The organism is Sphingobacterium sp. JUb56, from assembly GCF_014191365.1.
Classification (GTDB): Bacteria; Bacteroidota; Bacteroidia; order Sphingobacteriales; family Sphingobacteriaceae; genus Sphingobacterium; species Sphingobacterium anhuiense.
In genome coordinates this window covers 3287274-3344944 of the sequence record NZ_JACHWL010000001.1, presented here as the reverse complement: position 1 = coordinate 3344944, position 57671 = coordinate 3287274, and the positions used below count along the sequence as shown (strand labels likewise).

41 protein-coding genes and 1 tRNA gene (2 of these 42 cut by a window edge) are annotated in these 57671 nt (G+C 36.6%); 30 read left to right on the top strand and 12 right to left on the bottom strand.

Going from position 1 to position 57671, the window contains the following annotated elements:
* Window positions 1-512 carry the 3' portion of a sodium/sugar symporter gene (locus FHR29_RS14275; protein WP_132771878.1) on the top strand. The gene continues 1180 nt to the left of window position 1, outside the view, so the window shows 512 of its 1692 coding nt (coding positions 1181-1692); the start codon falls outside the window, past its left edge; it ends in the stop codon at window positions 510-512.
* 573 nt (window positions 513-1085) lie between these two features.
* Complete coding sequence (locus tag FHR29_RS14270; RefSeq protein ID WP_021190910.1) at window positions 1086-1664, top strand: hypothetical protein; 579 nt, start codon at window positions 1086-1088, stop codon at window positions 1662-1664.
* Window positions 1665-1762: 98 nt separating this feature from the next.
* Here FHR29_RS14270 and FHR29_RS14265 read toward each other — a convergent pair whose 3' ends face one another.
* Together FHR29_RS14265 and FHR29_RS14260 are read right to left on the bottom strand one after the other, a co-directional pair.
* Complete coding sequence (locus tag FHR29_RS14265) at window positions 1763-2341, bottom strand: hypothetical protein (protein WP_021190911.1); 579 nt, start codon at window positions 2339-2341, stop codon at window positions 1763-1765.
* 184 nt (window positions 2342-2525) lie between these two features.
* Entirely contained in the window at window positions 2526-3278 is a 753-nt protein-coding gene (locus FHR29_RS14260; RefSeq protein WP_183915461.1) for a DUF1080 domain-containing protein, read from the bottom strand.
* A 433-nt stretch (window positions 3279-3711) separates the two neighbouring features.
* Here FHR29_RS14260 and prpB point away from each other — a divergent pair, with 433 nt between their 5' ends.
* The 3 genes from prpB (at window position 3712) to FHR29_RS14245 (ending at window position 7262) form a co-directional block, all read left to right on the top strand.
* Window positions 3712-4608 carry a methylisocitrate lyase gene (gene prpB / locus FHR29_RS14255; RefSeq protein ID WP_021190914.1) on the top strand — a complete coding sequence of 299 codons (897 nt, stop codon included), beginning with the start codon at window positions 3712-3714 and terminating at the stop codon, window positions 4606-4608.
* On the top strand, window positions 4589-5743 hold the full coding sequence (prpC, locus tag FHR29_RS14250) for a 2-methylcitrate synthase (RefSeq protein ID WP_183915458.1): 1155 nt from the start codon (window positions 4589-4591) through the stop codon (window positions 5741-5743). The genes prpB and prpC overlap by 20 nt, the downstream gene beginning before the upstream one ends.
* Window positions 5744-5810: 67 nt before the next feature.
* On the top strand, window positions 5811-7262 hold the full coding sequence (locus FHR29_RS14245; protein WP_183915457.1) for a bifunctional 2-methylcitrate dehydratase/aconitate hydratase: 1452 nt from the start codon (window positions 5811-5813) through the stop codon (window positions 7260-7262).
* Between the two features lie 324 nt (window positions 7263-7586).
* Here the strand turns inward: FHR29_RS14245 and FHR29_RS14240 are convergent, their stop codons facing one another.
* Together FHR29_RS14240 and FHR29_RS14235 are read right to left on the bottom strand one after the other, a co-directional pair.
* Window positions 7587-9716, bottom strand: a complete 2130-nt coding sequence (locus tag FHR29_RS14240) for a 3-hydroxyacyl-CoA dehydrogenase NAD-binding domain-containing protein (RefSeq protein ID WP_183915455.1) — start codon at window positions 9714-9716, stop codon at window positions 7587-7589.
* A 49-nt stretch (window positions 9717-9765) separates the two neighbouring features.
* Complete coding sequence (locus tag FHR29_RS14235; protein WP_183915453.1) at window positions 9766-10953, bottom strand: acyl-CoA dehydrogenase family protein; 1188 nt, start codon at window positions 10951-10953, stop codon at window positions 9766-9768.
* Window positions 10954-11320: 367 nt separating this feature from the next.
* Between FHR29_RS14235 and FHR29_RS14230 the strand changes: the two genes are divergently transcribed.
* The 5 genes from FHR29_RS14230 (at window position 11321) to FHR29_RS14210 (ending at window position 15761) form a co-directional block, all read left to right on the top strand.
* Window positions 11321-12505 (top strand): thiolase family protein, encoded by a 1185-nt coding sequence (locus tag FHR29_RS14230; protein ID WP_183915451.1) that lies wholly within the window; start codon window positions 11321-11323, stop codon window positions 12503-12505.
* Between the two features lie 390 nt (window positions 12506-12895).
* Entirely contained in the window at window positions 12896-13747 is an 852-nt protein-coding gene (locus FHR29_RS14225; protein ID WP_183915449.1) for an ATP-binding cassette domain-containing protein, read from the top strand.
* The gene (locus tag FHR29_RS14220; RefSeq protein ID WP_183915447.1) at window positions 13731-14546 is read left to right on the top strand and encodes a hypothetical protein; all 816 of its coding nucleotides are present in this window, start codon (window positions 13731-13733) and stop codon (window positions 14544-14546) included. Before FHR29_RS14225 ends, FHR29_RS14220 begins: the two co-directional genes overlap by 17 nt.
* Window position 14547: 1 nt before the next feature.
* Window positions 14548-14931 (top strand): GntR family transcriptional regulator, encoded by a 384-nt coding sequence (locus FHR29_RS14215; protein WP_183915445.1) that lies wholly within the window; start codon window positions 14548-14550, stop codon window positions 14929-14931.
* A complete protein-coding gene (locus FHR29_RS14210) occupies window positions 14928-15761 on the top strand; it encodes a hypothetical protein (protein WP_183915444.1) in 834 nt (277 codons plus the stop codon). Before FHR29_RS14215 ends, FHR29_RS14210 begins: the two co-directional genes overlap by 4 nt.
* A gap of 83 nt (window positions 15762-15844) precedes the next feature.
* Here FHR29_RS14210 and FHR29_RS14205 read toward each other — a convergent pair whose 3' ends face one another.
* Both FHR29_RS14205 and FHR29_RS14200 read right to left on the bottom strand, forming a co-directional pair.
* Window positions 15845-16351, bottom strand: coding sequence for an ecotin family protein (locus tag FHR29_RS14205; RefSeq protein ID WP_132843077.1), 507 nt, complete (start codon window positions 16349-16351; stop codon window positions 15845-15847).
* A gap of 211 nt (window positions 16352-16562) precedes the next feature.
* Window positions 16563-17297 carry an SIMPL domain-containing protein gene (locus FHR29_RS14200; protein ID WP_132843079.1) on the bottom strand — a complete coding sequence of 245 codons (735 nt, stop codon included), beginning with the start codon at window positions 17295-17297 and terminating at the stop codon, window positions 16563-16565.
* Between the two features lie 140 nt (window positions 17298-17437).
* Between FHR29_RS14200 and FHR29_RS14195 the strand changes: the two genes are divergently transcribed.
* From FHR29_RS14195 to FHR29_RS14185, 3 genes are all read left to right on the top strand, one after another.
* Window positions 17438-20236 (top strand): prolyl oligopeptidase family serine peptidase, encoded by a 2799-nt coding sequence (locus FHR29_RS14195; protein WP_183915442.1) that lies wholly within the window; start codon window positions 17438-17440, stop codon window positions 20234-20236.
* Window positions 20237-20422: 186 nt separating this feature from the next.
* Window positions 20423-22609: a glutamine synthetase III gene (locus tag FHR29_RS14190; RefSeq protein WP_168128114.1), complete on the top strand. Its 2187-nt coding sequence runs from the start codon at window positions 20423-20425 to the stop codon at window positions 22607-22609.
* A 206-nt stretch (window positions 22610-22815) separates the two neighbouring features.
* Window positions 22816-23244: a c-type cytochrome gene (locus FHR29_RS14185; RefSeq protein ID WP_183915440.1), complete on the top strand. Its 429-nt coding sequence runs from the start codon at window positions 22816-22818 to the stop codon at window positions 23242-23244.
* A gap of 121 nt (window positions 23245-23365) precedes the next feature.
* On the opposite strand, the gene FHR29_RS14180 is transcribed toward FHR29_RS14185, so the two are convergent.
* The 5 genes from FHR29_RS14180 to FHR29_RS14160 form a co-directional block, all read right to left on the bottom strand.
* Window positions 23366-23445: transfer RNA gene (locus FHR29_RS14180), tRNA-Leu, on the bottom strand.
* 182 nt (window positions 23446-23627) lie between these two features.
* On the bottom strand, window positions 23628-25604 hold the full coding sequence (gene hepC / locus FHR29_RS14175) for a heparin-sulfate lyase HepC (RefSeq protein WP_183915438.1): 1977 nt from the start codon (window positions 25602-25604) through the stop codon (window positions 23628-23630).
* 26 nt (window positions 25605-25630) lie between these two features.
* Window positions 25631-27589, bottom strand: a complete 1959-nt coding sequence (gene hepC / locus FHR29_RS14170) for a heparin-sulfate lyase HepC (RefSeq protein WP_183915435.1) — start codon at window positions 27587-27589, stop codon at window positions 25631-25633.
* A gap of 3 nt (window positions 27590-27592) precedes the next feature.
* Complete coding sequence (hepC, locus tag FHR29_RS14165) at window positions 27593-29545, bottom strand: heparin-sulfate lyase HepC (RefSeq protein WP_183915433.1); 1953 nt, start codon at window positions 29543-29545, stop codon at window positions 27593-27595.
* Window positions 29546-29593: 48 nt separating this feature from the next.
* The gene (locus FHR29_RS14160) at window positions 29594-30799 is read right to left on the bottom strand and encodes a glycoside hydrolase family 88 protein (RefSeq protein WP_132843091.1); all 1206 of its coding nucleotides are present in this window, start codon (window positions 30797-30799) and stop codon (window positions 29594-29596) included.
* Between the two features lie 630 nt (window positions 30800-31429).
* Here FHR29_RS14160 and FHR29_RS14155 point away from each other — a divergent pair.
* The 15 genes from FHR29_RS14155 (at window position 31430) to FHR29_RS14085 (ending at window position 55505) form a co-directional block, all read left to right on the top strand.
* The gene (locus FHR29_RS14155; protein ID WP_183915431.1) at window positions 31430-34573 is read left to right on the top strand and encodes a TonB-dependent receptor; all 3144 of its coding nucleotides are present in this window, start codon (window positions 31430-31432) and stop codon (window positions 34571-34573) included.
* Window positions 34574-34591: 18 nt separating this feature from the next.
* Entirely contained in the window at window positions 34592-36652 is a 2061-nt protein-coding gene (locus FHR29_RS14150) for a RagB/SusD family nutrient uptake outer membrane protein (protein WP_183915429.1), read from the top strand.
* A gap of 27 nt (window positions 36653-36679) precedes the next feature.
* Window positions 36680-38065: a sulfatase gene (locus FHR29_RS14145; RefSeq protein ID WP_183915427.1), complete on the top strand. Its 1386-nt coding sequence runs from the start codon at window positions 36680-36682 to the stop codon at window positions 38063-38065.
* 164 nt (window positions 38066-38229) lie between these two features.
* On the top strand, window positions 38230-42276 hold the full coding sequence (locus FHR29_RS14140) for a hybrid sensor histidine kinase/response regulator transcription factor (RefSeq protein WP_260292122.1): 4047 nt from the start codon (window positions 38230-38232) through the stop codon (window positions 42274-42276).
* A gap of 89 nt (window positions 42277-42365) precedes the next feature.
* Window positions 42366-43772 carry a sialate O-acetylesterase gene (locus FHR29_RS14135; RefSeq protein WP_183915425.1) on the top strand — a complete coding sequence of 469 codons (1407 nt, stop codon included), beginning with the start codon at window positions 42366-42368 and terminating at the stop codon, window positions 43770-43772.
* Window positions 43773-43917: 145 nt separating this feature from the next.
* Entirely contained in the window at window positions 43918-44598 is a 681-nt protein-coding gene (locus FHR29_RS14130) for a response regulator transcription factor (RefSeq protein WP_183915423.1), read from the top strand.
* Window positions 44595-45929: a HAMP domain-containing sensor histidine kinase gene (locus FHR29_RS14125; protein WP_183915421.1), complete on the top strand. Its 1335-nt coding sequence runs from the start codon at window positions 44595-44597 to the stop codon at window positions 45927-45929. Before FHR29_RS14130 ends, FHR29_RS14125 begins: the two co-directional genes overlap by 4 nt.
* A gap of 68 nt (window positions 45930-45997) precedes the next feature.
* Window positions 45998-47251 carry a TolC family protein gene (locus FHR29_RS14120; RefSeq protein ID WP_132771862.1) on the top strand — a complete coding sequence of 418 codons (1254 nt, stop codon included), beginning with the start codon at window positions 45998-46000 and terminating at the stop codon, window positions 47249-47251.
* A 10-nt stretch (window positions 47252-47261) separates the two neighbouring features.
* Window positions 47262-48365 carry an efflux RND transporter periplasmic adaptor subunit gene (locus tag FHR29_RS14115; RefSeq protein ID WP_165902437.1) on the top strand — a complete coding sequence of 368 codons (1104 nt, stop codon included), beginning with the start codon at window positions 47262-47264 and terminating at the stop codon, window positions 48363-48365.
* A 3-nt stretch (window positions 48366-48368) separates the two neighbouring features.
* Window positions 48369-51461, top strand: coding sequence for an efflux RND transporter permease subunit (locus FHR29_RS14110; RefSeq protein ID WP_183915419.1), 3093 nt, complete (start codon window positions 48369-48371; stop codon window positions 51459-51461).
* Between the two features lie 316 nt (window positions 51462-51777).
* Window positions 51778-51921 carry a hypothetical protein gene (locus FHR29_RS26660; protein WP_243656043.1) on the top strand — a complete coding sequence of 48 codons (144 nt, stop codon included), beginning with the start codon at window positions 51778-51780 and terminating at the stop codon, window positions 51919-51921.
* Window positions 51922-52736: 815 nt separating this feature from the next.
* Window positions 52737-52985, top strand: a complete 249-nt coding sequence (locus tag FHR29_RS14100) for a hypothetical protein (protein WP_183915417.1) — start codon at window positions 52737-52739, stop codon at window positions 52983-52985.
* On the top strand, window positions 52964-53395 hold the full coding sequence (locus FHR29_RS14095; RefSeq protein ID WP_183915415.1) for a hypothetical protein: 432 nt from the start codon (window positions 52964-52966) through the stop codon (window positions 53393-53395). The genes FHR29_RS14100 and FHR29_RS14095 overlap by 22 nt, the downstream gene beginning before the upstream one ends.
* Window positions 53396-53407: 12 nt before the next feature.
* Window positions 53408-53668 carry a carboxypeptidase-like regulatory domain-containing protein gene (locus FHR29_RS14090; protein ID WP_132843110.1) on the top strand — a complete coding sequence of 87 codons (261 nt, stop codon included), beginning with the start codon at window positions 53408-53410 and terminating at the stop codon, window positions 53666-53668.
* A 922-nt stretch (window positions 53669-54590) separates the two neighbouring features.
* Complete coding sequence (locus FHR29_RS14085) at window positions 54591-55505, top strand: carbohydrate kinase (protein ID WP_132843111.1); 915 nt, start codon at window positions 54591-54593, stop codon at window positions 55503-55505.
* A gap of 69 nt (window positions 55506-55574) precedes the next feature.
* Here FHR29_RS14085 and FHR29_RS14080 read toward each other — a convergent pair whose 3' ends face one another.
* On the bottom strand, window positions 55575-55934 hold the full coding sequence (locus FHR29_RS14080) for a VOC family protein (protein WP_183915413.1): 360 nt from the start codon (window positions 55932-55934) through the stop codon (window positions 55575-55577).
* 400 nt (window positions 55935-56334) lie between these two features.
* On the opposite strand from FHR29_RS14080, the gene FHR29_RS14075 reads away from it, so the two are divergent.
* Both FHR29_RS14075 and FHR29_RS14070 read left to right on the top strand, forming a co-directional pair.
* Complete coding sequence (locus FHR29_RS14075) at window positions 56335-57126, top strand: hypothetical protein (protein ID WP_132843113.1); 792 nt, start codon at window positions 56335-56337, stop codon at window positions 57124-57126.
* Between the two features lie 268 nt (window positions 57127-57394).
* Window positions 57395-57671, top strand: the 5' end (the start) of a protein-coding gene (locus tag FHR29_RS14070) for a hypothetical protein (protein ID WP_132843114.1). It continues 923 nt past the right edge of the window; 277 of the gene's 1200 nt are visible here — the first part of the coding sequence; it begins with the start codon at window positions 57395-57397; its stop codon lies beyond the right edge, outside the window.

Below are 57671 nucleotides of genomic sequence, written 5' to 3'. Positions count from 1 at the left end.
TAGCTGTTATTGTTTCCATGATTTTAGGAACAGGATTGGCACTTATTTTAGGTGAATCGCTAATGGGAGAAGGAAAACAGGGATTCCAATACATTCAAGAGTATACAGGATTTGTTTCTCCGGGTATTTTTGCGATGTTTATTCTCGGGTTCTTTTGGAAAAAAACAACATCAAATGCAGCGATGTTCGCAACGATTGGAGGCTTTATTTTATCTGTACTATTCAAAAAGTTGCCAGATATGATGGACCTTTCTTTCTTATCAAGCACCGGATTCTCTGTGCTGAATCCAACAACAGGTATTTATGAAATTCCATTTATAGACAGGATGAGTTTTGTATTTATCATCTGTGTGATCTTCATGGTAATCATTAGTTTGATTGATAACAAACGTGGTATTGTCCCTAAAGGATTAGAAATTGATGCAAAAATGTTTAAATCTCACAATGGTTTTGTTATTGGATCATTATTAGTACTCATGATTGTGGTTGCCCTATATTCAATTTATTGGTAAGAACTACGTGTGCACTATAATACAAGAAAAGGCACCCAATAGGGTGCCTTTTCTTGTATGCATTATTTTTTATTAATTTATAGCAATCGAGAAATCTTAATAGTAGTGGGATTGAAGCCATGTAGACATTTGATTTGATCGCATTTTTTTACATGCACTATTTATATAAAATGCATGCTATATTAAAATTTGTTAGATAATGACATTTTAAAAAAAAAATATAAGTCTAGTCGTCAACTTTCACAACATGTTGTCAACTTCATGTTGTCTGTTTTTCATATTTGTAACGGCTTATGTAAAGATGGTGAACGGCTAGTATCTTATGATTTTTCCGACCTACTTGTCTGGCAAGTAGCACTGATAGAGAAATCTTCATGACTAATTTATTCTTGATACAATAAATTTAAGTGAGTTTTTTTGCTCTATGATAGATGCATGTTCTTGTTTATTTGTGAATGTAGTAGGTCGGTTTTTTATTTTCAATTTTTTATAGGGAAGTCAAGTGATTTGGGAACATACTTAGTATAGCTAAAGCTTTTAATTACTCGAAAAACTTATAAACATATAATACGAATGAAAACATTAAGGCAAGATCGTTTTAAAACTCGTGTCATGAAGGAGTTTCAAACTCATAATCGGGAACAACCTTTAAAAAGCATTTTAAAAGTAAAACCTCCGGAACAATACTATGCACAGTTTACATCTCCTTTAAAAGGACTTGATTCTTACAGTGCTGTTGTGCGCGATGAAAAAGCCGATATACTTCGAATCTCATTAGTCAATATGGCGATTTATGAATTTTACTTGTTTGCGTTTGGTTTATCGGCAAATTTTCCTGTCTCACGTATTTTTATCTATGATGATAATCGGTGTCAGTATTTACATACTCAGGATTGTGGAGACTCCGCATTATGGAGGGAGAAGTATTTGTATTGCTATGAAATTACTTTACCTGCGGCAACTGAAAGAGAGGAGTATCAGCAGCGTATTTTAAATGATTTGGACAGTATGTTTCAGCTGGAGGTGAAAATCGAAAAAGAGCATGTTGTATCTGATATTTATTATAATGAAAAACTGGGTTGTCCAGTAGCAACAAGCTGGCATGAACAGACTGTGATGACAATAAAACCTAAGAACGTATTATGTTCATGATTCTTTAATGAAGTCTGTTTTATGATGAAAAAATGACGTGAATAAAAAAAGCACATAGATGAATATGTGCTTTTTTTATACGGTGTAAAAATCTGTTTTTATCTCTGACCAGGTAAATAGATTTGGAATCCAAGTCCTACTCCTAAACCAGAAGACTTCTCACCTAAGTTAACGTTCGATTTGGTATAGTTATAACCGACAGTAGCCTCAAGTGCAACTGTTCTTGTAATAAAGTGTGCATAACCAAGATTTGCTCCTAAAGCTAAGGAAGCACCTTTTCCAACTGAACTACCTGCGATACCAATATCACCTTGTCCGAAGAAACGTCCTGACGAAGATGAACCTTCTGGGAAATAATATCTGACAAAAGGTGCAATACCATAATTCCATTCGTTATCATGATCTTTTACAGCAATAAATCCTAAGTTAGCTTGAGCTCCGATCGCGATACCATCAGAAACAAAATAACCAGCTCGAGGTTGTACGTTGATATTAAATGCTTTTCCTTCAAAACTATAACCAAGATTTGCTAAGGAACCACCAACCATCCAGTTACCTTTTTTTATTGGGGCAGTTCCAACATCTGCTGAACTTTGTGGAACAGTTTCGATTTTTTGTGCATTTGCGCCGAAAGCTATTCCCCCCATAATTGTAAGTAGTAATGCTAATTTCTTCATGATTCGTAAGTTTTCTATATAATTAACGATTGTTGTTTATTATATAACAGTAAACGAAATCAAAAGTTTTCTTTTTTTTGCTTGTAACTTACAATTAAGATCAGAAATTAATTATTTTTAATTTTTAGCTGTTAAATTTTCTGTTTTAAATTGCTCTTAAAAGAGCAGCAACGAATTTAAGTGGTTATTGTATTATTGTTTTTACGATTTGAGAAATGTGGGTAACACTTGGAGGAAGTTCAATTAATTGAAAATTTCTAAAATGTATTTCCGAACCTTCAGATTCAAGACATAGGTACCCTTTCTTGATAGTCGAATTGCGAATACCATTGACAAATTTTCCGTTCACAGCTAGTTTAATTGTACCGTCCACGCAGATGATCGTATATTTATTCCATTCCCCTTTCCCTTTAGCCCGATTCTCTATCGCTTTACTTCTTGTACCGCGTGGATTATCTGGTATTGTTTCCACACCGCCCACACCAAATAATTCGCCATGAACGTAAGCGATTGGCGGAACAACACCGTCTTTGGTATTCTGTTTTACCCAATCCAATTCCAGCATCTGCACTTCAACTCCTCCTGGAAGTCTTCCTATGGAATCGGGCTCTGCATCCGACCATACAAAGATACCCGAGTTACCTCCTGCATAGATATGCTTCCATTCGACATGGATAATAAAGTTTTCATATAGTTTTTCAGACCGCATGACACCAATAGGAAGCCCTGTACATATTAGTGATTTTCTATTTAAACGCCAAGTATCTTTGGCTGTGTTTACATTTAGCCAGTTGATTGAATTTTTCGTGGGCTTTTTTGATAAAAGTAGATCCTCAAGTTGTACTTCTTCGCCAAAAGATAAGGTTATTTTTTGAGCGTAGTTATGCTGACATAAAGTGAGCAAAAGAAAAAATAAACCGATAGTTTTAAGGTTCATATTGATGTAGTGAAACGGTTTGAAAAAGGTTAAATAAGGGTTATGATTAAAATACTGCGTACAAGCAAACTTAAATAAATTTGTAGTAATAAGCAATATAATTATAGCCGATTCTATTGCTCATCATCTGACCCAGTGGATATGCAGGTTGTCTCAGTATTTAGCCTTTTTAATTATTTTATCGATGTTTTTTTTTATTATAAAACTTTTGATAATCAATATTTTGGAGGGTGTTGTTGAGAGTGTGTATTTTGAACATTTACATGAAAAATGATCATTAAAGATGGTGATCACGACCATTATTTTTCTTATCTTTAGCAATAAGGGAACTTTTTTCAGTACGATAATATAGGAGAAAATTTCTTGGACATTAAACAATAAAAAGTTTAATGCATCTGCTCGGCTATCGGGCTCATTTATAATATCCAATTATATGATAAAAACTCCAGGGCTTCTTTTCAGAGAAGCGATGCAACAGGAAAAACCATTACAGGTGGTTGGAACTATCAACGCGAACCATGCTCTGCTAGCTCAGCAAGCAGGTTTTCAGGCCATTTATTTATCGGGAGGAGGAGTTGCCGCGGGTTCTTTGGGAATTCCTGATCTTGGTATTACCACGCTTGAAGATGTACTGGTTGATGTGCAGCGTATTACGAACGTTTGTCCAGTCCCTTTATTGGTCGATATCGATACCGGATTCGGACCCTCGGCATTTAATATAGCACGTACGATTCAGTCTTTGATCAAGGCTGGTGCCGCAGCTGTTCACATGGAGGACCAGGTGGGAGCAAAACGTTGTGGACATCGACCAGGAAAAGAATTGGTATCTAAGACAGAGATGGTGGACCGTATTAAAGCTGCTGTGGATGCACGTACGGATAATACATTTGTAATCGGTGCCCGTACAGATGCTTTAGCATCCGAGGGTTTAGAGGCGGCTTTAGATAGAGCTATCGCATATAAAGAGGCTGGAGCTGATTTTATTTTTGCAGAGGCTGTTCATGAACTGGATCAATACAGACGATTTCATGAAGCAACCCAATTGCCTGTTTTAGCAAATATTACAGAGTTTGGTCAAACGCCAATGTTTACTCGAGATGAATTACATCAAGTAGGAGTTTCAATAATTTTATATCCGCTCTCTGCTTTTCGAGCAGCTAATAAAGCGGCTGAAAATGTATATCAGCATATTCGAAAAGATGGTACGCAAGCTGGCGTTCTGGTAGGTATGCAAACCCGTGAAGAACTTTATCGTAGCATTAATTATTATGCATATGAAAATAAACTAGATCAATTGTTCAATACTAAGCATGATGACAGAAACAAATGAAATGGGTTTTAAACCCAAGAAAAGCGTCGCATTATCTGGTGTTGCCGCAGGCAATACAGCATTAAGCACCGTCGGAAAAAGTGGTAATGACTTACATTATCGAGGTTATGATATTTTGGAACTTGCAGATCAGGCTAGTTTTGAAGAAGTAGCCTATTTATTGATCTATGGAAATTTACCGACTAAATCGCAATTGACCACTTATCAGGCACAATTAATAAGTCAACGTGGATTACCGATTGCGATACAGAAAGTTTTAAAACAATTGCCTACAACTGCCCATGCGATGGATGTTCTTCGAACCTATGTTTCAGTATTTGGGAGCATTCAGCCTGAAAAGGAGAGTCATCCAAGTGCTGGTGCGCGCGATATTGCCAACCGTTTAATGGCCTCTATGGCTTCTGCTTTGTTGTATTGGTATCATTTTAGCCAACATGGCCGAGAAATTGATGTCGAAACTACCGATGGAACTTTGGGTGCGCATTTTTTACACTTGTTGCATGGCACGCCGCCATCTGCATCTTGGATAAGAGCCATGCAGGTGTCTCTTAATCTGTATGCTGAACATGAGTTTAACGCATCTACTTTTGCCGCCCGTGTTATTGCAGGTACTGGATCGGATCTTTATTCTTGTATTGCAGGAGCTATTGGTGCCCTGCGGGGACCAAAACATGGTGGTGCTAATGAAGTAGCCTTTGAAATACAGAGTCGTTATGCCAATGCTGATGAAGCGGAGGCTGATATTCGTAAGCGGTTAGCGAATAAAGAGGTTATTATTGGATTTGGTCATCCTGTTTATACCATTTCAGATCCGCGTAACCAGGTTATTAAGCGTATTGCTAGGGAGCTATCGGAGGAAGCGGGCGATATGACACTATATTCCATTGCCGAGCGTTTGGAATCTGTGATGTGGGAAGAAAAGAAAATGTTTCCCAATTTAGACTGGTATTCGGCCGTTTCATATCATGTAATGGGTATCCCGACAGAAATGTTTACCCCTTTATTTGTACTGTCACGGATAACAGGATGGTCGGCACATGTATTTGAACAGCGTCAGGACGGAAAGATTATTCGACCTAGTGCTCACTATATCGGACCAGAAAATAGACCTTATATTCCTATTTCTGAAAGGTAATGTGAGAAAGTATACAAATGAACGCAACAATTGAAATTTAATATTTACGAATAGTTTTTTAGAAAAAATGGCATCACAAATTTCGAATGAACGACCACCGGTTGATCAGGTCTTGGCTGATATTGCAGATTATGTACTTCAATATAAGATTGAAAGCAAAGTTGCATGGAGAACTGCATTTTACTGTTTTTTGGATACATTAGGATGCGGTTTTGAAGCGCTCACTTACCCTGCCTGTACAAAATTGTTAGGTCCGGTGGTATCTGGTACCATTGTGCCAAACGGTGCGAAAGTTCCTGGAACAAACTACCAATTAGATCCGATACAGGCTGCTTTTAATATCGGTACAATTGTGCGCTGGTTGGATTTTAATGATACTTGGCTTGCGGCAGAATGGGGACACCCTTCGGATAACTTAGGAGGTATTTTAGCAACGGCTGATTGGTTGAGTAGAACCCGTATTGCTATGGGTGAAAAACCTTTAAAAGCAAGGGAAGTCTTAGAAGCAATGATCATGGCACATGAGATTCAGGGTGTTCTTGCTTTGGAAAATTCTTTTAATAAAGTGGGCTTAGATCACGTCATTCTTGTTAAAGTAGCTTCCACAGCTGTGGTTGGTAAATTGTTGGGATTAAGTCGTGATGAATTGATCAATGCTGTTTCACTGGCATTTGTTGATGGGCAGGCACTGCGAACATATCGTCATGCACCCAATACAGGTAGCCGTAAATCTTGGGCAGCAGGCGATGCAACCTCACGTGCTGTAAAGTTAGCATTGATAGCCAAGACAGGGGAAATGGGATATCCTTCCGTATTAACGGCTCCAGTATGGGGATTTTATGATGTTTCGTTCAAAGGAAAGGAATTCCAATTTCAGCGAGCTTATGGTTCTTATGTGATGGAAAATGTTTTATTTAAGATTTCTTTTCCTGCTGAATTCCATTCTCAGACAGCTGTTGAGGCCGCCATGTTGCTGCATGATCAACTTAAAGCAATAGGGAAAACTGTTGAGTCTATTAAGCATATAGAAATTAGGACCCATGAAGCTGCTATTCGCATTATTGATAAAAAGGGACCACTTCATAATCCTGCTGATAGAGATCATTGTATACAATATATGATTGCAGTACCTTTAATCTATGGCCGATTGACAGCAGAAGATTACGAAGATCGGATAGCTATGGATCCTCGAATTGATGTTTTGCGTGATAAAATGAATTGTATCGAAGATTCTAAATTAACAGAAGATTATCATGATCCTGAAAAAAGGGCAATTGCAAATGGATTGACGATTACATTAAATGATGGAACAAAACTCTCTGAAATTTTGGTTGAATATCCAATAGGACATCCACGCCGCCGCGATGAAGGTATTCCTAAACTGATTGAAAAATACAGGATTAATGTAGCCCGAATATTTGCAGATAAACAACAGAAACAAATCTTAAATGCAACATTGGATTACGATACTTTTATCGATATGGATGTTAATCAGTTAGTTGATTTGATGGTGAAATAAAGTTAGTTAGTTAGTTAGTTAGTTAGTTAGTTAGTTAGTTAGTTAGTTAGTTAGTTAGTTAGTTAGTTAGTTAGTTAGTAGTTAGTTAGTTAGTTAGTTAGTTAGTTAGTTAGTTAGTTAGTTAGTTAGTTAGTTAGTTAGTTAGTTAGTTAGTTAGTTAGTTAGTTAGTTAGTTAGTTAGTTAGTTAGTTAGTTAGTTAGTTAGTTAGTTAGTTAGTTAGTTAGTTAGTTAGTTAGTTAGTTAGTTAGTTAGTTAGTTAGTTAGTTAGTTAGAGATGGTTTTCATAAAGGTTTTTTAAAACTTTTATGAAAACCTTTTTGAATTTATAGATTTTGGGCTTGGATAGGCCAGTTGGATTGAAGGCCTAAATAAAAGCTGTAATTTTCCTCGGCGAGCTGATGTAACGAGGTTGGAATCATCCATTGTTCGCCTAGTCGCTCAAAACGCTGACAGTCTTTTACAAATTTTTGGAGTCCAACTTGGTCTATATGACCAAAGACACCGCCAGTATGAATGGGATAGCCAATCCCTAAGGTAGCGCCGATATCGCCATCGATCGGCCTGTCGAGTATCCCTTCTATTAAGCATCGGTAACTATCCAATGCCATAACATGTAATAATCGATCCTGAATGTTGATGGTTTCGGGCAATGTAGTTAAGGTCGGTAAATTCGAATCTTGCCAAATTGTTTTTTTTCCAGATGCAATTTCATAGTCATAAAAACCTCGATTGGATTTTCGTCCATTTCGTCCACTATCCACAAGTTTTTTTAAGTAATCATAACATCGCCTCTGGCTTGGATGTAGATGGGGTAGCTGGTCGTATACATGCAGCATAAGCGATAGCGAAATTTCATCAAGAACTGCCAAAGGACCAACAGCAAACCCAGCATTTATTGCCTGTTCATCAATGAGAGATGCAGGAATACCTTCCAACAGCATCGTCACTGCTTCCAGTAGGTAGTTGAAAAAAATACGGGAAGTAAAGAATGCAGGGCCATCATGTACAACAATTGGAATCTTTCCCAGTTGACGGACTACTTTTAGAGCTTTAGACAGGGTTTGTTCGCTAGTTTGTTTCCCGCGTATGATTTCTACTAAAGCCATTCGATCTACAGGTGAAAAAAAATGCATTCCAATAAAGTTTTCTGGTTTCGGACTTACTAAAGCCAATTCACTGATGGGTAATGATGTGGTATTGGAAGCAAAAAAACCATTATTATTTAGGAAAGGAAGTGTTTCAGTACTGACAGCCGCCTTAAGATTTTTGTCTTCAAACACAGCTTCGATAATGAGATCAACTTCTCCAAAATCTTTTGTCTGATCTGTAGGGGAGATTCGGGAGAGGAGAGCCTGTCTTTTTTCTTCATTCATTTTTCCCAGTTCCACCCATTTTGCTGATACTTTTTCTGCATATTTTTTTCCTTGCTCTGCTTGTTGTAAAGTCACATCTTTCAAGATAATATCAATTCCTGATCGGGCAGCTTCGAATGCAATTCCAGATCCCATCATTCCAGCGCCTAATATTGCCATCCTTTGTAACTCGAAAGGGGTATGGACTAATGGATCTGTAGCTTTTGTAGCTTCATTTATACCGAAGTACTGGGTCCGGATGATACTGCAGGTAATAGGATCGCGCAGGGTCTGGATAAAATACGCTATTTCAATACGGAGTGCTTCTTGTTTTGAAAGATTGTGTTTTTGATAAATAACTGCCATACAGTTGTCTATGTTTGGCTTAATTCCTAAGTTACGTTTTTTGATGGGTACGGTAAGATTATCCCATTGTGCTTCATCCCATGGTGGAGTTTGTTTCTGAGCCTGTTCATGCACATGTTCTAAGATCCATGTTTTGGCAAGAAAGATTGCATGATCTATATTTGAAGAAATGAGATCGATTAAACCTATTTCTTTAGCTTTTTGTGCTGTGATTATTTTAGCCTGTAGCACCAATGGAAGAGCATCTTGTGCATCAAGTATCTCTGTTATTTGTATCGTGGCACCAAACCCTGGAAATAATCCATAGTTGACTTCTGGAAATCCTATTTTTATCTGCTCAAGGGCAATCCGGCAGTGTGCCCATAGTTGTGTAGAAAGTTGTAAACTCATACAGTCGCTGTCCATTAGACCGACGATGGGTTTCTTTTGTTGGTTAAGCTCATTAAAATTTGACAGAAGTGATTTCAAACGTAGCTTAAATGAATTTTCATCTAATGCTTGTTGAAGTAAAATATCATAGTTAATAGCTTGGCCTATAAGTGGATTTTTGAATATTATTCCTTTTACTTCATTGAGATTAATCTGATCACGGATGATGGTCACAAATTCTTCTAATCGCTCTAAGTCATTTCCATGGATAGTTTCTGTAGAAATTAAGGGGCTAATCAATACGACTCCCTGTTCATCTCTTTCACTTAAGAAATAAGTAAAATATATAGGATTAATTTTATCCATTTTTTTAGGTGTTATATTCCCTTATGGGGAATTGCAGTATAGAGTTTAATTAATTTGAAGAAATTGATTTATCGGACTTGGATTGATAATTGACTTTATCAATTGTCATTTTAGCAATAATTTCTAACATGATTTCAGATGTTCCCCCGATAATGGTACCGACTCTTATATCACGGTAGAGACGAGCTATTTTGAAATCTTCTGTAAAGGCATAACCACCAAAAAGTTGAAAACATTGGCTTACAATGCGGACCGCAAGCTCACTCGCCTGTAATTTCGCAATCGAACATTCTTTAACTGCATATTTTTCAAGTTGTTGCAAATCGCAACAAGCATATATAAATGCTTTTGTTGTAGCGATATCTGCAACCATTTGTGCGACGCGATGTCTTACTACTTGGAAATCTTGCAGTTTATGCTTAAATACTTCACGTTTGCTAATATATTCTAGGGTATACTGTAAGGCAGAATCTGCTGTAGCAATGCTATGGATTGCTGCGGTCAGGCGTTCCAGTTGTAGTCCGTCCATCAGGTAACTAAAACCCGCACCTTCTTCACCTATTAAATGTGAAATGGGGACTTTTACCTGATCAAAACCTAATTCTGCTGTATCAGAAGCATGCCAGCCCATTTTATTGATTTTGGTTGCTGTTACTCCTGAAGCATGACGGTCGATCAAGAGCAAACTGATACCTTTACTACCTTTGGTCGGATCGGTTTTAACAGCAGTAATAAAAAAATCGCCATAGTAACCATTGGTGATAAAGGTTTTCGAACCGTTAACAATATAATGATCACCTTCCCGGATAGCAGTTGTTTGGATTTTTTGTACATCAGATCCAGCACCTGGTTCCGTAATAGCTACTGCACTGACCAAATCTCCAGCAATAACACCTTTTAAATATTTTTCTTTTAATTCTTCAGATGCATACTTGAGCAAGTATGGGGCTGACATATATTGAATAACTAATGCTGTTATCGTGAATCCTCCCGAAAAGCACTGAGAGAGCTCTTCGCAAAGAATCATGGAATAATAAAAATCAAGGTCGAGCCCACCATAAACTTCTGGATAGTTAAGACCTGTAAAGCCCATGTCGCCCATTTTTTTCCAAATGGCACGATCTATTTTACCTTCTTCTTCCCATTGGTCAATATAAGGCAGGATCTCTTTACGGATAAATGCTTTTAAACTTTCGCGAAATACGTGGTGCTCAACTGTCAATTGTGTTGCTTGCATATGCTATCAAGTTTTATTGGTTATATTTTCTTATTTGGATTTGGTGATCCAAATAAGTTGAAGCTAATTTAAATTAAAAAGCTGACGTTTCCATTTATTTGAAAGTTAATTTTTATGATAACTTATTTTTATGGGAGAGTGTTCGCTTGTTTTAAGTGTTTTAGGCTCATTTATAAGCTTATTAAAGATTTCTGTTTAACCGATTCATTTACTGTTTACTATTTTTTGTACCTTTAAATATAACTTTATGATAACGCTCTACTGTTTGTTTTCTTCGTAGGTCAATTGGGATTCGCAGTTCGGGGGAAACCGGATCTGACTTCTAGATAAAACAAGGTAGTAGCATAGATAACCAAAATAATAAACGATGACTAAGAAAGTATTTATTGTCGCGGCGCAACGTACCGCAATAGGAAGCTTTGGAGGAGGATTATCCACTTTGAGCGCGACAGAATTGGGTGCTCAAGCTGTTAAAGCAGTTTTGAGTCAAGTTGCTGTTGATGGCAAAGAAGTGGATGAATTATTGATGGGATGTGTCCTACAAGCTGATTTGGGACAAGCTCCCGCTCGCCAGGTTTTAAAATATGCAGGTTTACCCGATGATATTCCTGCGACTACTATTAATAAGGTTTGTGCAAGTGGAATGAAGGCGGTAGCACTAGGGGCACAGGCTATTTTATTGGGTGATGCTCATGTGGTACTTGTTGGCGGTATGGAAAGTATGAGTCGCGTACCTTATTATGCACCTACGGTACGTTGGGGAGCGAAATACGGTCATCAAAGTTTAGTAGATGGAGTACAGAAAGATGGACTGAGTGACGCTTATTCGCAAGACGCAATGGGTGTTTTTGGGGAGCTGTGTGCCATTAAATATGGTATTAACCGAGAAGAGCAGGATGCCTATGCGGTATCGTCCTATACCAGAAGCCGTGATGCTTGGCAACAGGGTAAATTTGATAAGGAAGTGGCTCCGATAACAGTTTCTACCCGAAAAGGAGAAGTTGTTGTCAAGCAAGATGAAGAATTTACGCAGGTCAATTTTGAGAAAATTTACACTTTGAAACCAGCTTTTCAAAAAGACGGAACGATTACTGCAGCAAATGCTTCTACTTTAAGTGATGGAGCTGCGGCATTATTACTCATGTCCGGTGAGAAAATGGAAGCATTGGGTTTACAGCCTTTAGCTGAAATCATTGCATATGCTGATGCGGAACAGGAACCGGAATGGTTTACAACGACGCCTAGTCTCGCCGTGAAAAAAGTATTAGCAAAAGCAGATCTAGAATTGTCTGATATTGACTTTTTTGAATTTAATGAAGCTTTTTCTGTTGTAGCATTAGTAAATGCCCGTTTGCTGGATATTTCATTGGAAAGGATGAATGTTTATGGGGGAGCAGTATCTTTAGGTCACCCTCTGGGGTGTTCGGGTGCCAGAATTTTAGTAACCTTAACAAGTGTGCTGGAGCAGGAGAGAGGACAGTATGGGTTAGCAGCAATTTGTAATGGTGGCGGTGGTGCTTCTGCAATGATTATTAAAAGATGTAATGTATAGCAGCGATCACGTTAGATATATTATCATACATACATATGGGCTGAAGGTTATAATACTGAGTTTAGAGAATATTGTTAAGTGACAGTACTCATTTACCTGAAAGGTTCCTATCTTTAACACAAACTTCTCCATCGAAGGTAAAAGACCGTTTTTCTTATATAGAGAAACGGTCTTTTGTTTGGACCTAATTTGTTCGGCATAATTACTTCTTATAACGATCGCTAATCTTTTCAATATAATGTTAGAAATCAAAAGGGTAGGTTTCTTATTTCTGATATTATATTTAAAATTGTTTGCGTTTTCTTTTATTTCTTTAATAAAAAGTACAAAATAATTTGCATTCTTATTTTTCCTTTCTATATTAGTGTATTAATTAAATAATACAGTAGTATGATAACTATTAAAAACCTAAATTTCAGCTACAGCAAATCGCGACCATTATTTAAAAATATGGATCTTCATTTACAGGAAGGGCATATTTATGGTCTATTGGGGAAAAATGGTGCCGGCAAGTCGACGTTACTGAAGAATATGGCCGGTTTGGTCTATCCTGTAAGTGGTACGATTGAAGTGTTACAGCATGATCCTTGTAAACGCGAACCTGCTCTGCTTCAGGAAATCAGTTTTATTCCTGAGGAATTTCACTTACCAGCAGTGAAATCCGCAACTTTTGTAAAAGCGAATGCCGTTTTTTATCCAAAGTTTGATCATGCATATTTTCAAGAACTGATCAGAGAGTTTGAAATTCCGATCGAACAGAAGCTTGCAGATATGAGTTATGGGCAAAAGAAGAAATATATCATATCATTTGGTTTGGCTTCCAATACCAAAATCATGATTATGGATGAACCTACTAATGGTCTAGATATTCCTTCTAAAGTGCAGTTTCGTAAAATTATGGCCTCTGCTATTGCCGACGACCGCTGTGTTATTATCTCGACACATCAAGTACGTGATCTCGACAACCTGATCGATGCGGTTATTCTATTGGATGAACATCGGGTGGTATTAAATGCTAATGTTAATCGTATTACGGATCATATCAGCTTTAAAAAAGTACGTGAGTTGAACGATGATGTGCTATATTCAGAACCTGCGTTAGGAGGTTTTAATACCATACAGTTGAATGCGATGGGCGAAGACTCTAAATTAGATCTGGAACTGTTGTTTAATGCTGTTTTACAGAAAAAAGAATTGATTACAAACCTTTTAAATGTTACTGAAGATGTCGAACGTATTTAATGTTAATCGCTTGTGTGCATTGATTCGCCGGCAGTGGATTTCTGTCGGACGCATTTATTTGATGTCACTAATTATTATTGCTGGAGTTTTTATAGCTTTTTATGGGGTTGCAATCTTTAAAAATTTTGAAGATATAAGGACAAGCTCTAATATAGGCCAAGATGTTCTTAATTTTAGAATACCGTTATTTTTTATTTTGGGATTATTTTTTATCACAGTTGTATCAAGCAGTTATTTTTCTGATTTAGGTCAAAAAACCAAGGCGATTTTTGAGTTGATGACTCCAGCTTCTTCCTTAGAGAAATTTTTAACTTCTATTTTTTATACTATTATTGTAAGCTTGTGTGCCTATTTCTTATTATTCTTTTTAGTTGATCTTGCTTTTGTATCCTATTTAAGAAGTATAGGATCTTCTATTACAACTTTTGAAACCGAACAAGGAGGAAAAGTAGTGATTGATAATTGGATGTATTTCTTCAAGCTGGAAAAATCTGAATTCTTGCCCTACTTCTATTTTTTACCCTTCATATTGAATGCCCTATTTTTATTAGGTTCTATCGCCTATAAGAATTATCAATATATTAAAACAGCTATAACCATGATTATATATGTAGCCATATGGATAATCACATTTATCTATGTCATGAAATTACGAACAGATAATACAATTGGCCTTGATAACGGTAATTATTTTGATGATAAGGTTCATGGACTTCAACTTGCGCTAGCAATTGGTATATTTTTAACATTAATTTTTTGGGGATTAGCATTCTTGAGATTAAAAGAAAAGGAGGTTTAGTATGGATTTTAATGCTAACAAAGCCATTTATCTTCAGATAGCAGCGTACGTATGCGATCATATTCTATTGGGGACCTGGAAAGTGGAGGATAAGCTACCTTCGGTCCGTGAACTTGCTGTACAATTGGAAGTGAATCCAAATACCGTGATGCGTACCTATGACTTGTTGCAACAAAAAGAAATTGTTGTCAATAAACGAGGAGTTGGATTTTTTGTGACTGATACGTCAGTTGGAAATGTAAAGGAATACCGCAAAACAGTATTTTTAGAAGAGGATCTCAATCCTTTTTTTAGAAATATCTATCTTTTGGAAATTAGTTTAGATGAACTAAAGCAAAGGTATCAATCTTTTATTGAACAACATTTTAAAAATAACGAATTATGAAACTGAGTAGTAAAATATTGATAGGCTTGGGGATAGCATTATTTATTATTCCTATAGTCACCACTTCTTATATTGTAGGAAATAATAGGGTTGATACAAAAGTGTATGAGGAGATGCTTCGCAAGGAAGGTAGTGAACCAGATAGTAAGGATACTTATTTGAAAACATATAAAACTAAAAGTTTTACAAATTTGAATATTATCGGAAATGATAAGGGGTCCATAGGACTTTTTATTGTGAAAAGTGATAAATATGCTGTGAAAGTGGATAATAATAGTGAAGGAGAAATTTCAATTGATGTTGATGGAAAAGGTCAATTGAATATTGAACTAAAGGATAATGCAAAATCCTACTATAAACGGATATATATATTTACTCCCGATATCAAGCAGATTGAATTTTCAGCAATTCATGTGAGTAGTTTTTCAGGTCAATATGATCAACTGGAGATCGTAGGAGATAAGGTTGAAGATTTTACGTTCAATTCAGATGTAGTTGTTAATGATTTGTCCTTACGATTAAAAAACTCCCATATTAGTGGCGATCGTCAGGAGTCTTTTAAACTTAATCAGCTGACATTGGATTTGGATAGCAGTGATGTGAATTTTGCAAAACAAGATTATGAACATGTTTTTATTCAAGCGAAGGATTCTAAAGTAAATTTTAAAGGAGATAACCCTGATTTGAAATTGAAGCTTCTGAATCTAAAAACAGTTGGACACACATCAATTGATTTAAATGATTTTCAAGTAGAAAATGCCCAAGGAGAGTTGTCTGAAGAAACCAAAACAGATTTTCCAGTTTCTTTATTAAGGAAGATTTTAAAATAAAATTTAAGATTTTAGATCCTTAACAAAAAACGCTCTTCAAATTTAATTGAAGAGCGTTTTATTAATTTTTATATTGCGTTTAACTATTTCGTTTTTTTTAGAGGAACCTCAGCGGCTTGGTAAGTTTCAGGCTCAGCTTTGTAAATTTTGAATTTTACTTCATAGCCCTCTGGTGCGTAAATAACGATTGGCATTCTTCCATTGTAATCGGTTATAACAGATTTCGCCTGTACAAAGCTGTTCTTTTTTTCACCCTGGCAAAGCATTTGAGTCGAAGCTACATTTCCATTTGTTTTGAAAACATAGTAATTATATCCCCATCCCTGCAGATCTTTTTTCTCAAAATCACCGGATAAGAAGTAACTGTTACACGCGTCGGTCTCCATATATTTGCCAGCAAAAAACTCAATCTTTTTATTATTATCACCATCGATTCCTGCGTGAGGGACTTCAATTACATATTTTACCATTCCTTTTTCTGGTGCTGGAAATACATTTACGTCTTGTTTAAGTAATGTCTGTGCCATAGCGGATATCGAAATTAATAAAGTAGCAACGATCATACCTGTTTTTAACATTAACTTTTTCATATATATTATTTTTACATGTGTATTATTATCAGGTTAGAGTGATCTGTAGACGATAAGTTTAATCTGTTGACGATTTTTTTTATCATGAAAAGTTTTGGAAGTCGTTCTAAATTATGCTATTTTCTTGATAGACAATTTATTGTGTCGTGTTTCTTGTTAATTTTTCTCTTGATTTTAAGACTAAAAGGCTTTAAAAATATCATTTTATACTTTATAATGGTAAATAGCTCGCTTTTACAGTAATGTTTGCAGTCTTTTTTCGAGATGTTGTATTGAATGCACCACCATAAGAAAATTCTTCGTTATCATTTTGACCAGTTATCTGAAAAACGCCCAAATCAGCTTTTACCAATTGACCTAAAGTGGAGGAAGATTCGGTAGCAATATTCTGTGCACGTTGGTGTGCATTTTTAGAAGCCTGAGAAATGAGTTCTAATTTTAAATCTTCCAATTTAGAATAATAGTAATTCGGTGTGCTCGAACTTAATTCAAGCCCTTGAGATATTAACGTTGATATTTCGCGAGATGCATTATCGACTTTGTTAAGATCTTTTGATTCCACTCCAACAGTTTGCGATAAGGTATATCCAGAAAAAGTATTATAGCTACTGCCTTTACCATCTGTGTGGTATTCAAATTCTTTATTAATATTAACAGCTTCAAATCTTATCTCTTCAGCTTTTAGACCCTGTGCGATCAAGAAATTGCGAACCAGCTCACGATCCTCAGCTAATTGATCTGATGCGCCTTTTAAATCGAAATTTTTACGACTGTAACTGGCATTCCATTTTACTAAATCAGATTCAAAATCTTTTTTAGCATTTCCATTAACGGTAATCGTTTGTGAAGATTTGAATTTGTAACGGTATGCATTGCTAAAAAGGCATGCACTTGCAATAATAACAATACCTGCAATAAGTGCAATTATAATTGGATTGTATTTCATAATCATTATTCTAATCAGGTTATTTAACGTTTTATCGACTTACTATGTAGCAATCATGATACCAAAAAAAACTGTTATTTTTGAATTTAAATAGATAATTTGCAGTTTTTGAATCAATTTGTTGATATAAGTAATAAATAATGAATAAAAAAATCATTCTTATAGGGTTGTTAGCAATGCATGGAGCCGTTTTATTCGCTCAAAAGCAACCGCTTAACCATACGGTTTATGATGGATGGCAAAGTTTGAATGCTAGTGAAATAAGTGGTAGTGGAAAATACATCACATTTCAAGTACTGCCACAGGAGGGAGATGGAGCCTTATATGTCAAGGATAATTTAAACAAATCCATACTTGAATTACCAAGGGGATATAATGCCCGTTTGACCAATAATGAAACGCATGTCATTTCATTGATAAAGCCTAAGTTTGCCGATACACGCCAAGCGAAAATTAAGAAAAAGAAACCGGAAGAAATGCCGAAAGACTCCCTTGCTATTTTTACGGTAGCGACTGGAAAGCTTTTAAAGTATGCAGAAGTTAAATCTTATAAATTGGCTGAGGAAGCTAATGGTTACTTTGGATTCTTAACGGATGATAAAGGGATAGCTCCTACAGACACCGCGACGTCAAAGACTAAAAAAGCAACTAAAATCAGCACATTGCATGTATATGATCTAGCAACAGGTGATACGGTTAATTTTCAGCAGGTAGATCAATATGACTTTAATAAAGCGGGAAACAAGCTGGTTTTTACCAAAAAAACTGAAGCGAAAGATTCTACATCAAATATTGCCGGTGTTTATTTATATGATTTAACCAATAAAACATTAAAAAAGATTACAAATGGCCGCGGAACGTATAAAAACTTCACTTTTGACGATCTTGGTAATCAATTGGTCTATTTAGGAGATAAAACTGCTGAAAAATCTTTATTAAAAGAGTTTAATCTTTATTATTATACTGCACAGCTTGATTCAGCACGCATTGCTGTTCAAAAAAATACTTCAGGAGTACCTGCAAATTGGGCTGTAAGTGGAGATGGAGAGTTAAAATTCAGTAAAAATGGACAGAAATTATTTTTAGGATTGGCACCTATACCTAGAGTTAAGGATACGACATTAGTGGATTTTGAGCATGCGAAGGTAGACGTTTGGCATTGGCAGGATGATTACTTACAGCCACAGCAATTAGTCAATCTTAAAAAAGATCTTGCTCAAAGCTATCTGAGTGTATTTTATCCGCAACAGAATAATCGTGTGATTCCTCTAGTTGATGAGAAATTTAATCCAGTACGTACAACTATTGAAGCCGACCAAGAATATGTTTTGGCAACCACTGATTTTGGACGTAGAGTATCTACGCAGTGGGATTATCGGAGCAAACAGGATGTATATGTCGTCTCTACCGTTTCTGGTGCTCGTCAGTTGGTAGCTGAAAATTTATCAGGACAAGCTGTTTTATCACCAGATGGTCAGTATGTGCTGTATTTTAATCAGGATAATGGCAATTGGTATTCGTATCAAATTGCCTCCAAAAAAGTGTCGATATTAAATGATGGTCTTCCTGTATCCTTTGTCGATGAGGATAATGATATGCCGGCAAAACCAGAAGGCTATGGTATGGCCGCTTGGGGAGCCGACAATAAAGGAGTATATGTTTATGATAAATATGATATTTGGTATTTCGCTTTAGATGGATCGGATAAATATTTAGCCACAAATGGATATGGAAGGGTATCCAGTACCGTTTTAAGGTATAAAAACTTAACACATCCCCGAAATAGCAAATGGAAATCCAACACACTTGATGAGCGTCAGCGTATTCTCTTAACTGCTTTTAATGAAAAGACCAAAGAGAATGGTTTTTATGAATTGAGAGGTAAGCGTAAAGATCCGAAAGAGATCTTGATGGCACCAAAGGTGTTTAGAAATTTACAAGCATCCGAAGATCAGAAATACCTGATCTATTCAAAGGAAGATTATGTTAATAGTCCTGATTTATACGTGAATAGCAATACGTTTAAAAAGGAAGAAAAATTGAGTGAGTTGAATCTGCAGCAAGCGAATTACAATTGGGGAACCGCGGAATTGGTACAGTGGACTACACCTGCTGGTCATGCTGCAGAAGGTATTCTGTACAAACCGGAAGATTTTGATCCGAATAAGAAATATCCAATTATTGCTTATTTCTATGAAAAATTATCAGAAGGACTATATAGTTACCAAGCGCCTGCGCCTACACCATCTCGTTTGAACATACCTTATTTTGTAAGTAATGGTTATTTGGTTTTTGCGCCTGATATTTCATATGTTACAGGTGAGCCTGGTAAATCTGCGGAAGAATATATTAATTCAGGAATGAAGCATCTGGCGCAGAATAATTGGGTAGATTCATCTAAAATGGGTATCCAAGGACAAAGCTGGGGAGGCTACCAAGTGGCGCATTTAATAACAGCTACCAATATGTATGCAGCAGCTTGGGCAGGTGCTCCAGTTGTGAATATGACTTCAGCGTATGGGGGTATTCGTTGGCAAACAGGCATGTCCCGTCAGTTTCAGTATGAAAATACACAAAGTAGAATTGGTAAGACCCTATGGGAAGGGCAAGAAGCTTATCTAGCCAATTCACCTTTATTTCATTTGAATAAAGTGACAACACCAGTCGTTATTATGGCAAATGATAATGATGGAGCAGTGCCATGGTACCAAGGCATCGAAATGTTTACGGCATTAAGACGCTTACAAAAACCTGTTTGGATGCTTAATTACAATGGTGACGAACATAATTTGTTGTTAAGACAGAATAGAAAAGATATTCAAATACGAGAGCAACAGTTTTTTGATCACTATTTAAAAGGAGCGCCTGCTCCGAAATGGTTGAAATCTGGAGTTCCCGCAAAAGAAAAAGGAATCGATTGGGGGTTTTCTAGTGAATAATTTTAAAAAGAGCTTATTTGTTACAAATAAGCTCTTTTTTTTATGTCTAATTGTAATTTTTTAAGGTTTTCAATAAAAATATTAAAAAAAATTTCAATTTTTATTGAAAACAACATACTTTTACAAAGTAATTTGATGGAAAGATCAAAAATAGGGTATAAAAAAACTTAAAATCTCAATCACATAATGTCTAACTTAAGATTTAAATCTGTCGAAGCAGCTGTATCTCGCAAAAATGCTTCTTTAAAAGTAGAAACTAAAAAAGCTACCGATATTTACGGTAAGAATGTTTTTTCAATTGCGAAGATGAAAGATTATCTTCCTAAAAACTCTTACAAGGAATTAGCACAGGCAATCGAAGATGGAAGTGCAATTTCTCGTGATTTAGCGGAGCATATTTCACAGGCGATGAAAAGTTGGTCACTATCTAATGGTGCTACGCATTATACACACTGGTTCCAACCTTTGACAGGATCTACTGCTGAAAAGCACGATGCTTTCTTTGAGCCGGATGATAATGGTGAAGCTATTGAGAAGTTTACCGCAGATGCTTTGGTACAGCAAGAGCCTGATGCATCAAGTTTTCCAAATGGAGGTATTCGTAATACATTCGAGGCACGTGGCTATACAGCTTGGGATACTTCATCACCAGCTTTCCTTTATGAAACAGGTTCAGGTAAAACATTGTGTATCCCAACAGTTTTTGTATCATACACAGGCGAGGCATTAGATTATAAAGCTCCTTTGTTAAAAGCTGTAAGTGCTATTGACAAAGCTTCTACTGAGGTAGCACAATACTTCGATAAACAAATTACAAAAGTAAATGCTTCTTTGGGTATTGAACAAGAATATTTTTTAGTTGATCTTTCTTTATATAATGCACGTCCAGATTTACAATTGACAGGACGTACTTTATTCGGTCATATGTCCGCAAAAGGACAACAATTGGATGATCATTATTTCGGAGCGATCCCTGAGCGTGTTTTAGCATTCATGGTCGATTTGGAAAATGAAGCTTTGAAATTAGGTATTCCATTAAAAACTCGTCACAACGAGGTTGCTCCTTCTCAATTTGAGTGTGCGCCTATGTATGAGGAAATCAACTTAGCAATTGATCATAACCAATTGTTACAGAATTTAATGGACCAAGTGGCAATGCGTCACCATTTCAAAGTGTTATTACACGAGAAACCTTATAGCGGTGTCAATGGTTCTGGTAAACATAATAACTGGTCTTTGATTACCAATACAGGTGTTAATTTATTGTCTCCTGGTAAGACTCCAAAAAATAACCTAATGTTCTTGACATTCTTTGTTAATACCATTAAGGCTGTTTATGAACATGCGGATTTATTACGTGCATCGATTGCTAGTGCAAGTAATGATCACCGTTTAGGTGCAAATGAGGCTCCTCCTGCTATTATTTCAATCTTCTTAGGCTCTCAGTTAGATGATCTTTTAGAAGAAGTTGAATCGGCTCGTGTTGCTAAAAAAGTAAAATCTGAAGCGAACTTATGGCATGGTATTCCTAAAGTTCCTGAATTGAGATTGGATAATACAGATCGTAACCGTACTTCCCCATTTGCTTTTACAGGTAATAAGTTTGAATTTAGAGCTGTAGGTTCTTCTGCGAACTCTGCATTACCAATGACCGTATTAAATGTTATTGTTGCGAATCAATTGATCGAATTTAAGATCGAAGTTGATAAGCAAATTAAAAAAGGCATTAAGAAAGATTTAGCTCTATTGAATGTTGTTCGTAAATATATCAAAGATTCTAAATCAATCCGTTTTGAAGGTAATGGTTATAGCGAAGAGTGGGAGAAAGAAGCTGAGGCAAGAGGCTTGTCGAATATCAAATCTACTCCGAAAGCTTTAGACGTTTACGTAAAAGAAGAGTCGATCGAGTTATTTGAGAAATTAGGTATTTATACAAAACGTGAAAGTGAAGCACGTCATGAAATTTTGTTGGAAAACTTTTACAAAAAACTTCAGATCGAAGCTCGTGTTATTGAAGATATCGTCAATAATCAGATTGCTCCTGCATGTTTGATCTATCAAAACGAATTGATCAAAAACGTACAAGGTCTGAAAGATCTAGGATTCGGAAAAGAGGCATATAGCTCTCAGTTTAACTTCTTAGAGCGTATTTCATTACACGTTAATACTGTTCTTGAGAAAACAGAGGCGATGCGTAAAGAACGTAAAAATGCAAATCAAATCGAAGATATGCGCGAAAAATCAATCGCATATGATGAGGTTGTTAAACCTTATTTTGATGAGATTCGTTACCATGTCAATAAATTAGAGAAAATTGTTGATGATCAAAAATGGCCATTACCAAAACTTCGCGAACTGTTGTTCATTAGCTAAGAATTGGTAAATTAGGTATCATTTAAATTGATACATCTTGAAAGCGCGCGATATTTTATCGGGCGCTTTCTTTTTGCACCTTAACTGGTTACGGTGCAAAAGTCAATATTGTAACAATCTACTGTATTGTCATATTAATTTCATTTTATCATAGGTTATTCGTTGTTCTTTTTTTACATTTAGTTATTAAAAGAAGAAGAAGAAAAATGAAGAAGTTTAATTTTAAATACAGGAAAATATCCTTAGTTACTGCAGTGATTGCAACTGCGATGACTTTAAGTGCTTTTATTCCCAATCAGGAAAAACCAAAGGAAGAAAAGTTTACCAATCTAAAAGTACTCCCTAAAAATATAACTCCAGATGAGTTAAAGTTAGTGATGCGCGAATTTAATAGCTCCTTGGGAGTCAAATGTGGATTCTGCCATACTCCTTCAAAAGATGATCCTAAGAAAATGGAATTTGCGAGTGACGAGAATAAGCATAAAAGTATAGCGCGTGATATGATGAAAATGACTGCCAAGATCAATAAAAAATACTTTCATAAAGGAAGTAAAGAAGGGGAGATCAAAGCTATTTCATGTAAAACCTGTCATAATGGACAGAAGCATCCAGAGATGAAAATTGTGAGTTTATAAAATTGAAAAAGGAAGTGTAGACTTCCTTTTTCAATTTTATAACTTTTGTAGCTCTTCCGTTTATCACAAGGGCTTAAAAAATAAAAAGGGTCTGAAGAATTAACTTCAGACCCTTTTTCGGTACCCGGAGCCGGGATCGAACCGGCACGGTTTCCCACTAGTGTTTGAGACTAGCGCGTCTACCAATTCCGCCATCCGGGCGGTCCGTTCAAACAAGTATTTCGTTGTTTGGAGTGATGCAAAGGTAGATATTCTTTTGATATATGCAAAATAAAAATACATTCAATATAGGAAATGTCTGATTATGAATGAATTTATTTTTGTGCAATAAAAACATAAGATCAAAAACCCAATCCTCGTATTAATAAAGGCTCAGGAATTTATTAATTATTTAGATTGAGTTTCAAATTTCTACGTTTGCCATCAATTGTCAATACCAGATCAAGCTCACCCTCTGCATAGTTATTTCCTTTATTTTCTTTAAGTGTAATTTTGGGCGCTTTTCCTCCAGTAAACGGATACATCACACTTACAAAAGAAGCATCTTTCTTATTATCCTTATTTTTTTCAAATACTAGCGCAGGTCGTGTTGTTTCTGTGCCGTATTGGTACGAAACTTTTCCCTCTTCCTTTTTTAATTCAGTTTTTATAGGAGACAGACACTGAACAAGTAAATTGTTTCCATCAGAATAGCTTGTCCAAACCCTATTTTTAGTCTTATCAAATTGAGGTTTGCTATCTTCTTTTAACTGATAATGAACGCCTAATATTCCTGTTTTAGCGCCTATAGCCTGGTCTAGAATAATAAAGTATTTTTTGTCAACAAAAAGGACTGTTCTTCGGTGATTTAAGTCTAGATAGCTGGGATTAGTATACGTCAGCACGTCTAAATCGGTACTTGTTGTCCATTTGTTCTGCTGTGCTTTCGTAATGACCATGTCTTGATTGTTTAAAGTCATTGTACTGTGTACACGGGTTTGGCGAAACCAGTTTCTTTTTTTCATGATCTCAGCATCGCCACTGTATACAAAACAGCCAGCATCTGGTGTGAAATTCCTACCGTTTACCCAAAGTTCGAAAGTACCATTGTCAGGTTGTGCATGAAACTCTCCCGGAGGACTCGCCTTGATTATCAAAATGGTAGATGCTCTGTCCCAACCGTTACGAAATGTATATAAACCAGCATTGTTTAAAGCATTGGAAAGCCAATTAGGCTTTTGACCTTTTTTTCCATCGCTCGCAAAGTAGGAGATAAATGGATTTTCAGGGAAGAGTTCTGACCAAGCTGTAAATTGTCTTATTCTTAGCTCTTTTTTTGTCCACCAAGAATCACCAAACATAGGCTGATTATAATTTGGAAAGGTAATGTTAATGAAGGCCATAGCCATTTTTTCTACCGTCAATTTATAACTTGCTGGAAATTCATCTTCTACACCTGCTTTTTGTGCCCCTTTATATGCCTTTGCAAAGATGTCGATAGCGGCCGCATGATAAACTGGAGATAGCTCATATTGAACACCATCGGCATAAACTTGTTTTATTATTTCAGAATTAAGGACATCAATTCCACTTTTTCGCCAATTTACAGCATCGGAGAACTCTGGAAAGGAAGCACCTGCAAATAATGTACGTTGTGCTTCAAAGAGGCGATGGTTTCCCTCCTTAGCATAATGGTTACGAAGGTATTCCGTTTGTTGGTGATAGCTGTTTAGAACAGTGATCAGAAATTGGGAAGTAAAATGTGGAGAATTAATAAAAATACTTATCGTAGGCACTAAACTCTGTATACGGTCAGAAACCTCTAATGCACGCCAGGCAAAACGGTCATTATCTGCAGATAATCCTAAAGGATTTTTTTTTACCCAGTCATCAAACTGGAGAACCCACTCTTGAGCGTATTTTTCATCTTTCGTACTGCGGTATGCTAAAGCCATCGGGAGCCACCATTTTAACCGGTGCAGTTGCCAGCGAACTTCATTATCTTTAACAGGCCACAATTGCCAATTGATGTCTTTTCCAAAATCAAAAAAGCCATAACTTTCCTGTGTTTTAAATTGATGTTGTAAAGCCTTTTCGGCTGTTTCAAAGGTTTTATTATCAAGGGATCCAGTAGTATCAACAGGAATTTCTAAGTTACTGAAGTCGGGTTTTCTAGAGCCGAGTTTGATTCTGTAGTATTTTAGCAGGGCTGAAGCGGCATCATTATATTTGCCTGACTCCACTGCATTTTTTACATTTTCAAGCCCCTGAAAGTTTAGATTTATATGTTTAAAACTCTCTTTCGTGATCGGGCTCTGTGCTTTTGTACTGCCTATCTGTATAAATAGTGTACATATAATAAATATAGATCTTAAATTCATCGCTTTTAATTGCTGTGCGGTAAATACTATTTTGAATATAATTGTTCTTTAATCATTTTCGTTTTTCCATCTATTGTGAGAGTGATATCCAATTTTCCGCTTGCATAATCGTTATCAGGATTTTCAATTAGACTAATGGCAGGAACTTTGTCATTACTGTATGGATATAGGATGCTGATAAAAGTTTGCTGTTTGCCGTCCGGTTTTTCCTTTTCAAAACCGAGAGCTGGTCTTTCTAATTCTTTACGATATTGGTATGAAACCTTACTCTTTTCCTCCAGTAGATTTATTTTATCTAAGTTAAGGGACTGTATTAACAAATTATTACCATCGGTATAACTCGTGTATACCGTGTTTTTTGATCTGTTGTAATGAGGATTACTATCTTCTTTAAGATGAAAACGGATCGCCAATTTACCATTTGCAATGCCGATCGCTCTGTCAATAATCAAAAAATAGTGTTGATCAATAAATAAAATACTACGTTGATGACTCATATCACTATAGCTAGGATTGGAGTAGGTCAAGATATCGAGATCCGTGTTGCTTTCCCATTTTTCCAATTTAGCTTTAGTAATCACCATACTTTTATCATTAAGAGTGAGTGTATTATGCACTTTCGTTTGGCGGTATTCTTCACGTAGCTTATTAATCTCTGCGTCACCACTATAGACGAAACAACCTGCATCAGGCATAAAATTTCTGCCTTTTATCCATAATTCAAAAGTGCCGTTGTCTGGCTGTGCATGAAATTCTCCCGGAGGACTTGCCTTTAATACCATAACTGTTGATTTTCTATCCCATCCATTTCTAAAGGTATAGAATCCAGCATCTGTCAACGCTTTGGATAGATATGAGGGAAGTGTGCCTTTTTTACCGTCGCTGGAAAAATATCGGATCACTTGATTATCTGGAAATGCTATTGCCCAATCCTTGTATTGTTTCAACATGGCACTTTTATCTGTGAGCCAAGCATCACCAAACATGGGGAATGTATAGTCAGGAAAGGAAAAATTAATGGTTGCGAGTACCATCTTTTCGATAGTACTCTTATAAGATGCTGGAAATTCTTTTTCCAAGCCTGCTTGCTGTGCCGCACGTAGACCAGCTAAAAAAGTACTGATCATTGCATTGTGGTAACCCGGAGCTAGCTCCCACTGCATACCATCATCAAAAACCTGTTTTTTAATTTCAGTATTAAGAATCTCCACACCACTTTTTCGCCATGCTGCAGCAGCTTTTAGTTCAGGGAAAAATGCACCTGCAGCCAATTCTCGTTGCGCTTCAAAAAGCCTGTGATTTCCTTCTTCGGCATATCGAGTAGGCAAAACTTCTGCTTGTTGATTGTAAGATTGTAGAAAATCCATTAAAAAAGTAGGGGTAAAGTTGGGGGAGGAGAGAAAAAGACCAAAAGTATTTGGTAAGCTTTTTAGGCGCTCTGAAATTTCCAACGCTCGCCAAGCGTATCGATCATTATCTGCAGATAATCCGAGTGGATTTTTTTTTACCCAATCTCTAAATTGAAATACCCATTCTCTAGCATACTCCTCATTACTGCTTTTGCGATAAGCAAGACCCATAGACTCCCACCATGTTACACGGTGCAGCTGCCAGCGTACTTCATTATCTTTTACAGGCCACAATTGCCAGTTGATGTCTTTCCCATAATCGAAAAAACCATAACCTTTGTGTGGTTGGAATTTATGTAAAAGGCTATTATCTGCCTTTTGCTGATTGGCAGCACTAATGGACTTCGTCGAATTCACAAAATTGTTATCCTTTAAGTCGGTACGGGCGCGATAATAATCAAGTAAAGCTTTGGCTGCAACATCATATTTTTTTGCGTTAAAGTTTATTTTTGCTGTTTCAAGACCTGGATAGTCCAAATTTACAATACTAAAGCTTGCAGCGTTAATAGGCGCTTCTTGGGCCTTGATGAGCAAAGTAAATGTGAGATACATACAAAGTAGCATGAGTTTTTTCATAACCTATTGTGTTAAGTCTTTTTTTAATGTCGTTTTTAAGCCATTTATTACTAAGCTAATATCTAAAAACCCTTTATCTAGATCGTGATCTTTGTTTTCAATTAAATCAATTTTGGGTGCTTGTTTTGCAAATGGGTAAATGATCGTGATAAAAGATTTTGTTCTATTGTCCGGTTTTAGTTGTTCAAAAGCAAATGCTGTTCTAGCTGTTTCTTTTTGATATTCATAGGACACAAAGCTTTTCTCTAACTTTAATGAAACTGAAGTATTTAAGGATTGTATCAACAAGTTATTGTCATCTGTATAGGTTGTATAAACCCGATTTTTTGCACTATCAACAACAGGCTGGTTGTCTTCTTTTAAATTAAAATGGATATCAAGCTCACCTGTACCTTCACCAATAGCTCTGTCAATAATAATAAAATAGTTTTTGTCGACGAATAAAAAGGTGCGTTGATGTTCAAGATCGTTATAGCTTGAATTGATATAATTCAGCATATCGATCTTATCGCTGGTTTCCCAGTTGATTAATCTGGCATTATTCTCCATGTTTTTATTGTTCAACGTTAATGTTTGATGTGCTTTGGTACTGCGGTACCAATCTCGTTTTTCATTTTCATGATGACCAATATTAGCATAAATAAAGCTACCGGCGTCAGGGGTAAAGTTGCGTCCTTTTATCCAGAGAACAAAGTTTCCATTGTCAGGATGAGAGTGAAATGACGCAGGTGGACCTGCCTTGATCTGCATGACAGTTGCATTCATGTCCCATCCGTCACGAAAGGCATAAAATCCGGCATTGGGTAAAGCACTTGATAGATAGTTTGGTTTCTGACCCGAAGCACCATCAGTAGCGTAATATTCGATTGTCTTATTATCCGGAAATACAGTCGTCCATTCTTTATAGTTCTTTAGCATTTGCGCCTTACTAGTCATAAATGAGTTGCCAAATAGCGGGTATTCATAATTTGGAAATGAATATTTGCCGACAGCTAATACCATTTTTTCTACCTTCCTACTGTATGTTTCGGGAAACTCACTCGCAATATCGGCCAATTGGGCAATGCGTAAGGCATCTAAGAATATTTTAATCGTACCGATATGATATCCTGGGGAAAGCTCAAATTGTATACCATCCGGAAGTACCTGTTTTTCAATTTCCGCATTTAATACCTCAATTCCACTTCCGCGCCATGATTTTGCATTTTTTAGTTCAGGAAAAGTGCTTCCCGCATACATGAGGTGTAATGCTTCATACAAACGATGGTTGCCAATATCAGTATAGTTTGCCATCACATAATCTGCTTGTTCATTGTACGAATTGAGAAATTCCATTAAAAAAGCGGGTGTAAAATTGGGCGAACGAAGAAAGAGGTTAAAAAGTCCGCTCCAATGATTTAGTCTAAACGATACTACAAATGCTTTCCAACCATAATCTTTTTCATCTGAATAGGTGCCTTGCTTGTTTTTTTTTATATAGTCACTTACCTGAAAAAACCACTCAAGAGCATATCGCTCATCACTTGTATTACTGTAAACAACACCCAGATTTTCCCAAAATGCTGTTCTATGTAAGAAAGTACTTAATAACTGATCCTTTACAGGACGGTATTGCCAGTTGATCTCTTTTCCATAATCATAGGTTGGATAGCCTTTATGGGGTTTAAATTTATGGAGTAATATATCCTCTGCGAGTTGTTTTGTTGTCTCATCAATTTTTTTACGTTTGAGCTGGATATAGTCATCACTGTTAAAATTAAGATGGCGTACAGATGTACGATCACGATAATAGTGTAACAGTTCAGCTGCAGCAAGGTCATATGATGCCGCAGCTACTGATTTTTTAACTTTTTCCAATCCCGGTTGATCTAAATTGATGTTTTTAAAACTTTCTTTAGTCATCAATGGTTCTTGTGCTACTGCAATGGCTGTTAGCATTGCAAAGGCGATGCTCATGAAAAGTTCTTTAAACGACATCATAATGTGGTGAAATTAGAATTAATTCTATTTATTTATATTTTTATTACCTGTAATAGCAACATATCGTTTTAGAGCTTCTAGATAATAATAGTCAGCGTAATCCAATGGAGTATCTATTTCTGAGTTATATAGAAAAGCGCCAACACTGTGTTTCAAAATAAAGAAATTATTTTCACCTGCTTTCGCAAGGTATTCATCCGAAGATAGAGACTCTAAAATATCTTCAGCATAATCGAAATACTTTTGACCATCTTTTACTTGCGTACTCAAATTTAGGAGTGCCGATGCAATTACTGCTGCTGCAGAAGCATCTCGTGGTGCTTTTTCTTCTATATCCTGAGCATTATGAACATCAAAATCCCATACAGGTACTTTGTCTTTAGGCATTGTGGGGTGATTCATGATAAACTTTGCAATATTTTCCGCTTGAGCTAAAAACTTTTCATTTTTAGCGTTTTCATTGCACATGGCATAACCATAAAGAGCCCATGCCTGTCCACGTGCCCACGCAGATTCATCTGTAACTCCTTGATGGGTCCTTTTCGCAATAACTTTACCTGTTTTAGGATCATAGTCGATTACATGATAGGAACTGTAATCTTTTCTGAAATGATTTTTTAGCGTTGTTGATGCATGAGTACTTGCTGCACCTGCATATTCTGGTTTTTTAAATTGTTCAGATGCCCAATACAAATATTCCAGATTCATCATGTTGTCAATGATAACAGGAAATTTCCACCACGAGAAATCCCAAGAGCGGATAGCGCCAACTTTAGAATCGAAACGGTTATACAAGTTTTGTGCACCATCGGCTAGTGCCGGTAAATAAGATTTGTCGCCCGTAATGCGATAGGCATTTCCATAGGAGCTGTATAACATAAAACCAACATCATGGGTATTTGTGATGTATCTTGCAGAATCTAAGGCAAGTGTAAATCGTTTCGCTTGATTGGCTAGTTCCTGATCTCCCGTAAGCTCATAGCCATACCAAAGTGAGCCTGGAAAGAAACCAGTCGTCCAATCTTTATAGTCTGCCAATCTTACCGATCCGTCTGGATTTGTAGAACGAGGATTGTGTCCAGGTCTATAGGTAGCGCCTGCTTGCTTCAATTGATAGTCGATCACAGCAGTTGCTTTCTTTAGCCAAGGCTCCGCTGTTTTATTATTTTGTGCATATCCATTAAAAGCAATAGCCGCAGTAAATAGTAGAGTACTTAAGGTCTTCTTCATCAAAGGTAATTAAATCGGTTAATAATGTTTTAGTTTGTTAATGAGATGTGAAATTAAGAGTTATGCCGACCATAGGCTTTTGATTTTTGCTAGAATGATTTTGAATTTGTTGAATTCCTGTAAAGCCACATCTTTGTGACAATGGGGACTTAATGCAAAAAAAACTAAAAGAAGAAGATCTGATTAGAAGGAATATTTTGTTTTGTTTATCATTTGGATTTCAGTCCGATGTTGTATTTGTTTTTTTTAAGAAAACCAATCGAATCAAATAAGACAATGACGAGCAAACATTCTTATTGTTTTGATGTCAATAAAACACGTTATATTTTTTTCAGTTCGCTATTATAAATTAGTCGTTATAAAAACCGCAAATAGATCCTAAATAGGCTTATTTAACTTTTTGAAGATAGCATTGGTTAATTTTGATAGTATTTTAGACAAATTTAAAACATCAAAAGCAATGATGTTGCTATTTTCGCTTCTACCAAATATAGCCGAGTACTGTTCAACCAATTTGCACAGATGATAAAGGAAGATCCTTTGCATTTGTGCTATAAATGATTTAGAATTATGAAACTCGCTCAGGCTATTACTTGGTATTATAGCAACTAATTAAACAAACTACCTAACATGAAACAAATCTTATTATTCTTTTCACTCCTCTTCTGTATTTTGCAGACGTCTGGACAAGATCTGTCTTTAATAAAAGGAGTGGTCAGAGATCAGGACAATCAACCGGTTGCTGGGGCTACCATAACTGAAAAAGGCACTTCTAATGTAGCGCTTTCAGGAAAGAATGGCAATTATCAGCTTAAAGTGAAATCCGGAGCAACACTATTATTTACTTACTTAGGTTATAAAACACAGCAGCAGCAAGTAAATGGCAAAACAACTCTAGATGTGCAGTTGCAGGCTGAGCAAAATAACCTCAACGAAGTAGTTGTCGTTGGTTATGGTCAAACTGTACAGCGGAAGGACCTGACTGGTGCTATATCTTCCGTATCGGGCACTGAATTGGCTAAAGTTCCCGTTCAGAATGTTGCGCAGGCATTGCAAGGTCGTATCGCTGGAGCACAGGTAACGATGTCCGATGGGACACCGGGTTCAGAGCCTAAGATCACTTTACGTGGAGGGATGTCCATCACGCAGAGCAATGAACCCTTATATGTCGTTGACGGAGTACCGCAAACTGATGGATTGGCATTTTTAGATCCTATGGATATCGAATCTGTTGATGTGATGAAAGATGCATCTTCAACTTCTATTTATGGAGCCCGAGGTGCAAACGGGGTCATCCTTATCACGACCAAAAAAAGCAAGTCAGGAAAGGTTCGAATTAATTACGATGGTTATTTCGGAGCAAAAAAAATCAATAAAGAGCTTCCTTTATTATCCGGATACGAGTATGTTTTAGCCCAATATGAATATGCCGCAAACTCTTCACCTGCTATAGCACAAAAATTTCTTGGTGCTTACGGCTCTTTCGAAGATTTGAAGAAGAATTACGAACATAGGCCAGGAAATAATTATCAAGAAGTACTTTTTGGTAATACTGCGAGTAGTCAGTACCATAAATTTAGTGTTAATGGTGGCGGAAAAGAAACTCAGTTTAATGCATTCTATTCTCATAACCAGGATGATGGTATCATGATTTCGAGCGGTTCTGTTAAAGATATCGCTAAACTGACCATAAACCATAGTCCAAGTAAGAAGTTTTCTGTTAATGCTATCGTTAATTACGCTAACCAACAGATTACAGGTATAGGTACAAGTGAAGGCGGTAATACACGCTTGAGTTTCTTGCAAAATATTTTACAATATAGGCCGATTATTGGTCTTACGGGTACCGATGAAGATTTATTGACACAGGATTTAGATCCTTTAGATCCCTCACCTTCATTACCAACATTCCAGAACCCACAAACTGCAGCCGAATCTAATCAACGGGACAACCGCATAAAATCATTAAACTTAAGTGCAACGTTACAGTACAATATTTTCAAGGATCTGACCTACCGTGGTCTTGTAAGTTATTCTGACATCAATACTAAAAACAAAGCATTTACAGACGCTAAATCCACTATTGCCATTCGAAGTGGAGGTCCTTTTGGCAGTATCGCTCAAAATGAATCTTCGCGTTTCAATTATAGCAATATCTTAACCTATGCCAATACATTTAATGACAAACATAAGTTTGATGTTTCACTTGGTCAGGAGTATATCTATAATTATAATGAAGGGTTTTCCACTTCGGCATCTGCATTTCCAGCAGAAAATTTAGGATGGGACAATTTGGGCTTCGGAACTCTTACCGTTGTTCCAAATTCATTTGCACAGGATGAGAAAATGCTATCATTTTTCGGTAGATCCAATTATGGCTATAAAGGAAAATACCTATTAACAGCTAGTTTACGTGTTGATGGATCATCCAAATTCGGAGAAGACCATCGCTGGGGAATTTTTCCTGCAGCAGCCGTAGCATGGAAGATTAATCAGGAGGATTTTATGAAATCCTTACCCTCAGTGTCAGATTTGAAGTTACGGTTTAGTTACGGTACTTCAGGAAACAATAGAATTAATAATTATTTAGCATTCGGTACTTTTGGAAATATAAGCTATCCACTAAATAACCAGCCCGTTACTGGAACAGTATTAAATACCTTACCAAATCCAAAATTGAAATGGGAGGCTTTACAAAGTGCTAATATTGGTTTAGATCTTGGTTTATTTAATCAAAGAATCACCTTGACAACCGAGGTATATAGCAATCGTTCAAAAGATTTACTTTTCAGTTCGCGCATACCAGCGAGTTCAGGATTTGCTACACAGTTGAGAAATATAGGAACAACTTCCAGCAAGGGAGTTGAAGTGACTTTAAATACTATAAACGTGCGTAACGCTAATTTCACTTGGAACAGTACTCTGAATTTTGCTTTCAATAAAACCAAAGTGTTGAGTTTAACTCAAAATGAGACATCTATGGTTGTTCCTAGTTATACCACTACCAACGATTATATTTTGCAAGTTGGTCAACCCGTAGGTGCTATGTATGGCTATATTCAAGATGGTCTCTATCAAGTAAATGAATTTGATTATGACGCAACGACCAATACCTATACCCTAAAAAACGGTGTCACAACCGATGCGATTACTGTAAGACCTGGTTATATCAAATTTAAAGATATGAATGGTGATAATAAGATAGACGAAAAAGACCGTACAGTCCTGGGTAATGGAAATCCTAAGTTTACTGGTGGTTTTAACAATACATTCAGCTATAAGGGTGTCGATCTTAGCGTATTTATAAACTGGGTGATCGGGAATAAAATCTACAACGCGAACAAATTAAATATGCAGCTTTTAGATGAGTATAGCAATGACTTTGCTTATATGGCCGATCGTTGGACCACGATCAATGCTAGCGGTCAAATTGCTACACCAGAAGAACTGATTGCGTTAAATCAAGGTAAAACTATTCCTAACACCATTGGTGCACAAGACAGACGCTTGTCTGATAAAATGATTGAAGACGGTTCTTTTCTTCGGATTAATAATATCAGTCTGGGCTACACGCTACCAAAGAAATGGTTAAATGCGGTGAAAATTGCAAATGCCCGTATTTATGTAACGGCTTATAATCTGCACGTATTCTCGAAATACTCAGGTTATGATCCAGAAGTAAGTGTTATCAAAAATCCATTAACTCCAGGAGTTGACTTTAGTGCTTATCCAAGAGCAAAATCTATAGTAGCGGGTGTTAATTTATCCTTTTAATTATAAATCGAGATGAACATGAAATTCATAAATAATAGACTCATAGTAAGCGCGATTTGTTTGTCACTAATGGCTACATCTTGTAAAAAAACATTAGAAGTAGAACCATATTCTTCTTTTACCAGTGCCAATTTTTTTGAAAATGAAAATCAAGCTTATATGGCAACTTTAGGTGTATATCAGTCCCTTGGTCAACAAGCTACCTATGGTTGGTATATCAATTTAATTTACGATAATGACACGGATGTTTCACAAATTGATGGAAATGTAGATGCTAATCAATGGCGTGCCATACCTCATTATGCGGCGACTAAGGAAAGCTCTTTTCTCGATCAGACTTGGATTGCTCTTTTCCAAGGAGTAGGTCGAGCGAATGTTGTTTTAGCTCAAATCCCCAAAATGGATGCTTATACTAATGGATCGGACACTCAAAAGGCACTGCTCAACAGATTGATCGGGGAAGCTAAATTTTTGCGTAGCTATTTTTACTTTGACCTGGTACGGCTTTTTGGTGATGTACCTTTAAAACTTACCCCATCGCAAACAGGTGAAAAGTTTGATGTTCCGTCCACTGACCGTTATGTTATATACGATCAGATTATCAAAGATATGAAAGAGGCTGCAGATTTATTACCTGAAACTCTTCCTACAGATGAGCGGATTAATAAATGGGGGGCTAAGGCTGTTTTAGCTAAGGTGGCCTTATATGCAGGTGGATATTCTCTTCGCAACAATGGTGGCATAGGAAGTGTGGAAAGACCAGCAAACTATAAGGAATATTATACTTTGGCCAAGCAACAGATTGATGAAGTGATTGGTAGCAAGCTCTACAGTCTCAATGACGATTATACTAAAGTATTTAAAAACCAGAGTCAGCATATTCTGGAACCTAAAGAGAGTTTATTTGAAGTGGCCTTTTTTAATCAGGCTAATTCTACTATCGGCGGTAATTCAATTGGTCAATTCAATGCACCAACTACCGTGAACGGTGTTTATAGACAGGCTAATTCAAGAGTTTTGGTTCTCAAACCATTTTTTGATTCGTTTGATACGAAAGATGTACGTCGAGATTTTGCTGTTGCCGCATTTTCCATTGATGCAAAAGGACGCCGAGTTCCTTACTTAGCAGCTAGAGGTGATGAGAACTGGAAGGTCGGAAAATGGAGCAGAGAGTATCAAACAGGAACTTTGCAAGAACTACAAAGCACCAATATCAACACCGTTATTATGCGTTATTCAGACGTACTGTTGATGCGTGCTGAGGTAGAAAACGAATTAAACAATGGACCTAACACATTAGCTTACGATGCTATTAACGAGGTAAGACGGAGAGGTTATGGGGTCAATACAGCGGGTAGAAGTATTTCAATCGATGTCTTAACACCAGGAAGCGGTTATTCAGCTGTTCCTACTTTTACGATTGTTGATGGTGGAGGGACAGGAGCTATAGGAGGGGCCAATCTCATCGCTACTTCTGGCGCATTAGGCCCAATGACCATCGTGACCACCGGTTATCCGAACACTGTTAATGCAGGTTACGGATACACCTCTGTTCCTACGGTTACTGTTTCGAATCCTTGGCCTGATAACGTGTCAAATTGGGTATCTTCCAAATCCTATTCTGTTGGAACTTATGTAAAGCAGGGTAGTAATTATTATCGGGTAGCAACCGCAGGAACTTCCACTAGTACAGCTCCATCACACACTTCTGGAAACTCTTCAGCAGTCAGTACTGGGGCGGAGTTCACTTATGCAAGCCCCGCTGTTGTAAAAGCGACACTATTAGTCAAGCCAACAGCTAATGATGCCGATTTGATGTCGGGTAAATCTAAGGAACAATTTTTCGATGTGATCGTTAGTGAAAGAGCACGTGAATTATGTTTTGAAGGTGGACGTAGAGGAGATTTGATTCGTTGGAACTTACTAGGAGCGAAAATTGCATTGACAAAATCATTAATTCGTCCAAATTATACGTACTTGTCATTTGCTAATTTCAGAGCCAATCAACATGAACTTTATCCAATCCCATTGAGTGAAACAGATGTAAATACATCAATTAATCAAAATCCTGGGTATTAGTTTAATGTAACCATTATTAAAAAAGGTATGAAAAAATCGATAGCAGTAGTTTTATTATTGTTCTTACCATCAATAATATTTGGAAAGGAAAAGCAGGATTCTTTAACAATGCAGTCTAGGCCTAATATTTTAATTATTATGACCGATCAGCAAACTGCCGCAGCGATGAGCAATGCTGGAAATAATTATTTGCATACGCCAGCCATGGACCGGCTGGCGGCAAATGGAGTCAAATTTACGAAAGCCTATTGTGCACAACCCCTCTGTACGCCATCACGTACGGCTATTTTTAGCGGAAAAATGCCTTTTGAGACTGCAGTTGTGGGCAATGTACCAGAGAAAGATGGAAATTGGAAAGATAGTATTCTGGTTATGGGTAAAATCTTGCAGGATGGAGGTTATAAAACTGGTTATGTTGGTAAGTGGCATTTGCCTTTACCCACCGCAAAGATTAGTCAGCATGGATTTGAATACATAAAAAACACAGATTTTTTAGATTACAATGATGCGGCAACTCCGTCCTATTGTGCCCGTTTTTTAAAAGAAAATCAAGAAAATCCCTTTTTATTGGTAGCGTCATTTCTGAATCCGCATGATATCTGCGAGTGGGCGCGGGGAGATGCTCTTAAGATGGATATTTTAGAAGATGCACCTGCGCCACATTTATGCCCTCCATTGCCCGTTAACGCAGGTATTCAGCCCAATGAACCTATGATTGTTAGAGAGCAACAGAAAGTCAATCCTGGAACTTATCCTACTGTTGAATGGACGGATGATCAATGGCGTCAATATCGATGGGCATACAATCGTCTAGTAGAAAAGGTAGACACTTATATTGGTATGGTTTTAGGGTCTTTAAAAAAGTATAACTTGGAGAAAAATACGATCGTAATCTTTACATCAGACCATGGTGATGGTTATGCGGCGCATCGTTGGAATCAAAAGCAGATTCTTTATGAAGAGTCTGTCAGAGTTCCTTTTATCATTTCCAAAATAGGCGTATGGAGGCCGACTACTGACGATATGTTGGTTTGTAATGGAATTGATATTATTCCAACAATTGGTGGTTTTACAGGTGTAAAACTTCCCTCTTATCTAAAGGGAGTTGATCTTAGTAAAAGAATTGTAAATCCCAGTTACCAATTGCGTGATACGTTGGTTATTGAGACCGATTTTGCAGACAATGAAAGATTGCTTGGTATCAATGGAAGAGCAGTTATAACGAAGGATTTTAAGTATATTGTATATAACGAAGGTGAAATTAAAGAACAATTATTTGATCTCAAAAAAGATCCAGGAGAGATGAGAAACTTATCTGTTGACAAGGTTTTTGGAAAAAAGCTGATCACTATGCGTAATTATCTCAAAAAGTGGTGTAAAGAAAACGGAGATTCTTTTGAGTATCAACTTTAAGTTTAATATCAAAGATTCTTTCTGCTGGTTTTAAACTTTTAATGATTGCAATTTTTATTTCCGCTATAAAATAATTCTTGATGCTAGAGGAGATATCGATAAATTTATTTTATATATGCTGTTATTATGTGTAAAATAAATTTATCTTAGTTTGATATAAATTAATGATGAGAGTTTGGTATTTGTGTTTTAGCCTGATCTTTGTTCAATGGATAACAAATTGTGTTTTTGGTCAGCAAGACGAGAGGCATTTTCGCAATATTTCAGTAGAAAAGGGCCTATCTCAAAGTACTGTTTTCTCAATTACACAAGATACCGTTGGCTTCATGTGGATCGGGACCAAAGATGGATTAAACCGGTACGATGGGAAGCGTTTTACCATTTATAGATCCTCAAATACAAATTCAAAAAGTATTGTTTCCAGTTATATCAGTTACTTGTATGTTGATAAAAGTGGTCAGCTTTGGGTAGGTGGCGATCGGGGTATCAGTAAATATAATTATGATACGGATGATTTTGAAAATTATCCATTAGCACGCACAGCAGGCGAATGGAGTGTCTCTAGTATTGTTGAAGATGAAAATAAAAATCTATGGGCTAGTTCAACTGGCGGAGACATCTTTATCTTTTCTAAAACTCAAAAAAAGTTTAATTCCCTTACTATTGATGTCAGTGCTTATGGTATTAAACGTATTTCTTTTATCAGTTCCTGGCAAAAAACAATTGTAGTAGGAACAGAAGTCGGGCTTTTTAAAATTGATGCTCATAAACAAAAACTTGACAAAATAGATATTGGTATCAGCAAACCTGTGATTAACTGTGCTTATATAGATGGCGATCTTTTGCTTATCGGAACAGAAGGATCGGGCCTAGTCACTTTGCATAAGAGCAAAGGAGTTACTCAAATTGAGCGTCATCGACCTAATAAAAATTCCATCGCAGACAATAATGTTCGTACTATTTATAAAGATCAGTTGGGTAATATCTGGTTAGGAACATTTCGGGGGCTTTCTATTTATAATCCTAATACCAAGATATTCCAAAATTATTTCCATGAAGTCTCTCAGCCTTTCGCGCTGAGCCAAAATTCAGTTCGTTGTATTTTTCAAGATCGACAAAAGGGCATGTGGTTAGGAACTTATTATGGGGGTGTCAACTATTACCATCAAAAACATATCAAGTTTAACCTATTAAGCAGAAAAACTGGAAATCTTTCTCTCAATGATGAAGTCGTTAGTATCATCAAGGAAGATTCTGATGGGAATGTATGGATTGGGACTAATGATCGGGGCTTAAATTTTTGGAATCGAAAGAAAAACCAAATCAGTTATTATTCTGCTTCAGAAGGGAATGCAATGGGATTAAATAGCAATAACATAAAATCTCTTGTGTTTAGTTCCAATAACGATGTTCTTATTGGGACACATAATGGAGGACTCAACGTCTTAAATAAAGCTACGGGGGTGGTAAAACACTATGTTCATAACGATCTCGATCAGCAGAGTATAGCTGGAGATCTTGTGTATAGCTTGCTTAAAGATGATAAAGGACGTATTTGGGTAGGGACATATTCAGGACTCGATCAGTTTGATCCACAGCAAGGAACCTTCAAGCATATTCTTTTGGACAATGCCAGAAGACGATTGCGTTCGGACGAGATTACTTATCTGTTTCAAGACAGCAAGAAAAGAATCTGGATCGGCACAACAAGCGGTGTCACACAATTTTATCCAGATAACCTTTTGTTTGCATTTTTGCCCAATTCAAAATTGGCAGACGATGTGATTAACTGCATCACTGAAGATAAAAAGGGACGTATATGGATCGGTACACGTCGAGGAATCAGTTTATACGATGAATCGAGTCGCGCATTTGTCACCCATGATACGAGAAAAGATTTTTTTAAGGGAAACATTTATGGTATCGTACCCGATGAGGAGGGAAATCTTTGGATATCGACCAACCAAGGGTTGATACAATTTAATCCAGACAAGGGTACTTCACATAGTTACGATGAAAAAGATGGACTGCAAAGCAATCAATTTAACGAATATGCATTTTGCCGTACATCTGATGGGATGTTACTGTTCGGTGGTATTAAAGGCATTTCATATTTCTATCCTTCGTGGGTAAAACAGGAGCCTATAAAACTACAACTTCGGTTTACAGGTTTGGAAGTTTTTGGTAAAAATATAGTAGCACACGATCAAACTAATATATTAGATCTACCGATAGATCAGACTGTTGAAATTACCTTAGGGCCGGAAAATAAGCAGTTTAGCATTTATTTTAATAGCTTCAATTATCTTTCAGCTAATCGTACTGCCTATCTTTACAAGTTAGATGGCTTCGATACCCAATGGCAGCAAAGTGAGGATCCAAAGGTAAGTTATAACAATGTTCCCGCTGGAAATTATACGTTGCTAGTTAAGGCTAAAGGACCTAATGGAGAAGAAAGTAGTCTCAAAAAGCTTGAGATTAGAATTCAACCTTTGTGGTATAAATCTACTTGGTTTTATCTCTTGTTGCTGTGCTTAGTTGGTGGTTTAGCTTATTTGGCTTATCGTATCGTTTCCGAGCGCATCAGAACTTTGCAACAATTGAAAATGGAGCGGCTTGATAAGGAAAAGGTACGTTATATTAACCAGGTTAAAATGGATTTTTTCACCAATGTTTCCCATGAATTAAGAACTCCATTGACTTTATTGCTCGGACCTCTGGAAGAGATGGTGAGCAGAGCTGGGGCAGATAAGTGGCTTAAAAAACAACATGAACTTATGTTGGTAAATGCAAGACGCTTATACCATTTGGTGGATCAGCTGTTTGAATTTAAAAAAACAGAGCGCGGTACTCGGAAATTGCGTGTTCATAAAAGTGATCTGGTTAGCTTTTTAAAAGAAATTTACGAATCCTTCAGCTCTTTAGCTGAGAAAAATGGTGTTCAGTACGTGTTTAAGTCTGAAATTACTACCTTATCATTCTTTTTTGATAAGGATGCAGTAGAGAGGATACTTTTTAATTTACTTTCAAATGCATTCAAATATACTTCAAGTCATCATCGTATTGCCGTTTCGTTTTCTGTTCAGGACGATTTTGCCAGAATAGAAGTGAGTGATACAGGGACAGGTATAGCGCATGATCAACTGGATAAAGTATTTGATCGTTTCTATCAGATTGATGGAGAGGAAGCTAATTTGGGATCTGGTGTAGGTCTTGCATTTACCAAACGTTTAGTTGAGTTGCATCACGGCCGTATATATGTAGAAAGTGAACTAGGTAAAGGAAGTCGATTTTTCATCGAACTCCCGATCTCTGATCAGTACTACGTTGATGCAGAGCAGAAAAATGATGAACATGAACTTGTATCAATTCCTGAAAATAATGAATTGAATGTAGCAGATTCTGATGGGAATGCGGATATTATCGAGTCAAAAGAGAAGCAATTGTTTAAACACACCAAAATTTTGGTTGTAGATGACAATGAAGAAATACTCAACTATCTTAAAAGATTTTTGGAAGATAGTTTTGACATCTCTACAGCAGCGGACGGACAAATGGCTTTAAAATATTTAGAAACTGAACAGTTTGACCTCGTATTAAGTGATGTCATGATGCCCGAGCTTGACGGATTACACTTATGTAAACGTATAAAACAAAACATCAATACATCCCATATTCCGGTTATTTTACTTACAGCAAAATCTGAAACCTCACAGCAATTAAAGGGATTGGAAATGGGAGCGGATGATTATATTACTAAACCCTTTTCGCCTGCATTGCTCAAAGCAAAACTATTCAATCTGTTAAAATCTCGTAAAAGGCTTAAAGAATACTATGCAGAAAATAAGGAGATTGTTCCTGAGAATATTGCATTCAATACACTCGATGAAGAGTTTCTGAAAGAGGCCGTTGCAATTATCGAAAAACATTTATCAAATTCAGATTTCTCGGTCGAGAAATTTAGCCGGGAGATCGGTATGAGCAGATCTAATTTGTATCTTAAATTTAAAGCTATAACGGGTGAATCTGCAACAGATTTTATTAAAAGAATTCGTTTTACAAAGGCCGTCGAGCTCATGCAGTCGCAACGTTATACCATAGCACAAATTGCTTACATGTGCGGTTTCAACTCACCATCTTATTTTTCAACGGCATTTAAACAGTATTATGGCTATATGCCATCGGAATATGCTAGTAGAAGAGATGCTTGAAAATTAATATATTTACCTGTATATTAGTCTCTTTTGTATTAATTTTCACTATATTTAGTGCTACATAAAGTAAACCTAAATACTAATAAATGAAAAAATACTTGCTAGCCAGTATCCTTTTTTTGTTCACAGCGACATCCTATGCAAAAATTCGGCTTCCTAATATTTTAGGGAGTAATATGGTGTTGCAGCAAAAATCAACCACCAAGTTATGGGGATGGGCAGAGCCGGGTGAAAAGATTAAAATCATTACTTCGTGGGATAATAAACTTATTGAAAGTGTAACGGACGGTAATGCAAGATGGCAGATCGATATCCAGACGCCACAGGCTGGCGGGCCCTACAACATTACACTTCAAGGTGGCAACAAAATAGTCCTTGACAATATATTGATCGGAGAAGTGTGGGTATGTAGCGGTCAATCTAATATGGAATGGTCGTATAACCAAGGTATCACAAGTATAAAAGATGAGTTTTCAGAACTTAATAAACGCAACATTAGACTCTTTAATATCCCAAAAACAACTTCAAATACACCACAGGACAATAATGAAGGAAATTGGTCTATATGTGATAGCAACACCATTAAGAATTTTAGTGCGGTTGGATATTATTTTGGTAAACATCTCAACGAAGATTTAGATGTTCCAATTGGATTGATCGGTAGTAATTGGGGTGGTACACCTGCTGAAGTGTGGACTCCCGAAGAGTTGGTGGATAATAATACGGTTCTGAAAGAAGCGGCAACTAACAATAAACCTACAGCATGGTGGCCTGTATTGCCAGGATATGCTTACAATGCGATGATTGCTCCACTTGTCAATTATAAAATAGCAGGTACCATCTGGTATCAGGGTGAAAGTAATAAAGAGACAGCATCTACTTATACGGAATTGATCAATACGATGGTTGGATCATGGCGTAAGGCATGGAATAAAGAATTTCCATTTTATTATGTACAGATTGCACCATTTCGTTATGAAAGACATGGTGTCGGAGCTTTATTGAGAGAAGCGCAGGCTAAAAGCCTTATTACAAAAAATACAGGAATGGTGGTAATTTCAGATTTAGTCACAGATACGTTAAACATTCACCCTACAAATAAAAAAGATGTAGGTCTAAGATTGGCAAACCTCGCTTTAGTAGAAACCTATGGTCTTAAGAAAGATGCGCACAAAAGCCCGGTGTTTAAATCATTAACAATAAAAGATAAAGAAGCTATCCTCGATTTTGATTATGCTACATCAGGATTGATTTTAAAAGGAGATCAGCCAAAGGAGCTTTTTATTGCTGGAGCGGATAAAGTATTCTATCCTGCAACTTTAAAAATAAAAGGAAATCAACTCCTTGTCTCCAATAAACAAGTGAAGGCTCCTGTAGCGGTACGCTATCAGTTTAGTAACGCTGGAATCGGAAATATTTTTACTAAAAATAATCTTCCGATGGCGCCATTTAGAACAGATAATTGGGAAATTGATACAAGCCCATTGAAATAATGAAATAGATTTCTGATGGTTGCTTGTTAGCATCAGAAATCTATTTGCACCGCTACTTCTTTAGATTAGAATTTCATTAGATATTCATATTTCTGTTTAATTTCCTCTAACCTTTCTTTAAATTTGTGAATTAAAGTAAATTACTATGCAGATATTAGTTGTGGAGGATGATAAACGGATCAGTGATTTTCTAATTAAAGGATTAGAAGAAAATGGCTATTTGGTTACGTTATGTCGGTCCGCAGAAGAAGTCATTGCTAATTACCTCAATATAGCATGGGATCTCTTGATTATTGATATTATGCTTCCGGGAATGGACGGTAGGCAATTAGTTAGTACTTTGCGCTATAAAGACTGTCACGCACCTGTCTTAATGTTGAGTGCATTAAACACGGTACAAGATAAGGTCGATTCTTTAGATATTGGGGCTGATGATTACTTGACCAAGCCATTTCACTTTGATGAATTATTATCTCGGATTAAAGCACTGACCCGTCGGAGTCAGATTGGCTTTGACGTTAAAAAAAGCCAATGTATACAGATCGGATCACTCATGATTGACAAAGATCAATATAAGGTGTTTGATGGGGGACAGGAGGTGGAATTATCACCTCGAGAATTTAAACTCTTGATGTACTTGGTGGAAAATCAGAATAAAGCGGTTAGCCGAATTCAGATCCTCAATGCAGTATGGGGAATTAACTTTGACAATCAGACCAATGTTGTTGATGTATATATTTCCTATGTCCGCAATAAGGTAGAAAAAAATCAAAAATATATTTTTACTGTAAAAGGAGTAGGGTATCTATTTAAGTTAGAGCAATGAATTTAAAGAACCGACTTTCTATATATGCAGCTTTCATCTTTGGAGTGATTATTTTGATTGCCTCGACGATCATCTATGTGTCTTTTTATACTAAGATGGAAAGCCAGGAATTTCGGAATCTGGAGAGTAAGACCCTCTTATCTGCTCTATTTTATCTGGAGAAAGACGAGGTATCATTTATCGAACATGAATCGATTAAAAATCAACTTCAGAAGAATATTTCTAAACGCAATATACTGGTTGTGGACTCTCTTAATAGACGCTATGATGGACTGATGGAGGACGATGCTCCAGTTTCTTCAGATTTTTTCGATTTGGTACGTAAACAGGATGAAGCACAACTTAAAACAGATGCTTTTTTTTATAATGGACTTTTTTATCATGATAATGAAGGTGATTTTGTTATTGTAACTCGGGCATCAACAGTCGAATTTCAAGATCAGATGAAACTATTGCTACATATCTTGCTGGCTGTTTCATTAATCGGATTGATTTTGATCCTGATTTTCTCGCAGTTTCTTGGAAATATTGCTTATGATCCAATCCTCAAGATGATCAGTCAGATTAAGAAAAAAGACAATCAAAATTTCAATGAACCCATTGTATTAAATAAATCCTATCAAGAGGTACAGGAATTGGTTGATACCTACAATCACTTTGTTGAAAAGCTAAGCCAAACCTTTTCCATTCAAAAAAATTTTATCGATTATGTTTCTCATGAATTGCGAACACCCCTTGCCGCGATTTTAGGGACATTGGAAGTGAGTAAACAAAAGCCTAGAACTGTCGAAGAGCATGAGCTCGTCAATTTACAGCTGAAACGTTATACCGAAGATCTCCGTGATACGATCGATCATATGATGATTCTATCGGGCGCAAAGACTAATTTTGAGACTAAGATCATACGTATTGATGAAGTACTTTGGGAAATTATTGAGCAACTTACCTTAGTACATGGTGCCCAGATCAGTGTTGATATCCAGGTTGCAGATACCGATATATTAAAAATCGATGCGAATGATAAGCTGTTACAGCTTGCTGTTCAAAATATAATTTTAAATGCTGTCAAGTATTCCAATAATCAACCTATCGTTGTTCATCTCAAATCCCATAGTGGTAAATTGCTTGTTGAAATCATCGACCAAGGAATAGGTATTCTGCCAGAGGAACTTATTCGCGTGACCGAAAATTTTTATAGAGGTGAAAATGCACATGGTTATACGGGTAAAGGGATTGGTCTATCGTTAGCGAATGTTATTTTTAAACTCCATCACATTCGTATGGATATCAGTTCTAGTACAAAAGGGACAATCGTCTCGTTGTATTTCTAATCAAATTCTAATCTACTTCGAAATTCCTGTTAATCTTCTAAGCCTAGCTTTGCTAAAAATAATAAATAGTGAAGATATATTGGTTTATAGGTGTTTTTCTATTGACAGTTGGTCAATCGCGGGCACAGACGTATTCGTTACAGGCATTGAAGGATATGCTTCTGCAGAACAATGGACAACTTATTGCTCAAAAGTATCAGATAGCTGCTTCAGATGCATTGGTCGTACAGGAAAAATTATGGTCTAATCCTACTCTAAGTATTAGTGAAGTCAATCTTTGGAAAAATGGTACCTCAGAGACTTTACCTTATCTGTTTGGAAAATACGGGCAACAACAGCAAGTCGCGGTAGAATTAGAACAGCTGATTGAAACTGCCGGAAAACGTAAAAAAAGAATCAGTCTTAAATCCTTAGAAAGGAAAGATGCTTTACTTGATTATGAAGAATTACTTCGTGAATTACAATTTGAGTTAGATGAAGCATATTGGAGCTATATGGCTGTCTCCCGAAAAGAGTCGCTCGTGGATTCCATTGTAAATCTCTATCAGAATTTGGAAAATCAATATAAACGTCAATCCGACCTCAATAATATTCCTAAATCTGATTACCTCCGTATTCAAGCTGCGCTTATCAATTTTGAAAAAGATCGTGTGGAACTGTATGCCGACAAAAATAATTGGTTGACAAAGATTAAAGTTTTGACTCAGAATGAAACGATTGAAAATCTGCAAATTGAACAATCTGAGGTGCCGTTAAATTTATCTCAAAAAATACCCCTTGATATTGAGCATCAGTTATTAGATCAAAATATTGGTTATCAAAAACAAATCAACGAACGTGATAAGGCAAAGCAACAGCTTTTGATCGAAAAAGCTGAAAGAACACCCAATCTAACATTTCAATTAAGTTATGATCGTGGTGGAAATATTATGCGTGATTTTGTAGGTGCTGGAGTTAGCATGGACTTACCTATTTGGAACCGAAATAAGGGAAATATAAAAGCCGCCGAAAGTATGGCAAAACATGCTGAATCGCAACAAAATGTGTTACTCAGTCAATTGAAAGGACAGCTCAAAGATTTACAGTATCAAGTTGCACTATATGAAGTTACTTTATTAAAATCAAAAAATATTGCTTCGGAAGAACGCAAAGCTATGATTGCTAACTACCAAAAACATTTACAAAAGAAACAGATCACTTTATTGGAGTTTATTGATTTTATAGAAGCTTATCAGGAAACCGAAACGGGTATTGTTGATATGACTTTAGCTTATCAAATGGCACATGCGCAATTACAATATTTAACCGGACAAAAATTTTAGAAAGATGACGATGAAAACCAAACTTATATATTTACCGATGGTCATTTTTATGAAATTGCTATCGGGATGCAGTGCCGATGCCACTTCAAATACAACTGAAGGTATAGCCGATACCACCAAATTCTGTCTCAGTGAACAGATGAAAAAAACAACGACCATAAGCCCGATCGCTTTATTACCCATTACGGAACAATTATCGCTTTCTGGTAAAATTGATTATAATGAAAATGATCTAGTTGCCTTTAGAAGTTTATTGGAAGGTACAGTTGAAAGTGTTGGATTTGAATTGGGAGATTATGTTAAAGCTGGACAAATATTGGCGACGATTAAATCGACACATGTTCAGGAACTCTTTCAGGAACAGCGTAATTTACAAAATCAAATTGTAATGGCGACTAAGCAGTTGCAGACCAAAAAAGAACTGTTGCAGGACGGTATGGTAGCAGGATCGGAGGTTCTGACCAGCGAACATGAATTAGCCAGTTTAAAAATTGAATTGGATAAAGTTCAGCAGATATTAAAAATGTATCGCGCAAAAGGACAGGGATCATTTGAAATTGTAGCGCCTAAGAATGGTTATATTATTCAAAAAGCGGTAAGTGTTGGACAAAGTATTTCAACAGACCAGGATCCGCTTTTTTCGATTTCTAATCTGAAGCAAGTTTGGGTGATGGTTAATATTTATGCAAACAATTTAAAATACATCAAAGAAGGTGATGCGGTAAAGGTAAAAACCATCGCACAGCCCGATATTTTTTATGCTGGAAAAATTGATAAAATATATCATGTGTTTGATGACAATGAGCATGTATTAAAAGCTCGTGTGGTACTGGAGAATCAAAATCTACAATTGATGCCAGGTTTAGCGGCCGATATCATTATTGATAAATCCAATGGAGGTGCACAAGCTTATGCTGTTCCTAATGGCGCCATTGTCTTTCACAACAATAAAGAATATGTCGTTATTTATAAAAATGACTGTGCTATTTCTACAAAACGTATCACGACAATTTCTTCCAATGAGCAGTATACATTTGTTCAAGAAAAATTTGATGAAGGCGAACAGATCATCAGTAAAAACGCTTTGTTATTATTTGAACAGTTAAATCCCTAAGGTATGCAAAAGTTAGTTCAAAATATCGTGACCTTCTCGTTGCGAAATACAACCTTTATTCTTTTTGCAACCTTAGCATTGCTGTTTGGAGGTGTCTATGCGCTACGACATACAGCTATTGAAGCATTTCCCGACGTAACGAGTACTCGTGGCCGTATTATTACACAATGGCCTGGAAGAAGTGCAGAGGAGATGGAAAAGCTGGTTACTTTGCCTATATCAAAGGTGATGAATAGTATCCCGCATAAATCCAACATTCGTTCCATATCTTTATTTGGATTATCAGTTGTTACGGTGCAATTTGAAGACGGAGTTGATGATTTTTATGCACAGCAATATGTTTCCAACAAATTAAGCGGGGTCAATTTACCCGAAGGAGCAAGTGCTGAGATTGAACCTCCTTCGGGTGCAACAGGAGAGATTTTTAGGTATGTGATTAAAAGTGATCTTCCATTGAAAGAAGTAACCGCTATTCAGGACTGGGTTATTGAACGTGAGTTGCTTTCTGTACCTGGAGTTGCCGATGTTGTGAGTTTTGGTGGTGAAGAGAAGACTTATGAAATCAAAATTAATCCGACAGAACTCAAAAATTTCGACCTTTCTCCATTAGATGTCTATGAGGCTGTATCGAAATCAAATGTGAATGTCGGTGGTGATGTCATCGAACAGGGAAGTCAGGCTTATGTAGTACGTGGAGTAGGTCTATTGGATAAAATTGAAGATATTGGGAATATCACAATCAAATTAAACGGTTCTACGCCAATATTGATTAAAAATGTTGCTGAAGTCGTTGTTTCGCATAAACCTCGTCTGGGGCAGGTAGGATATAACGAGAACAATGATATGGTTGAAGGAATTGTGGTTATGTTGCGTGGAGAAAACCCGTCAGCTGTTATTGAAAATCTGAGAGCAAAAATTACAGAACTTAATGAGCGGACATTACCTGATAATGTAAAGATTGAAACCGTTATCGACAGAACCAAATTGGTGGACAATACGGTGAAAACAGTATCTAAAAATCTGGTTGAAGGTATTCTGTTGGTTTCACTGATTGTATTTATCTTTCTTTACAATTGGAAGTCAACCTTTATTGTTGCTTCGGTCATTCCGCTTGCATTCCTGTTTGCTATTATCATGCTGAAAATTCAAGGACTGCCGGCCAACCTAATATCTATGGGTTCTTTAGATTTTGGTTTATTGCTTGAAGGGACGCTTGTTATTGTAGAGACTGTATTTGTAGCCATGGCTACGTTATCACACAAAGTAGGACCCGAGCGTTTTGCTAAAATGAGTAAGCTAGGGGTGATCAAGAAAAGTGCTGGTAGTGTAGCTTCTTACATCTTCTTTGCATTGATTATTCTGATTGTTGCACTACTGCCTATTTTTTCTTTTCAAAAAGTGGAAGGAAAAATGTTTACTCCTTTAGCATTTACGTTGGGTTATGCTTTACTTGGTTCTCTGATATTAAGTTTGACCTATGTTCCAGCGATGTGTAAATTGTTGTTTACCAAAAATATCGACGAGAAAGAAAATGTGATCACCCGATTTTTTCAGAAAACAATTTTCGGGATGTATGCCGTAGCATTCCGCTATAAAAGAACAACTATAGGTCTATTTTTAGGTATTTTAGCTTTATGTCTTTTCAAATTTATGCATTATGGATCCGAATTTTTACCCAAACTCAATGAGGGAGCGATTTACATCCGTGCAACACTGCCCAATAGTGTCAATTTGAAAGAATCTACCCGTTTGACCGCAGAAATGAAAGATTTAATGCAAAAAGATTGCGAAGAAATCGATTTTATTTTGACGCAAACAGGTCGGCCAAATGATGGGACAGATCCGACGGGGTTCTTCAATATTGAGTTCAATGTTCAACTGAAAGATGCCGGCGAATGGAAAAGAAAAGTATCTAAAGAAGATATTATTCAAGAAATGCGTACCAAATTGCATCATTATCCCGGTATTACATTTGGATTCAGTCAACCGATTCAAGACAATGTGGAGGAATATGTCGCAGGTGTGAAGAGCTCTTTGGTTATCAAAATTTTTGGTGATGATCTCTATGATTTAGAAAAATATGCCAATAAAGTAGCCACATCTATTGCAAAAGTTAAGGGTATAGCCGATATCAATGTGTATAAAAATATTGGACTGCCAGAACTCAAGATTCAGTTGCACGATTCGAAGATGGCAAAATATGGAATTCAGACGCGAGATGTGCAGGCTGTTATTGAAATGACTATCGGCGGACAGGCTGCCACTACCTTTTATGAAGGTGATCGACAGTTTGATGTCATCCTTCGTTTTCAAGAAGCTTATCGTGATACCCCAACTAAAATTGGTCAAATTTTAATACCGACCAGTAACGGACAGAATATCCCATTGCAGGAGATTGCGAGTATCAATTATCAAACGGGGCCTGCATTTATATATCGTGAAGGCAATAGCCGCTATATCGGTGTCGGATTTAGTATCGATGGCCGTGACTTGGGAAGTACGATTGCAGAAGCGAAGCAGGTAGTAGCCGCAGAAGTAAGTCTACCAAAAGAAAATCATATGGAGTGGGCAGGAGAATTTGAAAGTAAAGAGCGTGCCGCTAAACAGTTAGCTTTAGTAGTTCCTATCTCTTTAGTGCTGATTTTATTGTTACTATATGCCAATTTTGGAAATATAAAAGATACAGCCATTGCTTCTCTCACATTACCTTTTGCCTTTATTGGAGGATTTATTTCTCTTTGGGCCACAGGCACCATCTTTGGGATATCAGCAGGTATCGGTTTCATCATTTTATTTGGAGTGGCTACGATTGATGGTATTGTACTTATTGGTGTTATCAGAGATAACCTCAGACATAAAATGAAGTTGAAAGATTCCATTATACATGGTGTCCGAAGCCGGATCAGGCCTGTTGTTATGATCGCCTTAATGGGGTCAATGGGTTTATTGCCCGCAGCTTTATCAACAGGTATGGGTTCTGAAATCCAGAAACCACTTGCTATTATGATTGTAGGTGGACTGCTGATTTGTCTTGTACTGTCATTTACTATTTTACCAGTTGTTTTTTATCTGGCTTATCGCAAAGAGAAGGTCTAAGGGCAATTAGCTTTTTAACTAAAAGATCTCCAATAGTTTCGTGCTTTTGGAGATCTTTTTATGTAGAATAAGGTGATGCCGATCAATCTGAAGAGCTTACCTTAAAACCTATCTTTTTTCTTTCTTTTGGAAGAGGTTCTTCTAGTGAATGTTGACATCAAACAATTGCTATTTCCGTTTATGATTTTGTGTTTGGTCTTAGTGACATCTTATTACCAAACGCATCCATTTACCTGATATCGCCAATACCCGAGCTGAATCTGGTGAAAAACGAGAAAGGAGCATTCGGTCATTTCGACATTTTGCCTTAGGGGTAGTGGCTATCTTTTTTTATGTTGGGACAGAAGTTGCTATTGGAGCTAATAGTAATCTTCATGCTTTTGAATGGGAAGAATATAGACAACGGATACTTAACGATCTCAACAAGTACTTCGGAATAGAAGAGAACTTAGAAAGATAAACAATAGTAAAAGGTAGTCGCAAAGTATTGAACATAGTAGGTAAATCTTTCGACTTGATTTTTAACGAACAGCGGATGATGATCATGAAAGCTAAAGTTGTCGTTGAAGAAAACTAAGCATTAATCTTAGAAATAATATTAAAATAGAATTTCTACCTGTGAACTCCGGATGCCCCCGAGGTATTATTGACACATTAAACGTGTCAATAATACCTCGAGATGAAAAGGGGCGGCTTTTTGCCTAAAAAATCAAAATAATAAACAAAACTATACACGATATAATCAAGTTCTGGGGATATCTCCGTAAGCTATTGAAATCTGATAGGAAAGGATTTCTGTTGAGTAGAAAGCAGGAGGAATTACCTGAATATCCTGTAACTAAAATGTAGTAAATAATAATATTGCAGAAGCAACTAACGTAATTTTTAGCAGTAAATGTACCTTCGGTGAAGGTTCGCTTATGGTTGGAGATAAGGTTATAGCCGACTCAGGACTGGATTACCATTTCTCTGGCTATTTATTGCTAAATAAGCAAAGAATAAGCAACAAAACAGCAGAGAATAAGCAAGTAAGGTGTAACGCAGGTCATATGCAGAAGCCTAGAATTATCAAAGAAACGGCCTATAAATGGCAACGATTCGGTAATCAAATACCAAACAAACGGTAATGGATTAGCAATAAATAAGCGGACAAAGACCATCGCAAAGAGATCAAGCAGAATAAATTCTGATTTTTTCTTAACCAATTTAACACCAACTTCTAAGTTTCTTCGACTGAGCTTCGAGTCGGCATCGGTATTTCATCGGCTACAGTGCATGAAAAGTCGAAGCACGGTCGAACAAAAGTCAAGTGGAAGTATAAAAAGAGGTGAAGAAAAGGAAAAAAAAGTTAGTAGAAGTTTGCTGGATGTGGCAAACAGCAAATCAACGCATTGTCCGGGAGGTACACGCTATATACCTGCTTTTAACCTGTTTCGGACCTTGTTTTATTTCCGGCTGTCGATGCACAAGGGAAAGGACGGTATAGCTACTTTGCAAGTGTTGTGCAGTTACTGGGAAACTTAGTACGAGGTTCAAAGAAGGCTAAAACAAATGCTGATCAAAACAGTCGTTTTCCGCATCATGGTCGATCTATTTGTAAGATCTCGCTCAAGAGGGTTTGGTGTGTAGCTCAAGCGTCCGTAATGCGTATGCTAAGTACTGGTAAAGCATGGATAGTGCGTAAAACGGTACCCGTTTACGCACTACTAACGCACTATCAACGCTTTATCTATGCTTCATCCATACTTAATCCCTACATTGAAAGCACTTTATTTAAAATAAGAAGTTTTAAGCGATTGATTTCATTTAGTCAGGTCTATGGCTGGTTTTGCTTTAATAACCTGTCTAATCGCTTAAAAAGCTTTTCAAATCAAATGCATGGGGGTGTAAGAGATGTTGTGAATGAGCGTTTTGGAAAGCGGTTGCTAAAATAAGGGTTTTCAGCAGTGTTGCTTTTATTGCAGTTGATGACTTTCGGATCGGTATCCACACAATTCCTGAGTAAGCAGAATTATGTGTTGCAGGGAAAGGTTATTTCTGCTGTAGATAAAAAGCCGTTACAAGCTCTATGCGGGCGTGTTGAATCGGATAATATGAAGACATCGACCAATAAAGATGGCATGTTCAGTATGACCGTATCCCAACGCAATGGTAAAGTGAAGTTGACTTCTGTCGGCTATAAAACCCAAGAGTTGAATTATAATTAAAGTATATTATTGCACATGCAACTAAACCATTTGTAAGATCAGATTGAAGAGGTGGAAGTGGTGTCTGTCGGGTGCCAAAAATACCTAAAGAAAGAATGACAGGGAAGTTGGTTCTATATTCGTACAATCTTAAGAAGAGTGAGGCGCTGAATTTACCAGGTGATATGGGGGTGTTGCTGGTAGGAAGATTGTATAGTTTTTGTTTTCAGGTATATATACTTTTTATCGGCCCTAATATGGATATTGAAATTGATAAAATATAGACTCGTAAAGTGCGGATCTATAAAAATATTCCCTTAGTAGCTTTTGTAGAAGAAATGAGCCGTTTGGAAGGGTTTACGATAAAGCGATGGGATTGTGTACCCAATTAGTTAGTCACGGTAGCCGTATATTATCAGAGCCCTAAAGAAGAGGTTTATAGTGCTATTAATAATTTTGGGGTGCTTTTGTACGAGGAGAAAGGAATATTTAGTTTTTGCCCTGAAGATCAGAAAAATAAGATCGCAATGATTGAAAGCAGAAAACATGATAAGCAGTTTTAAACAGTTTTTAGACACGGTGATTTACAGGCTTGAAATTAATGAAGTAGTCGAGAGACGAAAATGCCGAGCAACCGGTAAGGTACGGTTTAGCAGTAAAGCGGAATCGACTTTCTTTATTCATTGGCTTAAATAGAGGATTCTCAAATGGTTGGAAAAATCTGCGTGGCGGAAGCTCCGTAATAAGGGATTTGGAACGAAAAGTTCAACTCCACGATATGTATACTTCTGTGAAGGATACCACAGCACAAAAGAGCATCCATATGATTATCAAAAGAAAAATAAAATAGACAATAGGAAATATTTTGATAAATTAGTGTATACTGAGAGTACGGGGGGATTTGAATGAGTGGTAGCTCATTTTTTGGAAATAAGAAATTGGAATGATCGATAAAAAAAATAAAATAGCCTGTTTCGGCGAAGTACTGTGGGACATATTCCCTGGAGGAGATAGAAGAGCTGGGGGAGCCCCCTTTAATGTCGCTTATCACTTGTCTAAAATGGGGGTTGAGGTCAATATGATAAGCAGCGTAGGAGATGACGAATTAGGTCGTGAATTGCTGCAGAAGATCGAAGATTGGAAAATACATTCTACTGGCATACAGGTGAATAGTGCTTATCCTACGAGCACAGTTGTTGCGACTATCGATGAACATAATGATGCACATTATGATATTGTCCGGGAGGTTGCATGGGATTATATTGAAGTGAATGCTATTAATCAAGCAATGGTTAATGAATCGGATGCATTGGTTTTTGGTACACTGGCCACTCGTAATACCCAGTCTAAGAATACATTATTTGAGTTGCTTGAAAATAGTTCTTACAATGTATTTGATATCAATCTGCGAGCACCACACTATGATGTACATGTGATAAAAGATCTGTTGCATAAAACACAGTTAGCAAAATTTAATAAAGCCGAGTTACGTATGATGATTGACTTTATGGGTAAGTCCTATACGACAGAAGAGGATTGTGTAAGTTTCCTACAGGACACTTTCAGGATGAACGAAGTTATTGTATCCAAAGGAAGTAAAGGAGCACTCTATGCTGATCATCATGATTTTTATTCCATATCGACGATCCCTATTGAAGTAAAAGATACTGTTGGTAGTGGAGACTCCTTTTTGGCGGGATTTTTATCAAAAAGGTTTGAAAAAGGAAGTTCAGCAATTGAAATTATGAATCAAGCTGTTTCACTGGGAGCATTTGTTACTGCTCGAGAGGGAGCATGCCCAGATTATTCTAAGGCAGATTTTATTGCTTTTCAAAAAGAATCAGCACATAAAGATTAGAGGTTAAGCTATTATTTTCATGCAGGCCTGTGTTTATTTGGTTCATCAATACAGGCCTGCATGTTTAGTTTATTCTGACCAAACGGCCAGCTCATTGCCATCTGGATCTATAAATTGAAATCGTCTCCCACCAGGGAAGCTGAAGATTTTTTTTGTTATTATACCACCAGCTTTAATTACTTTTTCAAGAGTTGTTTCAAGAGCTTTAGAGTAAAGGATAATTAATATACTTCCCTTTACAGGAGTTCCTAAAGTAAAACCACCATCAATATATTCACCTTCAAATGCAGTGTAGTGAGGTCCATAATCGGTAAAAGTCCAACTGAAACATGCTGTATAAAAATTTTTGATCTGTTGAAGATCTTGAGATAAAAATTCAATATATTGGATCTGTTCGTGCTTGAGTTTTTGTGTAGGTGTATCTTTCATAATTTTTTGATTATAGATACAAATATAATGTACTATACTTATTTAATTCTGAAAAAACGACGATGATTGCACCTCTTCTTAAGTGATCAATAATTCTATGTAATTTACGCGATGATTTTAGAATAAAGAATATTTATAGATCAAGTTAATCTGATTAAGCTTTTATAGAAAGGGACACTTATAAGTTCATTTTAAGAATTCTTTTCGACAGTTTAATATTCTTCAAGATGTCTGTTTAGTATAACTTTTTTTTATTTTAATGGAAACGCCACGAATTGTAAGTGATGGTTTACAAATTGTAAATGCTTCGTGTTTTAGTCTTGTCGATTTTTATTTTTGGCCAATAAATTGTTATCAGTGAAATAGTAATTTGAATACTAGAAATACAACCAAAAATAAGATGGATCGAACCAATTCTAACTCAAGTCAATTTCAGAGCTCGGATAATTTGCCTGAACCGAAACCTAAATCAAATAAAAAAACTATTTTTTGGGTAGTTCTCATCATTGCCTTACTCGCGATAGTATGTTTTATTGCTTTTCAATTTGGAGTTTATAAACAGCGTCAGGAAGTTTATACAGAAGAGATCGCATATCCCGCTGATAGTGTTTTTGTAAATGGATGGGCTAGTCAAGAAGATTATGCATATTGGAAAAATGCGGTTTTTACAATACCTGAATATAACGATATTCCTGTTCCATTTCAAAGGGCTATCATAAAGATTTTTATGGACAATAAGTTCATGCAAAATGAAGATAACAATCAATATTTTTTCACAAAAATTAAAGATCGAGCACCTAAAGTAATTGCATATGGCAATTTTACTGGTCAAGGGGATAAAGAAATGGCTTTTCTACTTGAAAAACAAGATTTTGCCAGTAGTGCCATTTTCATTATAACTGATCAAGGTAATCTCCTGTACTGGAAAGAATTAAGTTCCGAGTTGCCGACCATCAAACGATTTGCAAAAGGCGCACTAATATATTTGAATGATATGAAGCTTGTTCCTGCACCAACTGATGGTATAATAAAGCAAAACAAAAACTCAAAATATGTGCTGATTTATAATCGTGAGACGAAAACCTTTGATGAACATTATCAATATACAGATGAGGATGTTAAAAATTCAAAACACGAAATGGAAGGTGATGAGGAAACAGTAGAAGAGGTCGATACCGCTGTTGTCGAATAGCCACAGTGTTTTAATGTATTTTTATAAAAAGCCATTGTTTGTAAAATGATACTTAACTATATATACTCATCAGTGCACCGAATGAATAAGGTCACAACTGAATCTAGCAATGAATTAAAATCATGTAATAAAGACTCGCAGATCGATTCGATAAAGGCTCATCATAAAGAGGGTCTATTAGATGGTAAATGAAGATGCCTCCAAAATATAGCTTCAGCATATCTTGAAATTAACACGTACTCTATTGAACTTTTATAAAAAATATACAATGAAATTACTTCACTATTATTTTATTGCTACTGTGCTATTGATATGCATTTCTCAAAGTGGAAGTGCGCAAAGCAAAAAAACGAAAAAAACAATAAAAAAGGAGATCCTTAAACCGATTAAGAAACAAATTGAACCACCGGTTGTGGTGGGAAAAATAACTGATTCTATTTTTGCAGAAGTGCCTCCTATGATTGCATCTCCGATAAAAAATAATGATCTAGAAAATGATATCGCTGACAATGCTAAAGCCGCCCGTGAGAAAAAGTCTTATGATA

Excerpts from the sequence above, each read along its gene's own strand:
- FHR29_RS14270 (WP_021190910.1), top strand. The coding sequence starts at position 1,086 with ATGAAAACATTAAGGCAAGATCGTTTTAAAACTCGTGTCATGAAGGAG.
- FHR29_RS14265 (WP_021190911.1), bottom strand. The coding sequence starts at position 2,341 with ATGAAGAAATTAGCATTACTACTTACAATTATGGGGGGAATAGCTTTC.
- FHR29_RS14260 (WP_183915461.1), bottom strand. The coding sequence starts at position 3,278 with ATGAACCTTAAAACTATCGGTTTATTTTTTCTTTTGCTCACTTTATGT.
- prpB (WP_021190914.1), top strand. The coding sequence starts at position 3,712 with ATGATAAAAACTCCAGGGCTTCTTTTCAGAGAAGCGATGCAACAGGAA.
- prpC (WP_183915458.1), top strand. The coding sequence starts at position 4,589 with ATGATGACAGAAACAAATGAAATGGGTTTTAAACCCAAGAAAAGCGTC.
- FHR29_RS14245 (WP_183915457.1), top strand. The coding sequence starts at position 5,811 with ATGGCATCACAAATTTCGAATGAACGACCACCGGTTGATCAGGTCTTG.
- FHR29_RS14240 (WP_183915455.1), bottom strand. The coding sequence starts at position 9,716 with ATGGATAAAATTAATCCTATATATTTTACTTATTTCTTAAGTGAAAGA.
- FHR29_RS14235 (WP_183915453.1), bottom strand. The coding sequence starts at position 10,953 with ATGCAAGCAACACAATTGACAGTTGAGCACCACGTATTTCGCGAAAGT.
- FHR29_RS14230 (WP_183915451.1), top strand. The coding sequence starts at position 11,321 with ATGACTAAGAAAGTATTTATTGTCGCGGCGCAACGTACCGCAATAGGA.
- FHR29_RS14225 (WP_183915449.1), top strand. The coding sequence starts at position 12,896 with ATGATAACTATTAAAAACCTAAATTTCAGCTACAGCAAATCGCGACCA.
- FHR29_RS14220 (WP_183915447.1), top strand. The coding sequence starts at position 13,731 with ATGTCGAACGTATTTAATGTTAATCGCTTGTGTGCATTGATTCGCCGG.
- FHR29_RS14215 (WP_183915445.1), top strand. The coding sequence starts at position 14,548 with ATGGATTTTAATGCTAACAAAGCCATTTATCTTCAGATAGCAGCGTAC.
- FHR29_RS14210 (WP_183915444.1), top strand. The coding sequence starts at position 14,928 with ATGAAACTGAGTAGTAAAATATTGATAGGCTTGGGGATAGCATTATTT.
- FHR29_RS14205 (WP_132843077.1), bottom strand. The coding sequence starts at position 16,351 with ATGAAAAAGTTAATGTTAAAAACAGGTATGATCGTTGCTACTTTATTA.
- FHR29_RS14200 (WP_132843079.1), bottom strand. The coding sequence starts at position 17,297 with ATGAAATACAATCCAATTATAATTGCACTTATTGCAGGTATTGTTATT.
- FHR29_RS14195 (WP_183915442.1), top strand. The coding sequence starts at position 17,438 with ATGAATAAAAAAATCATTCTTATAGGGTTGTTAGCAATGCATGGAGCC.
- FHR29_RS14190 (WP_168128114.1), top strand. The coding sequence starts at position 20,423 with ATGTCTAACTTAAGATTTAAATCTGTCGAAGCAGCTGTATCTCGCAAA.
- FHR29_RS14185 (WP_183915440.1), top strand. The coding sequence starts at position 22,816 with ATGAAGAAGTTTAATTTTAAATACAGGAAAATATCCTTAGTTACTGCA.
- hepC (WP_183915438.1), bottom strand. The coding sequence starts at position 25,604 with ATGAATTTAAGATCTATATTTATTATATGTACACTATTTATACAGATA.
- hepC (WP_183915435.1), bottom strand. The coding sequence starts at position 27,589 with ATGAAAAAACTCATGCTACTTTGTATGTATCTCACATTTACTTTGCTC.
- hepC (WP_183915433.1), bottom strand. The coding sequence starts at position 29,545 with ATGAGCATCGCCTTTGCAATGCTAACAGCCATTGCAGTAGCACAAGAA.
- FHR29_RS14160 (WP_132843091.1), bottom strand. The coding sequence starts at position 30,799 with ATGAAGAAGACCTTAAGTACTCTACTATTTACTGCGGCTATTGCTTTT.
- FHR29_RS14155 (WP_183915431.1), top strand. The coding sequence starts at position 31,430 with ATGAAACAAATCTTATTATTCTTTTCACTCCTCTTCTGTATTTTGCAG.
- FHR29_RS14150 (WP_183915429.1), top strand. The coding sequence starts at position 34,592 with ATGAAATTCATAAATAATAGACTCATAGTAAGCGCGATTTGTTTGTCA.
- FHR29_RS14145 (WP_183915427.1), top strand. The coding sequence starts at position 36,680 with ATGAAAAAATCGATAGCAGTAGTTTTATTATTGTTCTTACCATCAATA.
- FHR29_RS14140 (WP_260292122.1), top strand. The coding sequence starts at position 38,230 with ATGATGAGAGTTTGGTATTTGTGTTTTAGCCTGATCTTTGTTCAATGG.
- FHR29_RS14135 (WP_183915425.1), top strand. The coding sequence starts at position 42,366 with ATGAAAAAATACTTGCTAGCCAGTATCCTTTTTTTGTTCACAGCGACA.
- FHR29_RS14130 (WP_183915423.1), top strand. The coding sequence starts at position 43,918 with ATGCAGATATTAGTTGTGGAGGATGATAAACGGATCAGTGATTTTCTA.
- FHR29_RS14125 (WP_183915421.1), top strand. The coding sequence starts at position 44,595 with ATGAATTTAAAGAACCGACTTTCTATATATGCAGCTTTCATCTTTGGA.
- FHR29_RS14115 (WP_165902437.1), top strand. The coding sequence starts at position 47,262 with ATGAAAACCAAACTTATATATTTACCGATGGTCATTTTTATGAAATTG.
- FHR29_RS14110 (WP_183915419.1), top strand. The coding sequence starts at position 48,369 with ATGCAAAAGTTAGTTCAAAATATCGTGACCTTCTCGTTGCGAAATACA.
- FHR29_RS14100 (WP_183915417.1), top strand. The coding sequence starts at position 52,737 with ATGAAAAGTCGAAGCACGGTCGAACAAAAGTCAAGTGGAAGTATAAAA.
- FHR29_RS14085 (WP_132843111.1), top strand. The coding sequence starts at position 54,591 with ATGATCGATAAAAAAAATAAAATAGCCTGTTTCGGCGAAGTACTGTGG.
- FHR29_RS14080 (WP_183915413.1), bottom strand. The coding sequence starts at position 55,934 with ATGAAAGATACACCTACACAAAAACTCAAGCACGAACAGATCCAATAT.
- FHR29_RS14075 (WP_132843113.1), top strand. The coding sequence starts at position 56,335 with ATGGATCGAACCAATTCTAACTCAAGTCAATTTCAGAGCTCGGATAAT.